42 protein-coding genes are annotated in these 40,600 nt (G+C 67.2%); 21 read left to right on the top strand and 21 right to left on the bottom strand.

The window, feature by feature from the left end:
* Window positions 1-281: 281 nt before the first annotated feature.
* From A5784_RS08050 to A5784_RS08040, 3 genes are all read right to left on the bottom strand, one after another.
* On the bottom strand, window positions 282-746 hold the full coding sequence (locus A5784_RS08050; protein ID WP_029373342.1) for a DUF5078 domain-containing protein: 465 nt from the start codon (window positions 744-746) through the stop codon (window positions 282-284).
* 47 nt (window positions 747-793) lie between these two features.
* A complete protein-coding gene (locus A5784_RS08045) occupies window positions 794-1,129 on the bottom strand; it encodes a DUF732 domain-containing protein (protein ID WP_029373343.1) in 336 nt (111 codons plus the stop codon).
* An 83-nt stretch (window positions 1,130-1,212) separates the two neighbouring features.
* Window positions 1,213-2,358: an alkaline phosphatase family protein gene (locus A5784_RS08040; RefSeq protein WP_064944050.1), complete on the bottom strand. Its 1,146-nt coding sequence runs from the start codon at window positions 2,356-2,358 to the stop codon at window positions 1,213-1,215.
* 133 nt (window positions 2,359-2,491) lie between these two features.
* Between A5784_RS08040 and A5784_RS08035 the strand changes: the two genes are divergently transcribed.
* From A5784_RS08035 to A5784_RS08025, 3 genes are all read left to right on the top strand, one after another.
* Window positions 2,492-3,028, top strand: coding sequence for an Rv1352/Rv1906c domain-containing protein (locus A5784_RS08035; RefSeq protein ID WP_064944048.1), 537 nt, complete (start codon window positions 2,492-2,494; stop codon window positions 3,026-3,028).
* 245 nt (window positions 3,029-3,273) lie between these two features.
* The gene (locus tag A5784_RS08030) at window positions 3,274-4,488 is read left to right on the top strand and encodes an acyltransferase family protein (protein WP_064944046.1); all 1,215 of its coding nucleotides are present in this window, start codon (window positions 3,274-3,276) and stop codon (window positions 4,486-4,488) included.
* Between the two features lie 149 nt (window positions 4,489-4,637).
* Window positions 4,638-5,324, top strand: coding sequence for an Rv0518 family GDSL lipase (locus A5784_RS08025; RefSeq protein WP_064944044.1), 687 nt, complete (start codon window positions 4,638-4,640; stop codon window positions 5,322-5,324).
* Window positions 5,325-5,328: 4 nt separating this feature from the next.
* Here the strand turns inward: A5784_RS08025 and A5784_RS08020 are convergent, their stop codons facing one another.
* From A5784_RS08020 to A5784_RS37430, 3 genes are read right to left on the bottom strand one after another with little or no spacing between them, the layout of a single operon-like run.
* The gene (locus A5784_RS08020) at window positions 5,329-6,300 is read right to left on the bottom strand and encodes a GlxA family transcriptional regulator (protein ID WP_064944043.1); all 972 of its coding nucleotides are present in this window, start codon (window positions 6,298-6,300) and stop codon (window positions 5,329-5,331) included.
* A complete protein-coding gene (locus A5784_RS08015) occupies window positions 6,300-6,959 on the bottom strand; it encodes an MOSC domain-containing protein (RefSeq protein ID WP_064944041.1) in 660 nt (219 codons plus the stop codon). Before A5784_RS08015 ends, A5784_RS08020 begins: the two co-directional genes overlap by 1 nt.
* A gap of 10 nt (window positions 6,960-6,969) precedes the next feature.
* Entirely contained in the window at window positions 6,970-7,218 is a 249-nt protein-coding gene (locus A5784_RS37430; RefSeq protein WP_082944711.1) for a hypothetical protein, read from the bottom strand.
* 64 nt (window positions 7,219-7,282) lie between these two features.
* Between A5784_RS37430 and A5784_RS08010 the strand changes: the two genes are divergently transcribed.
* Complete coding sequence (locus tag A5784_RS08010; protein WP_232005977.1) at window positions 7,283-7,813, top strand: septum formation family protein; 531 nt, start codon at window positions 7,283-7,285, stop codon at window positions 7,811-7,813.
* 27 nt (window positions 7,814-7,840) lie between these two features.
* Window positions 7,841-8,794, top strand: coding sequence for an o-succinylbenzoate synthase (locus tag A5784_RS08005; protein WP_064944037.1), 954 nt, complete (start codon window positions 7,841-7,843; stop codon window positions 8,792-8,794).
* A 6-nt stretch (window positions 8,795-8,800) separates the two neighbouring features.
* On the opposite strand, the gene A5784_RS08000 is transcribed toward A5784_RS08005, so the two are convergent.
* Window positions 8,801-9,694 carry an aminoglycoside phosphotransferase family protein gene (locus A5784_RS08000; RefSeq protein ID WP_064944070.1) on the bottom strand — a complete coding sequence of 298 codons (894 nt, stop codon included), beginning with the start codon at window positions 9,692-9,694 and terminating at the stop codon, window positions 8,801-8,803.
* A gap of 60 nt (window positions 9,695-9,754) precedes the next feature.
* Here A5784_RS08000 and tpx point away from each other — a divergent pair, with 60 nt between their 5' ends.
* Entirely contained in the window at window positions 9,755-10,246 is a 492-nt protein-coding gene (tpx, locus tag A5784_RS07995; protein WP_064944035.1) for a thiol peroxidase, read from the top strand.
* Between the two features lie 61 nt (window positions 10,247-10,307).
* On the opposite strand, the gene tenA is transcribed toward tpx, so the two are convergent.
* Window positions 10,308-10,982 carry a thiaminase II gene (gene tenA / locus A5784_RS07990; RefSeq protein ID WP_064944068.1) on the bottom strand — a complete coding sequence of 225 codons (675 nt, stop codon included), beginning with the start codon at window positions 10,980-10,982 and terminating at the stop codon, window positions 10,308-10,310.
* A gap of 273 nt (window positions 10,983-11,255) precedes the next feature.
* Between tenA and ripD the strand changes: the two genes are divergently transcribed.
* The 3 genes from ripD (at window position 11,256) to A5784_RS07975 (ending at window position 13,862) form a co-directional block, all read left to right on the top strand.
* The gene (gene ripD / locus A5784_RS07985; protein ID WP_064944033.1) at window positions 11,256-11,876 is read left to right on the top strand and encodes an NlpC/P60 family peptidoglycan-binding protein RipD; all 621 of its coding nucleotides are present in this window, start codon (window positions 11,256-11,258) and stop codon (window positions 11,874-11,876) included.
* Window positions 11,877-11,961: 85 nt separating this feature from the next.
* Window positions 11,962-13,020, top strand: a complete 1,059-nt coding sequence (locus A5784_RS07980) for a M48 family metallopeptidase (RefSeq protein ID WP_064944031.1) — start codon at window positions 11,962-11,964, stop codon at window positions 13,018-13,020.
* 59 nt (window positions 13,021-13,079) lie between these two features.
* Window positions 13,080-13,862 carry a hypothetical protein gene (locus tag A5784_RS07975; protein WP_064944029.1) on the top strand — a complete coding sequence of 261 codons (783 nt, stop codon included), beginning with the start codon at window positions 13,080-13,082 and terminating at the stop codon, window positions 13,860-13,862.
* A gap of 10 nt (window positions 13,863-13,872) precedes the next feature.
* On the opposite strand, the gene upp is transcribed toward A5784_RS07975, so the two are convergent.
* From upp to A5784_RS07960, 3 genes are read right to left on the bottom strand one after another with little or no spacing between them, the layout of a single operon-like run.
* A complete protein-coding gene (upp, locus tag A5784_RS07970) occupies window positions 13,873-14,502 on the bottom strand; it encodes a uracil phosphoribosyltransferase (protein WP_064944027.1) in 630 nt (209 codons plus the stop codon).
* Window positions 14,503-14,510: 8 nt separating this feature from the next.
* On the bottom strand, window positions 14,511-15,737 hold the full coding sequence (locus A5784_RS07965) for a URC4/urg3 family protein (protein WP_064944025.1): 1,227 nt from the start codon (window positions 15,735-15,737) through the stop codon (window positions 14,511-14,513).
* Window positions 15,734-17,014: a GTP cyclohydrolase II gene (locus A5784_RS07960; protein WP_064944066.1), complete on the bottom strand. Its 1,281-nt coding sequence runs from the start codon at window positions 17,012-17,014 to the stop codon at window positions 15,734-15,736. Before A5784_RS07960 ends, A5784_RS07965 begins: the two co-directional genes overlap by 4 nt.
* 118 nt (window positions 17,015-17,132) lie before the next feature.
* Here A5784_RS07960 and A5784_RS07955 point away from each other — a divergent pair, with 118 nt between their 5' ends.
* Window positions 17,133-17,813, top strand: a complete 681-nt coding sequence (locus tag A5784_RS07955; RefSeq protein ID WP_064944065.1) for a M15 family metallopeptidase — start codon at window positions 17,133-17,135, stop codon at window positions 17,811-17,813.
* Window positions 17,814-17,819: 6 nt separating this feature from the next.
* Here A5784_RS07955 and A5784_RS07950 read toward each other — a convergent pair whose 3' ends face one another.
* Window positions 17,820-18,527: a DUF899 domain-containing protein gene (locus A5784_RS07950; protein WP_064944022.1), complete on the bottom strand. Its 708-nt coding sequence runs from the start codon at window positions 18,525-18,527 to the stop codon at window positions 17,820-17,822.
* Window positions 18,528-18,607: 80 nt separating this feature from the next.
* Here A5784_RS07950 and A5784_RS07945 point away from each other — a divergent pair, with 80 nt between their 5' ends.
* The 4 genes from A5784_RS07945 (at window position 18,608) to A5784_RS07930 (ending at window position 22,356) form a co-directional block, all read left to right on the top strand.
* Window positions 18,608-18,940 (top strand): ArsR/SmtB family transcription factor, encoded by a 333-nt coding sequence (locus tag A5784_RS07945; RefSeq protein WP_064944063.1) that lies wholly within the window; start codon window positions 18,608-18,610, stop codon window positions 18,938-18,940.
* A complete protein-coding gene (locus tag A5784_RS07940; protein WP_064944020.1) occupies window positions 18,937-19,377 on the top strand; it encodes an SRPBCC family protein in 441 nt (146 codons plus the stop codon). The genes A5784_RS07945 and A5784_RS07940 overlap by 4 nt, the downstream gene beginning before the upstream one ends.
* Before the next feature lie 162 nt (window positions 19,378-19,539).
* A complete protein-coding gene (locus A5784_RS07935; protein ID WP_064944018.1) occupies window positions 19,540-20,472 on the top strand; it encodes a CE1 family esterase in 933 nt (310 codons plus the stop codon).
* Between the two features lie 60 nt (window positions 20,473-20,532).
* The gene (locus A5784_RS07930) at window positions 20,533-22,356 is read left to right on the top strand and encodes a fatty acyl-AMP ligase (protein WP_064944016.1); all 1,824 of its coding nucleotides are present in this window, start codon (window positions 20,533-20,535) and stop codon (window positions 22,354-22,356) included.
* A 2-nt stretch (window positions 22,357-22,358) separates the two neighbouring features.
* Here A5784_RS07930 and car read toward each other — a convergent pair whose 3' ends face one another.
* The 5 genes from car to A5784_RS07905 form a co-directional block, all read right to left on the bottom strand.
* Window positions 22,359-25,892, bottom strand: a complete 3,534-nt coding sequence (gene car, locus A5784_RS07925; protein WP_064944014.1) for a carboxylic acid reductase — start codon at window positions 25,890-25,892, stop codon at window positions 22,359-22,361.
* Between the two features lie 162 nt (window positions 25,893-26,054).
* Window positions 26,055-26,363, bottom strand: a complete 309-nt coding sequence (locus tag A5784_RS07920; protein WP_082944710.1) for a hypothetical protein — start codon at window positions 26,361-26,363, stop codon at window positions 26,055-26,057.
* The gene (locus tag A5784_RS07915; RefSeq protein WP_064944012.1) at window positions 26,360-27,265 is read right to left on the bottom strand and encodes an ATP-grasp domain-containing protein; all 906 of its coding nucleotides are present in this window, start codon (window positions 27,263-27,265) and stop codon (window positions 26,360-26,362) included. The genes A5784_RS07920 and A5784_RS07915 overlap by 4 nt, the downstream gene beginning before the upstream one ends.
* The gene (locus A5784_RS07910) at window positions 27,262-28,050 is read right to left on the bottom strand and encodes a hypothetical protein (RefSeq protein ID WP_064944010.1); all 789 of its coding nucleotides are present in this window, start codon (window positions 28,048-28,050) and stop codon (window positions 27,262-27,264) included. The genes A5784_RS07915 and A5784_RS07910 overlap by 4 nt, the downstream gene beginning before the upstream one ends.
* 1 nt (window position 28,051) lies before the next feature.
* Entirely contained in the window at window positions 28,052-30,082 is a 2,031-nt protein-coding gene (locus tag A5784_RS07905) for a M6 family metalloprotease domain-containing protein (RefSeq protein WP_082944709.1), read from the bottom strand.
* Window positions 30,083-30,499: 417 nt separating this feature from the next.
* Here A5784_RS07905 and A5784_RS07900 point away from each other — a divergent pair, with 417 nt between their 5' ends.
* Entirely contained in the window at window positions 30,500-31,582 is a 1,083-nt protein-coding gene (locus A5784_RS07900) for a threonine aldolase family protein (protein WP_064944009.1), read from the top strand.
* A gap of 125 nt (window positions 31,583-31,707) precedes the next feature.
* Window positions 31,708-33,282: a threonine/serine exporter family protein gene (locus tag A5784_RS07895; RefSeq protein ID WP_064944007.1), complete on the top strand. Its 1,575-nt coding sequence runs from the start codon at window positions 31,708-31,710 to the stop codon at window positions 33,280-33,282.
* A 48-nt stretch (window positions 33,283-33,330) separates the two neighbouring features.
* On the opposite strand, the gene A5784_RS07890 is transcribed toward A5784_RS07895, so the two are convergent.
* Window positions 33,331-33,582, bottom strand: coding sequence for a hypothetical protein (locus tag A5784_RS07890; RefSeq protein ID WP_064944005.1), 252 nt, complete (start codon window positions 33,580-33,582; stop codon window positions 33,331-33,333).
* 201 nt (window positions 33,583-33,783) lie between these two features.
* On the opposite strand from A5784_RS07890, the gene A5784_RS07885 reads away from it, so the two are divergent.
* The 4 genes from A5784_RS07885 (at window position 33,784) to A5784_RS07870 (ending at window position 37,061) form a co-directional block, all read left to right on the top strand.
* A complete protein-coding gene (locus A5784_RS07885; protein WP_064944003.1) occupies window positions 33,784-34,191 on the top strand; it encodes a YciI family protein in 408 nt (135 codons plus the stop codon).
* Complete coding sequence (locus A5784_RS07880) at window positions 34,192-35,367, top strand: RNA polymerase sigma factor (RefSeq protein WP_064944001.1); 1,176 nt, start codon at window positions 34,192-34,194, stop codon at window positions 35,365-35,367.
* 108 nt (window positions 35,368-35,475) lie between these two features.
* A complete protein-coding gene (locus A5784_RS07875; protein ID WP_064944057.1) occupies window positions 35,476-36,087 on the top strand; it encodes a hypothetical protein in 612 nt (203 codons plus the stop codon).
* Window positions 36,088-36,650: 563 nt separating this feature from the next.
* Window positions 36,651-37,061, top strand: coding sequence for a transglycosylase family protein (locus tag A5784_RS07870; protein WP_064944055.1), 411 nt, complete (start codon window positions 36,651-36,653; stop codon window positions 37,059-37,061).
* Window positions 37,062-37,069: 8 nt separating this feature from the next.
* On the opposite strand, the gene A5784_RS07865 is transcribed toward A5784_RS07870, so the two are convergent.
* Both A5784_RS07865 and A5784_RS07860 read right to left on the bottom strand, forming a co-directional pair.
* On the bottom strand, window positions 37,070-37,903 hold the full coding sequence (locus A5784_RS07865) for a class I SAM-dependent methyltransferase (protein WP_064944053.1): 834 nt from the start codon (window positions 37,901-37,903) through the stop codon (window positions 37,070-37,072).
* 5 nt (window positions 37,904-37,908) lie between these two features.
* Window positions 37,909-38,634, bottom strand: coding sequence for a Type 1 glutamine amidotransferase-like domain-containing protein (locus tag A5784_RS07860; RefSeq protein WP_064943999.1), 726 nt, complete (start codon window positions 38,632-38,634; stop codon window positions 37,909-37,911).
* Window positions 38,635-38,808: 174 nt separating this feature from the next.
* On the opposite strand from A5784_RS07860, the gene A5784_RS07855 reads away from it, so the two are divergent.
* Window positions 38,809-39,405, top strand: a complete 597-nt coding sequence (locus tag A5784_RS07855; RefSeq protein WP_064943997.1) for a hypothetical protein — start codon at window positions 38,809-38,811, stop codon at window positions 39,403-39,405.
* Window positions 39,406-39,498: 93 nt separating this feature from the next.
* On the opposite strand, the gene A5784_RS07850 is transcribed toward A5784_RS07855, so the two are convergent.
* On the bottom strand, window positions 39,499-40,362 hold the full coding sequence (locus A5784_RS07850) for a L,D-transpeptidase (protein ID WP_502687503.1): 864 nt from the start codon (window positions 40,360-40,362) through the stop codon (window positions 39,499-39,501).
* Between the last annotated feature and the right edge of the window lie 238 nt (window positions 40,363-40,600).

Below are 40,600 nucleotides of genomic sequence, written 5' to 3'. Positions count from 1 at the left end.
TGCGCGACGAGACAGCTGTCCTTGCCGTACGACAAGTGAAACCTATACAGTCGGCTAACTTCAATCAAGTCGATTGGATAGTCGTCGATGTCATGCGGACACGGGCCGTCGCTATCCCCGTTCAGCCGGGTGCCGTCACCTGAGTCACGCGAGATATTAGCCTATTTAATAGATTCGCAAAACGGGTAGCTACGCGCGTCGTAGCTGGTAACCGCGGGTCGGCCGCCCAAAAGGAAAACCCCCCGCGGTCGAGCCGCAGGGGGTTTAGGCGCACCCGTGGGTTACTGCCAATTCCATACCGACATATCGCCGGCCGGGTAGTTCGCGCAGACATCGGTGGTGCGGGCCGCGACGCCCTTGTTGTTGAAGAACAACTTGGCCCAGTTCGGCCACTTCCACGCCATGTTCTCGTAGAACGCGTTGGTCGCGGTGTCCTCGGAGTACTGCCGCCGCGCCGCGTAATCGAGCGAAAAGAACCAGTGGATCCGGTCCTGGGTCTCCTGCTGGAGTTCGGGCGACTTGTTGTTGTAGTCGATCATGTACCGCTCGTAGTACACGGGCTCGACGTCCCGGGCGGCCGCCATGATCTGTTCTGCGGTGCACGTGGTCCGCAGGATGCGGTTCGGGATGGGGTAGTCGTCGGTGGCATCCGCCGATGCGATGCCCGGCGCGGCGGCCAGGCTGCCCGCGACGGCACACGCGGCGACACCGGCGCGGATCAGATTGCTTACCCGACGTGTACGCATAGCCTTCAATGTTTCGCTCCAAGCCCTCGATCTGGATTGGCTGACAATCAGCCCTGATGCGCTGCTACCTGATCGATCACCGGCTGCAGGTCAGGGCAGTAGAAGTTGATGGCCGTACCCACGAACTGCCAGGCCTGCGCGGTGGTGCTGTCCTTGGGCAGGTTCTGGGAGACGAACTTGGCCGACTGGTATGCGTCATGGTCGACGCCGTTGTGCAGGCGCTTGCACGCGATCTTGCCGATCCAGGCGTTGTAGTCGCGCGGCCCGTAAATGCCGAAAGTGTGCAGCTGGTTGGCGAAGTCGGTGTCGATCTCGGCGTGTGCCGGAGCGGCGAACGCGATGGCGGCGGCGGCGCCGATTGCTGCCAGGCCTGCAAGCTTCATGCGCTGAATCTTAGATCATCTAATACAGAATTGGACAGCCAACCCCCGAACATCTCAGTCCGAATTCGCCGGGTCACCGCTGGTCAACCCTGAGCCACCAAGAGCGGAATTCGTTGTTCGGCGCTGGTCAATGAGCCGTGCTGGCCGATCAGAGACGACTCGATCGGTTCGGTGGTGCGGCGCAGCAATGCCGCCGAACCGCGGGTCGCGGCCACGACGTCACCGATGCGGTACCGCACCGCATCGCGGATCCGGGGCCCGAACCACCCGGCGTCGATGGCCTCGTCGCGGGGCAGCACCCACGCCGTGTCGGCAAGTGCCTCACGCCAGCGGGCCAGCACATCGTCACGCGCGCCTGCTGCCGTATAGACGTGCCTGGCGCGCGCTTCGCCGCCGATGTCCGCCACGCCGTCGAGCAGATCGGCGCGCTCGTCGAGGTCGACGACCGCTGCCGGATCGACGGCGACCATCCCGTGGTCGGCGACGACGGCAAGCAGCGCGTCGCGCGGCAGCGTCTCGACAATCGACTCCACCAGCCTGTCGACCTGGCGCAGCTGCATCCGCCAGGCCGGCGAGCCCGGCCCGTGCAGGTGGCCGACGAGATCGAGTTCGCCGTGATAGCCGTAACAGAATCCGCCCCGAGCCACCGCGTCCGTCACGCCCGCCGCGAGCTCGCCGAGAGCGTGCACACCGACATAGCGGGCGCCGCGCAGCACAGCCCGGGTCAAACCCGACCCCGCGAACTCCGAACCGGAGACGACGCTGACCGCCACGCCCGCCGCAGCCGCCCGCTCGAACGTCGTGGGCAGAGGCTGCAGCGCCTCGGGGCGCACCTGCTCGCGCAGGTCGTCGCCGCGGGGGTGCGGCCGCCACCGCAGGGCGTTCATCACTCGAACATCGGGGGTATCGGGCACTCGGAAGGACATGCCCACCAGGCCGTGTTCACCGGACCGGCATCCCGTGCCGATCGCCGCGAGGCCGGCCACCGTGGTGGAAGGGAACCCGACCTGCAGGGTCTGACCGCGCAAACTCGCCAGCACCGGGGCGTCGGCGGCATGGGCGTCCAGCAGATCGGCGCCCAGCCCGTCCACCAGCAGAACGCATGCACCGCGCGCGGGGCCGGGCAACTCGAGGCGGGAATCGAAGCCCGGCACCCCGAGCGTGCTCAGCACGGCCGGGACCACGTCGGCCAGCGCGGGGGCATCCGGATCAAGGTGTGGCACATCCACATTGCGAGCTTCCCACACGTGTCGGCCGGCCCAGGTCGGCGCGGTGGCCGACCCTTCCAGTGGTCGGTGCCAGGTTGGTGTGGCCGTGCGCGGACACGGGGGCATGCCCCGGCAAGCGGTAGTCTGGCCTGCTATGAGGCCGATGAGAGCAGCGATTTTCGCCGCGGTGCTTGTCGCGGCGGGGGTTGGAACCTTCAGCGGCGTAGCTACCGCTGATCCCGACGCGCCGGAGCCGACGCCCGCCGCGCCCGCGCCCGACCCGAATGCACCGGCGGCTCCCGCACCCGCGGCGCCGGCCGGCGCGCTGGCTACCAGCATCAATCACGACGGCACGTTTGTGGTCGGCAAGGACATCGCGCCGGGCACGTACGCATCGGCGGGCCCGGTCGGCAACGGTGCGTGCTACTGGAAGCGGATCGGTGACGACCAGAACCCGGTCATCGACAATGCGATGACCAAGAAAGCCCAGACGGTGGCGATCGAGCCCACCGACAAGGCCTTCAAGACCAGTGGCTGCCAGCCGTGGGCGCAGACCGACGCGCCACCGGACTCCCAGGCCCAGGGCGGCCTACTGCCTGCGCTCATCGCCGGGGGCCAGCTGCGCGGCATGCTCGGCACCCTGAACAACGGTGCCCGCCAGTACGACGGATCGAGTGTCCCGACGCCCTGACGGCTGACTGAGCCCGACACGCCGAGCCTGCACCGAGGTTCCGCATCGACGCTGTGCGCGTGGGCCGAATGCCTTGTCGCGCAAGTTGAAACCGGTGTGCGCGTAGCTCTCCGGTGGCTTCGTTCAGCAAGTGCACAGCAGCAGCGACGCGCGATGTGAGTGCTGCCGCTGTTAGTCTGCGAAGGCCGCCGGTCGCCAGGTCGCATCGGCGAGTGGACACGGAAATCGGCAAGGATACGTAAAACGTGGCGCGCGGCGCAGAGATCAAAGCCCTGACCGGAGTGCGCATCGTCGCAGCCGTGTGGGTGGTTCTGTTCCACTTCCGCCCGCTGCTGTATCAAGTGGCGCCCGACATCACCAAGGCGCTGGCCCCCGTGCTCAACTGCGGCGCACAAGGCGTCGACCTGTTCTTCATCCTCAGCGGTTTCGTGCTGACGTGGAACTACTTCGAGAGGATGGGGCCGTCCTGGTCCACTCGCGCGACCTTGCACTTCCTGTGGTTGCGACTGTCCCGGGTCTGGCCGGTCTACCTCGTCACCCTGCATCTGGCCGCGCTGTGGGTGATCTTCACCCTCAACGTCGGTCACATCCCACCGGAGGACGTCAGCCCCTTCAACGCGGTGAGCTACTTCCGGCAGCTCTTCCTGGTGCAGCTGTGGTTCCAGCCCTACTTCGACGGGTCGAGCTGGGACGGACCGGCATGGTCGATCAGCGCCGAGTGGCTGGCCTACCTGCTGTTCGGGGCGTTGATCCTCGTCGTGTTCCGGGTCGCACGGGCGACGCGGGCGCGCAGCCTGGTGCTGCTGGCCATCGCCGCGTCGACGCCTCCCGTGGTGCTGATGATGGTGAGCGGGCACATCTACACGCCGTGGAGCTGGTTGCCGAGAATCGTCATGCAGTTCACGGCGGGGGCGCTGGCCTGTGCTGCGGTGCGCAAGCTGGATCTCAGCGATACGGCCTGCCGCCGGGCCGGATACCTGTCCATCCCGCTGGTTGCGCTGGTCATCGGCGGGCTGTATTTCTTCGACGCGCATCCGCTGAACACCGTGGGTGATGCGGGCGGAATCGTCGATCTGCTGTTCGTGCCGCTGATAGTCCTGCTGGCCGTCGGGACCGGCAGCCTGCCGGCATTTCTCTCCACCCGGCTGCTCGTCTACGGCGGGCAGATCTCCTTCGGCCTCTACATGGTGCACGAGCTCGTCCACACCGCATGGATATGGACGGTCAAGCAGTTCGAGATCACGCTGACACCGACGTTGTCGGGTAAGGCGACCGTGTTCGGCCTCGTCGCCCTGTCGGTCCTCGGCGGGGTCCTGCTCTATCACATCGTCGAGGAACCGGCCCGGCGCTGGATGCGCAGGATGGTCGACATCAAGCCGGCGGACCCACCCAACAGACTGCACCGTATCGACGGCGAGCTCGAAGCCCGCCCGACCGGCGTTTCCGCACGCGCAGGATAGATGCGCACGGCAGCGAAACAGCCTGTGCCACAGGTTGTAATGGGCTCGTTATCGGTGTGTCACCGTGGCTGGGGTAACCTGCCTCGGGGCCAAAGGCGCACCGTGATCACGGTGGGGGACACGTCGTCTCACCGGCAGTGGAGGTAGCAGTGAGTCGTGTGTTCACTTTTGTCATCTCACTTGGCCTTCTGGCGGGTGTGGTCACGCACATACCCGTGCAGCGGTACACGACGTCCGGTCTGGATCCGCGACTCAATCACATTGCCGTCATCGGCGACTCGTACACGACCGGCAGCCTGGAGGGCGGCGAGGGGCCGCGTGGTTGGACCACCTTGGCGTGGGATCAGCTGGCCCATCGCGGCGTGCAGGTGAAGGCTGACGTAGTCGCCGAGGGTGGAGCGGGCTATGTGCAGCGCGGCAACCGCGGCAGCATCTTCGGTGATCTGACGGCGCGGGCGGTGAAGCCCGACGACTCGCTGATCGTGTTCTTCGGATCGCGCAACGACAAGGACATGGACCCCGCCGCGATCACGATGATGAGCCACAACGCGTTGACGCTCGCGCAGCACATCGCGCCGTCGGCCAAGCTGCTGGTGATCGCGCCGCCGTGGGTGTCGGCTGACGTGCCGCCGTCGATCCTGAACATCCGCGACATCCTCAAGGCCCAGGCCCACGACGTGGGTGCGGCATTCTTCGACCCGATCGAAGACGGTTGGTTCTTCGACCGGCCCGACCTCATCGGTGGCGACGGCATCCATCCCACCGACGCCGGGCACGCGTACATGGCCGACCGGCTGGCCCCGCTCATCGGCAGGCAGCTGCCGCGCGCGCTCTGAGCGGTCAGTTCGGGGCCGAGGTACGGAACCGGTCGCGGTAGGCCTTCGGTGCCACGCCGAGGTGGCTGACGAACACGCGGCGCAGCGTCTCGGCACTGCCGAAACCGGCCAGCCGGGCGCTTTCCCCGACGGAATGCCCGGCGTCGAGTGCCGCCCGGGCGACGTCGGTACGGACCCGCTCCACATAGCGCGCCGGGGTGGTGCCCAGCTCTGCCTGAAACAGCCGCGTCAGTTGCCGCGTGCTCAAAGCCGCCACGGCCGCAAGGCTTTTCACGCTGTGATCGGCAGTAGGGTCGGCGGCGACGGCATCGGTGACGCGCCGCAACGCTGAGGGCTCGGATGCATCCACCTCGACGAGGGTGGAGAACTGCGACTGACCGCCCGCGCGCTTGAGATACACCACCAGTGACCGCGCTACTTCACGGACCAGGTCGGCACCGTGATCACGCTCGACCAACGCCAGCGCCAGATCGATACCGGCCGACACCCCCGCCGAGGTGTAGATGTCGGCGTCCTCGACAAATATCGCGTCCGGTTCGACGACGGTGTCGGGATACGCGCGCCCGAGCAGGCGGGCATGCCGCCAGTGCGTGGTGGCCCGCCGGCCTTTCAGCAGACCTGCCTCGGCCAGGATGAACGCGCCGGTGCAGATCGACGCCAACCGGCGGGTACGGCCTGGCACCTGCCGTAGCGCGGAGACCAGGGCGGGGTCGATCGGGCGCCCGACCAGGTTGTCGCCGCCGGCCACCAGTACGGTGTCGACGTCGTCGATGTCCGAAATGCGTTCAGTGGCAGGGAATTTCGTGCCAATCGAGGTGGTGACTTCATGTCCGTCGAGCGACGCGATCCGGATGGCGTACTGCGCGCCGAACCGATTCGCCTCGGCGAACACCTCGGCAGGGCCCGCCGCGTCGAGCAGCTTCACGCCGTCGAAGACGACGATCACCACCACGCGCGGACGGGCGCTGCCGGTCATCAGCCTGCGGTTCGGCGGTAGGCGAGCTCCTTGAGTTCGGTGGGCAGCGCGTCGGCCCGCAGAATCTCTTGCAGCAGTTGGGGTTCGAGGGTGAGCGCGCGAAACACGATGCCTACGGTCACGTCGTGATCGGGCCGTTCGGCCACCACGATCTCGTCACCCGCGCGGACGGTGCCGGGGGTCACCAGGCGTAGGTAGGCGCCCGGAATCGCGGTCCTGGTAAAGGTTTTGATCCATCCGTTGATCTCCAGCCACGCGGCGAAAGTGCGGCAGGGGATCCGCGGCCGGGACACTTCGAGTTCGAGGCCGTCCGAGCCCACCAGCCACCGCTCGCCGATGACCGAATTGGTGACGTCCAGGCCTGCCGTGGTGAGGTTTTCGCCGAACACGCCGTTGGCGATCTCGCGGTCCAGTTCGCTCTGCCAGTCGTCGAGATCTTCGCGGGCGTAGGCGTAGACCGCCTGATCGTCACCGCCGTGCACCAACTGGTTGCCGATGGTGTCGCCGACCAGGCCACTGCCGAGGCCGCCGTGCATGGGCCCCGGGGCGCGGACTGCGACAGCCCCGTCGACCGGACGTTTGTCGATGCCGGTCGTCGTGCGCTCATCGTCGGGATTGGGCCGCGGGTGAGCCACGTTGACGGTCAGAACATGTGCCATGACGCTCAAGCTAGACCATCGGTGTCGCAACACCATTGGGCGCTGCGGGCGGCGGAGGAACCGGCAGGCACAACCCCGTCGCGGTGTCGAGCTGGCGGCCGGGCACGCAGAACGGTGCGCAGCCATAGATAACGCCGGTCTCACCGTCCGGGCAACCCGCCATCACCGTGGGTGTCGCGGCGCCGGCAAAACCCAATGGCACTGCGGCGAACGCCACTGCTGCCAGCGTCATGATGGTCCGCCGCGCTCGGCTTGGCATGCCGCACTCCTGACGTGTTCGTGATTCTTTTGACCTGCTTGGAAGTTTAGGCTGCGACGAGAGGATGAGGTCAACATTGCTCACCTCGATGCGTATCGCGACGGCGATGCTCGTGGGCGCGGGGCTGACGGCATGCGGCGGCGGGCAACACGTCACCGACTCTTCGAGTGCGCAACCCGCCACATCGCTGCACACCGCGGCGCCCGCCCCGCCGCCGAGTGCCGCTGCCCCGGCCAAGGAGCAGAGCAAGGCGTGGGTGGACCTGCAGGCCGGAGACTGCCTGGTCGGCATGCCGCCGACCGATCCGAGCGTGGTGATGGTGACGACCGTCGACTGCGCCACGCCGCATCGCGCCGAGGCGTTCTACCGCGGTGATGTGTCCGTGAACGACGCCATCGCGGGCGTAGCCGACCAGGCCTGTGCCACGGGATTCGCCTCCTACACCGGTCACCCCGCGACAAGCAGCAGGTTTTCGGTGACCTATCTGATCGATTCCCGCCAGGACCGCACCTCGAACAATCCGGAACCGAGTTCGGTGATCTGCGTGCTGTACGCGGCGGACGGGACTCCGCTGACCGGATCCGCCCGCCGGTAAGGCAGCGTCGGCTAGCGTCACCTGCTTGTGCAGACCCTGATCGACCTCGACAGCTCACCGGTGTTCGCGATCCCGTTGCGCGACGGCACCGGCACTTACGAGGGCGTGCTGGTCGAGGGCCCGCAGGGCTGGGGCGAGTTCGGTCCGCCGTCGGATGCCGGCGCCGCGACGCTGGTGCGCTGGCTGACCGCCGCGACCGAGCCCGGCACTGTCGGCTGGCCCGATCCTGTGCGCGGCCGGATCCCCATTGCTGCCACCGTGCCTCCCGTCGACCCCGCGCGCGCCCACGACATCGTGGTCGCATCGGGGTGCCGGTCAGCCGTGGTCGAGGTCGGCACCCCGCTGGCCGACGACGTCGCCCGGGTGGCCGCGGTGCGTGAGGCTCTCGGACCCGACGGCGCGATCCGCTGCGACGCCAGGGGCAGGTGGGACGTCGATACCGCGGTGGCCGCGATCGCAGCGCTGCACGGGGCGGCAGGCCACCTGGAGTTCGTTGTGCAACCGTGCTCCAGCCTCGCCGACGCCGCCCGCGTGCGGGCCCGCCTCGATGTACGCATCGCGGTCGACATGTCGGTGCTCGACACCCACGGGCCGGCGCCGCACGAGGCCGCTGACGTCGCCGTCGTGCGGTGCGGACCGCTCGGCGGCGCCCGCCGGGCGCTGCGGGTGGCCGAGATGACGGGGCTGCCGTGCGTGGTCAGCTCGACCGTGCAGACCAGTATCGGTCTCACGGCAGGGCTCGCGCTGGCGGGTGCGCTGCCCGAGTTGCCATACGCATGCGAACTCGGCGGCCGCTCGCTGCTGGCGGGCGACGTCGTCGCCCCATCCCGTTCGCTGACTGTCGTGGACGGTTTCCTGCCCGTCGCCCCGATGCCTCCCGCCCCCCAGCCGGAACTGGTTGAGCAATACGCCGTCACCGACCCGCAGCGGATCGCGTGGTGGCGCGACCGCATCCGCGCGGCCACCGCGGTTGGGCGCTGAGAGCGGTCAGTCCTGCACGGCCTTGGCGATGGTCACGCATGTGGTCAGCCAGTCGGGGTCCGGTTCATCCTGTTCGGTCAGCTCCCACATCGCGTTGTGCATGGTCCGCACGATCACCCACGCCCTGGCCCGGTCGACGTCGAGTTCGGCCGCGTCGACCAGGGTGTAGAACCGGCGCCGCACACCGTCGCGAACGTAACCGGCGAGCTCGGCCCACCGGTTCCACAGCATCGGCGCGATCTCGTAGTGCGGGTCGCCGCTGATCGGTTTCGGGTCGATCACCAGCCAGGGTTCCCGATCGGCGGCCAGCACGTTCTCGTAGTGCAGGTCGCTGTGGATGAGCGTTGCCGAGCTTGCCGGGTCAGCGATGAGTTCGGTACCCAGCGTGATGGCCTGCTCCACCAGCCGGCGCGGTACCGGCGCGTTGCGGGGGAGCGCTGTGAGGTCGGCGGTCCAGTGTTCGACGAGTGCGGGAAGCAGACGAAGCTGGGGCAGCGCCGGAACGTGGATCCGGCGGTACAGCGACGCGGCGATCTCGCATGCCTCGATGTCCCAGAGCCCCTTGAGATCTCGGGTTTGCAACCGCTCGAGCAGCAGGGCCCGGCGATGAGGCTCGGCGCGCAGTAACCGGACCGCGCCGTCGCCGCCCCACCGGCGCAGCGCGAGGTGTTCGTGTTCGGACTCCTCGTCGGGCAGCGAGATCTTGAGCACCGCAGGCCCGGTGTCGCGGCTGCGCACGGGCACCACGATCGAGCAGAAGCCGTGCATGGGAGCCCCGTCCGGGGTGAGCGCCCAGTCGTCGAGCTGGGCCCGCAGGAGCCGCGGCAGCCGGTCCACCCAGTCCTGCCACTGTGGTCCACGCACGGCCATCGCGCGCACCGCGTCGGGCAGATCGATCATCGGCTCCATGGTCGCACCCCGGCCTGTCTCACCCGCCGCCGGTTTTGACAGACTGTGCCTATGGCACAGATAACCCTGCGTGGAAACCCCGTCAACACCGTGGGCGAGCTGCCCGCCGTCGGCTCGCCGGCGCCCAGCTTCGCGCTCACGGGCACCGATCTCGGCCCGGTCACCAACGAGCAGTTCCGAGGCAAGGCCGTGCTGCTGAACATCTTCCCGTCGGTCGACACCCCGACCTGTGCCACCAGCGTGCGCACCTTCAACGAGAAGGCCGCATCCAGCGGTGCTGCCGTGCTGTGCGTGTCCAAGGACCTGCCGTTCGCGCAGAGCCGTTTCTGTGGCGCCGAGGGCATCGAGAACGTCACCACTGCGTCGGCCTTCCGCGACGGCTTCGGTGAGGACTACGGCATCACTATCGCCGACGGTCCGATGGCCGGGCTGTTCGGCCGTGCCGTCGTGGTGATCGGTGCGGACGGCAATGTCGCCTACACCGAGCTGGTGTCCGAGATCGCCGACGAGCCGAACTACGACGCCGCGCTGGCCGCGCTGTAGTAATCCGTTCTATCCACGTGCTGCCCGCCTGGGATTCAGGCGGGCAGCACGTGCATTTACATCAGATCGGCCACTGCTCGCGGCGGTACCCGGCGTCGAAGAACATCCACTCGTATTGCGCGGTCTGCCGGAAATGCGCCCGCGCGACGGCCTCGTCAGCCTCGGTCAGGGTCGGTCCCACGCGGTCGGTCAGTGCCAGCACTTCCGCCACGGTCGCGGCGAAGGCCTCGCCGCCATAACTGTCGATCCAGCGCTGATAGCGCGAATCACGCGATCCTCGGGCGGCCAGATCGGCTCCCACCCGCGCGTAGATCCAGTAGCACGGCAGCACCGCCGCCAGCCCGTCGGCGAAGCTGCCGCTGTACGCGGTGGCCAGCAGATAGCTGGTGTAGGCCCGGGTGGTCGGGGCGATCGGCTCCGCATTCAATGTGACGGGGTCCAGTCCCAGTTCGGGCAGCAGCTGCGTATGCAGTTCGAGCTCGACGTCGAACACCTCGGCGGCGTGCCGGGCGAACATCGCGGTGTCGGTCAGCTCCGGAGCCTTCGCCGCGACGATGGCCAGCGCCCGCGCATAGTCCCGCAGATAGTGGACGTCCTGGGCGACGTAGTGGGCGAACGCCTTGTCGTCCAGGCTGCCGTCGGTGAGCCCGGTGATGAAGGGGTGGTCCAGGATCGCCGTGTAGGTGTCCTCGATGTCGGTCCACAACCGGTTCGACCAGCTTGTCGTCGCGTTCATGGTCGCCATCTTGTCATGTCTGTGTGCGCTCCAGGAAAACCCATTGCCGCACAACGTCATTCACTTTCCCCTGCGGCGGACCGAACTGGGCGCCGGCGCGGGCAGCCGGTCGGGCCTGAGTCACCGTTCGGTCACGGTACTGCATCTCATTAGCGTTGTGCTGCAGAGAAATTGGGCAGAACGGCGATCGGCCGGTACAAATAGTTGCGGTGACTGCTGTCGACGGGCGGTCAGCCTGAGATGACACTGGGTCGAAGAGAGTTGAAGTATGCGATGAAGCGCACGTATGCCCTGATGGTCAGCCTGGCTCTGCTGCTGGCGGCCCCCGGACTCGCGTCCGCAGATCCGTACCAGCGGCCGGCCGGCAACCAGAAGTTCATCGAACAGGTTATCTCCCGGGCACTTTCGCAACGCGGCGTGCCGTTCGTCTACGGCGGAGGGGACTCCAACGGGCCCACCCGTGGAGTCGTGCGTGATGCGACCGTGGCCGCTGCCAACCCCGCTCTCCCCGGTGCCGCAGGCCCGGTTCTGGCACCCACCACACCGGCCGCCCCGGGACTGTTCCCCGGCCTGCTGGGTCTGGGTGCCACGCCCGCCGCGCCCGTCGCTCCCAACGTCGTCGGTTTCGACGCATCGGGTCTCATCGTGTATTCGTTCGCCGGTGTCGGCGTGAAGCTGCCGCGGTCCTCCGGTGAGCAGTACAAGGTCGGGCAGAAGGTGGCACCCGCGCAGGCGGCGCCCGGCGATCTGATCTTCTACGGCCCGGAGGGCACCCAGAGCGTCGCGCTGTTCGTCGGAAATGGGCAGATGGTCGAGACCACCGAGCGTGGCGTGGCGGTGTCGCCCGTGCGTACCAACGGCATGGCGCCGTACCTGGTTCGCATCATCGCCTGACGCCGGGCGGCGGCTTGCGAATTGGTGTCCGGGCCCTCGTGCAACCCTCCGTAGTGTTGGGGCTGACACGACGAAGGGCACACCGATGGACCAGCCACCCGCGAATGCGCGGACCGTATTCCCCGGCATCAGTTCCCGGGCCTGGGAGCACCCTGCCGACCGCACTGCGCTGACCGCGCTGCGCCGGCTCAAGGGTTTCGATCAGATCCTCAAGCTCCTGTCGGGGATGTTGCGGGAGCGCAGGCACCGGCTGGTGTACCTGGCCAATTCGGCGCGCGTGGGGCCCCGTCAGTTCGCGGACCTCGACGCGCTGCTCGACGAGTGCGTGCAGGTGCTCGACGCGCCCACTCGGCCCGAAATGTTCGTCATGCAGTCACCTTTCGCGAACGCCTACACCATCGGGATGGACGAGCCGTTCATCGTCATCACCTCGGGCATGTACGACCTGCTGACACCCGACGAGATGCGGTTCATCATCGGCCACGAACTCGGGCACGCGCTGAGCGGGCACGCGGTCTACCGGACCATGCTCGACCACCTGATGCGCCTTGCGGCGTCGTTCGGTTTCATCCCGCTCGGCGGGTGGGCGCTGCGGGCCATCGTGGCGGCACTGCAGGAATGGCAACGCAAATCCGAGCTATCGGGTGATCGGGCGGGTCTGCTGTGCGGGCAGGATTTCGACACCGCCATCCGCGTCGAACTCAAGCTGGCCGCCGGTGCCCGGCTCGACAAGCTCGACACCCAGGCCTTCCTGGCCCAAGCCCGGGATTACGATGCCGCAGGCGACATGCGCGACGGCGTGCTCAAGCTGCTCAATCTCGAATTGCGCAGCCACCCGTTCTCGGTGTTGCGCGCGGCCGCGTTGACCAGATGGGTCGACACCGGGGGCTACGGCGCCATCATGGCGGGCGACTACCCGCTGCGGGCCGACGACGACAACGTCCGGTGGTCCGACGACGTCACCGCTGCCGCGCGCCAATACAAGGACGGTTTCGACCAGTCCAACGATCCGTTGATCCGGGGCATCCGCGACGGGCTGGGCGGTTTCGTCGACGGGGTCGGGCAGGCGGCCACCAGCGCGGCCGATTCGATGGGGCGCAAAATCTCTGAGTGGCGGCGCAATTCACGCTCCGAGGACGAGTAGCCGACGTCATTGCCGCGACCTGCCGTTGCCGCAACGGTAAGCCCCTAGACTGACCTGTCGTGGGCATCCTGTTCGGTTTCGCGCCGTGGATCATCTACTGGGTTCTTGTCGGCAACGTTCCGTTTCTCACCGCCGTGCTCGTCGCGCTGGCGGCTGCGGTCGCCACATTCGTCATCAGTCGGATCGCCGGCACCCCGGGGCGCACCCTGGAAGTCGGCGCGCTGGGCACCTTCGTCGTGCTGACAGTACTCACCGTGACGCTGAGTCAGGATTTCCTGCAGAGGTGGATCCAGCCGCTGAGCAACGCCGGAATCTTCCTGGTCGCCCTGACCGGGCTGTTGCTCGGCAAGCCGTTCGTGCAGGAGTACGCGGCCGCGGGCCAGCCTCCGGGAGTCGTCGAGAGCGACCTGTTCAAGCGGATCGTGACGATCCTGACGTGGATCTGGGTCGCCGCGTTCGGCGGCATGACGGTGTCGTCGGCGATACCGCCGATCGTGCAGGGCGACGCCACCATCCTCGACACTCGAACGCCGCTGTCGTTCATCTGCTACTGGGTGATTCCCGCTGTGCTGCTTGGCATCGCCGCGCTGGCATCGCGGATCCTGCCGGACCGCATGACGGCCGGGATGAACGACATCGTCCGCAAGACCACCTTCGTCGCCTACAGCGAAGCGGCGATCGACGAGCTGTACTACCTCGCGCAGGAGCACGCCAACCGTGAGGTGGGCGCCGGGCAGGAGGCATACGACGTCCGGGTCGGGGGATCGGGCACCCCGTTGCTTGGCGACGAGACCAGGGTGTCCTGGCCCTCGACCTACAAGGTGCGGGACCGCAAACGCTGACCGCTACTTGTCATTTCGTCCCGAAGATGCGGTCGCCCGCGTCGCCCAGACCGGGCACGATGTAGCCGTCGGCATCGAGTTCGCGGTCCAGCGCCGCGGTGTAGATGGCCACGTCGGGGTGGGCCGCCTGCATGGCGGCGACGCCTTCGGGACAGGTCAGCAGGCAGACGAACTTGATCGACTTCGGCTGGTATTCCTTGAGCCGGTCGATGGCTGCCACCGCCGAGTTGCCGGTCGCCAGCATCGGGTCGACCACCACCACATCGCGTTCGTGCAGATCGCTCGGCATCTTGAAGTAGTACTCAACGGCGACATGGGTTTTCGGGTCCCGATACAGCCCGATATGACCGACGCGCGCGCTCGGGACGACGTTGAGCATGCCGTCGAGGATGCCGCTGCCTGCCCGCAGAATGGATGCGAACACCAGCTTCTTGCCGTCGATCACCGAGCCCGTGGTGGATTCCAGCGGGGTCTCGATCTCGATCTCGTGTACGGGGACGTCGCGCAGCACCTCGTAGGCCATCAGCATTGAGATCTCGATCAAGAGTTGTCGAAATCCCTTGGTGGACACCTCTTTTTGTCGCATCATGGTGAGCTTGTGCGCCACCAGCGGGTGATCGACGATATGCAGGTTACCCATGGCGCCTCCTAGAAGACCGTGCCGTCGCTGCTGATGGTCAGCGGTGGGCTGCCTGCCCGCAGCCGCTCGGCCAGCCGGCGTCCGGCGGCCCAGGTACCCCCTTCGAGCACACACGCCAACGGCAGCTGCCCGGCGCCGGCGCCGAGCCGAACCCGCACGAGCTCAGCGAGTTCGTCGAGCAGCGCAACGGTCAGCGCTCGCCACTCCACCACGAGTTCGTCACCCACCGACCAGGCGCGTCGTGCCCACTCTGGCTTCCGCAGCTGCAGCACCGCGGTGTCGAGCAGCAGACCGCCGTTGCGGTATTCGGGCAGTCCGGTCAATGCGTCGAGGCCCGTCACCTGCACACCGGACCAGGTGAACGGTTCCAGCAGCGAGTACGTCAGCCATTGCGACAGCTTGTGAAACGGCATCCACCCCCACGACGGTCCGTCGCCGGGCACGGCGGGGTGCGGCCAGCAGTCACCCAGGGGTTGGCCGTCAATGACATTGTCGGCCAACCAGATACCGGACAGTGAGGTCAACAGCCGGGTCAGGATGGTGTGGGCGGTGACGGTCGGGCCCGCCACGGTGTCGAATAGCCCACCGGGGCGGCCGGGCTGGCCGAAGACCGCGGGTTGACCTGCCATCGCGGCCCCGAGACGACGCAGCAGCTCTACCCGCCCGTCGATGCCGACCAGGGGATTGCGTGCGTCCACCTGGAAAGCCCGGGCCAGCGTGTCGCCGTCGAGAGTGCTCAGGCCCTCAGCGTCGACCTGCCAGGGCCGGTCCGGGTCGCTGGAGAACACGCCGTCGAAGAACGCGTGCCAACTCGCGACCGCGAGACCTTCGGAACGGGTGAAGCTGAGCCCGGTGGTGGCTTCGCGGTATTGCCAACCGGGGCCCGCCCCGGCGTCGAGCAGCACGCTGACGATGGTGAGATCGATCAGGGTCCTGGCCCGTGCCGCGGGGTCGAGATCGGCCAGCCGGGCGTCCAGTTCGGCCTTGCGGTCGACACCGCCGGCTTCGAAGTGGCGCCACCGGCTGTGATAGGGGATGCGCAGATCGGGGTAGCGCTCCCGGGTGACGGCGGCGACTTCGGCGGCCGCGCGTGGCAGCGCCTCGTCGTCGACCACGAACCACGGGGAGCGGCCGGCCCTGGCCCGTTGCAGCAGGACGCCGGCCCGCTCCCGGATGGCGGCGGTGGTGCGCAGCGTGGCGACCGCGGCTGCGGCCTCGGTGTCGGCGGCGGTCATGGCAGCAGACCGCGGCCTTTGGCGATTCTGAGCTCCTCGGCGTCGGGTACCGGCCCGGGGGTGAAGTAGCCTGCGGCCATCTTCGCGTCGATCTCGACGCGAGCGTCCGGCGGGATCAGCTCGTCGGGGATGTTCACCCGTTCGCCGACTTCGATGCCGGAACCGGTGATGGCGTCGTACTTCATGTTGCTCATGGATACCAGGCGATGGATCTTGCGGATACCCAGCCAGTGCAATACGTCGGGCATCAGTTCCTGGAACCGCATATCCTGCACCCCGGCAACACATTCCGTACGGGTGAAGTACGCCTCGGCGGTGTCGCCGCCTTCTTGGCGTTTGCGGGCGTTGTACACGAGGAACTTGGTGACCTCGCCCAGGGCGCGTCCCTCCTTGCGGGAGTAGGCCACCAACCCGACACCGCCGTGTTGCGCACCCCGGATGCACTCTTCGATCGCATGCGTGAGATATGGCCGGCAGGTACAGATGTCGGACCCGAACACGTCCGACCCGTTGCATTCGTCGTGGACCCGCGCGGTCAGTTCGACGCCGGGATCGGCCAGGTCGCGCGGGGTGCCGAAGATGTAGACGGTCTGCCCGCCGATCGGGGGCAGGAACACCTCGAGGTCACCGCGGGTGACGAGCTCGGGGTACATGCCGCCGGTCTCCTCGAACAGCACCCGCCGCAGGTCGTTTTCGCTGCACCCGAAGCGCGCCGCGACGCCGGGCAGATGCCAGACGGGTTCGATCGCAGCCTTGGTGACCACGGCGGCACCGCTCGGCAGCAGGAACTGACCGTCGGGCTTCAGCCGGCCTTTTACGACCGCGTCGGCGATCTCGGGCAGGATCACGTGGGCCTTGGTCACCGCGATGGTCGGGCGGATGTCATAGCCTGCCGCGAGTTCGGCGGTGAAGGCCTCGGCGACCATCGCGCCCCACGGGTCCAGGCTGACAATCGTGGCCGGTTCTCCCCATTGCGGATAGGGCCCGATCACGTCGGTGGGCGCGGTGTTGGTCAGATCGGCGCGGTGGTCTCGCGACAGTGCTCCGGCCGCCACCGCCAAGGCGCGGTACACGCTATAAGAGCCGCTGTGTGTGCCGATCACGTTGCGGTGGGCGCGGGTGATCGTCGTTCCGATGACCGGGCCCCGTTCGGCGGCGGTGGGCGCGCCCCAGTGGATGGTCAGGGCGTCGGCTGCACCGCTGTGTGAGGTCAGCCGGATATGCCGGGCCGGGCCGTGGCCCGGTGTTGGCGCGGCAGAGCCTGGATCCACAACCATGGCCATGGCCCCTTTCTGTGGCGTGAGGCCTCCAGTCAACCTCGAATTGCCCGGGCGCGCAGCGGCGTCGCCACAGTGTGATGAGATCGCCGAGTACAAAGCGGCCGAGTACAAAGAGATGGTGGACCAGACGCCGGCCCGGCGCGCGGTCGCCGTGGTGGCGGCCGCCGTCGCGCTGGTCCAGTGTTCTCCTGCGCCGCCGCCGCCACACCCGTCGGGCCCCTCGTCGTCGAGTGCTGTGCAGGCGCCGCCGTCGGTCGATCGGGTTTCGGCCGCCGACCTCGGCGAGACCTGGCATCCGGGCTGCCCGCTGGCACCCGAGCAGCTGCGCCGGGTCGGGCTCGACTACCTCGGCTTCGACGGCCAGACTCGGCGGGGTGTGCTCGTCGTGCACGAAAGCCTTGTCCCGCAGGTGATTGCGATTTTCGATCAGCTTTATCGGATGCGTTACCCGATCGAGCGCATGCGTACGGTCGATCACTACCTGCGGGCGCAGGACGAGTTGTCGATGGAGGACAACAACACCTCGGCGTTCAATTGCCGCGGTATCCCGGGTTCTGGCAACTGGTCACTGCATGCCTACGGTCGGGCCATCGACCTCAACCCGCTGCTCAATCCGTACGTCGACGGAACCGATCTGGAACCGGCTAATGCTGCCCGCTACCTGGATCGCACGCGCACGGATCCCGGGATGCTGCATGCCGATGATGCCGCCGTGCGCGCCTTCACCGATCGCGGCTGGCAGTGGGGCGGCGCGTGGCGATCCCCGATCGACTACCAGCATTTCGAGATGCGCTGACCCGGCTCAGTGGCGCCCCGCGGCCGGCCGCGGGGCGCCGTATTCGTCGTGCCAGTTCCACCATTGGTACGGTGCGGACTGGGGATAGCCCTCAGGTGAGTCCTCCCAGGTCTCCTGGCGTCCCAGGGCCGTCATGTCGAGGAAGCTCCAGGTGTTGACGAAGGCTTCGTCGCCGCGGTTGTTGATGAAGTAGGTACGGAAGACGCGGTCGCCGTCGCGGAAAAAGGCGTTGGTGCCGTGCCATTGGTCCACGCCGAAATCCACGTCGAACGGCTGCCCGGCAGCCGGTTCGGTGTCGATCGTGTACCACGGAATGTGCCAGCCCATGCGGGACTTGATCCTCGCGATGTCGGCCTGTGACCCGCGTGAGGCGTACACCAGCGTGGTGTTGCGGGCATTCAGATGGGCCAGGTTGCCGATGTGATCGGCCATCAAAGAGCAACCGATGCAACCGTGTTCGGGCCAGCCGTGCACGCCCGGCTCGACGAACGCGCGATAAACGATGAGTTGGCGGCGGCCGTCGAACAGGTCGAGCAGCGTGACAGTGCCGTCAGGACCGTCGAATTGATAGTCGGTGCGTACCGGGGTCCAGGGCATGCGGCGGCGCTGCGCGGCGAGTTGGTCGCGGGCGCGGGTGAATTCTTTTTCGCGGACCAGCATCTCGCGGTGCGCGGCGTCCCATTCCTGGGCCGTGACGATCGGTGGCGTCTGCATGTGGGCTCCTCCTGACGTTCAACAACACGGTTGAATATCTGTTCTTCAGGACACCACGACATGTGGATATAGTCAACAATGTGGTTGAAGATCAGGTGTTGGACCGGGCGTACGCGGCGCTCGCCGATCCGACCCGTCGCCAGTTGCTCGAGGCGCTGCGCCACGGCGACGCGCGAATCACCGATCTGGCTGCGCCGCTACCGATGACGTTTGCCGGGGTGTCACGACATGTCGGGGTGCTGGAATCGGCCGGGCTGGTCCGTCGCGAGGTGCGCGGGCGGGAACACTGGCTGTCGCTGCAACCCGACGGACTGGCGCGTGCCCAGCAGTGGATCAATGAGCAGACCGAATTCTGGGCGGTGCGCACCGATGCGCTCGCCGAGCGGCTGAGGCGTAAGAAAGGCGGTCAATGAGCACCGAGACGGTGGTGGTCCGGGTGCAGCGGGTCATGCCCGCGACACCCGAGGAAGTCTTCGACGAATGGCTCGACCCGGAGGCCCTGCGGGAGTGGATGTGCCCACGCCCGGCGCGATGCGTGACCGTACAGGTCGAACCCCGGGTCGGCGGCCTGGTGCGGTTCGACGTCGACCACAAGGGCTCCAGCGTGCTGATCACCGGGCAGTTCCTCGCGATCGACCGGCCGCGGCTGCTCACCTTCACGTGGTCCAACTCGGACTGGGCTGATCCGACCGCATCCAGCGTCGTCAACGTCACCTTCACCGCGCAGGGCGACGATGAAACGCTCATGGCCATCGAGCACTCCCTGCTGCCGTCCGAGGAGTTCGAGAACTTCCACAACGGCTGGATCCTCACGCTCGACCAGTTGGCGGCGGTGCTGGCGCGCCGCTGACGCGGGGCCGACTCGACACGCACGGGGCGTTGAGTCTGCGCTCAGGGCGCGCTCTTCTCGATGTTTGTGGCCCTGGGCGCAGGGTCGATGGTTGCGGGTCGTTGACGCAGAGCTCTCAGCCAACACCAAGCCCGTTGGCGCAGATTGGGGCATATTGGCACCATGCGGCTCGCCTTCGGACGTATCGGCCCGTTCATCGCCACTGTCGTCGTGATGGTCGCGGCGCTTGCCCCAGGGGCGACGGCGTACGCCTCTCCGGCGCCCCGGCCTGCGGCGCAGATCGACGTCGGCGGGTTGGCCCGCAGCTATGAGCTGCACGTCCCGGCCGGGGTGGATCACCCTTCGGGTCTGGTGGTGAATCTGCACGCGGCGGGGGCGACGGGCCGCGACCAGGCCGCGCTGACGCACTATGACGCGGTCGCCGACGCGCACGGCTTCATCGTGGTGTATCCCGACGGCATCGATCTGAGCTGGGCCGACGGGCGCGGCGCCTCGGTGCCCGACCGGCAAGGGGTCGACGACGTCGGGTTCATCTCCACGCTGGTCGAACAACTGGTCGCCGAGTATCACGTGGACCGGGGTCGGGTGTTCGCGACCGGTTTGTCGGCCGGCGGGTTCATGGCCAACCGGCTGGCATGTGACCGTCCGGACCTGTTCGCCGCGATCGCTCCTGTTGCAGGCACCCTCGGCGTCAACGTGGGCTGCAGCCCGTCGCGGCCGGTGTCGGTGTTGGCCACCTACGGGACCGCCGACCCCATCGTGCCGTTCGACGGCGGCACCATGATCGGTCGCGGCGGAACCAGCGACATTCTGTCGGCCCCGGCGCTGATCGACCGGTGGCGTCAGGTGAACGGCTGCCCGGACGCGTCCGCGCCGGACCTGCTGCCCGCGACCGATGACGGCACGGGCACGCAACGCATCACCTACGCGCCGTGCGCCCAGGGCACCGCGGTGGTGTTCATGCGGGTGGACGGCGGCGGCCACACTTGGCCCGGCGCCCCGGAGATCCTGCCCGCGCAGGCGGTCGGCCCCGCCAGCCACGGGTTCGACGCTTCGGAGGAGTCGTGGCAGTTCTTCGACAGCCACGCGAGGTAGCGGCCCGCTGCGCCCGCGCAGCTCAGCAGGCCGGTTCGCGCCGCGCTTTAGACTGCCTTCATGGCTTTTGAGGCACCGGAAGGTCTGTTGCGGATCGAGGATTGCCTCGACGCGGACGGCAACGTCGTCCTGCCGCCAGGCGTGCACCTGATCTCCTTGATCGAACGCAACATCGCCAATGTCGGCGACACCGTCGCCTACCGGTACCTCGACCACAGCCGTTCCGACGGCGAGACCACCGAGCTGACCTGGACCCAACTCGGGGTGCGGTTGCGGGCGATCGGAGCGCAATTGCAGCAGACCTCGGCCCGCGGTGAGCGCGTCGCGATCCTGGCGCCCCAGGGCCTCGAGTACATCGCCGGGTTCTTCGGCGCGATCAAGGCGGGCATGATCGCCGTCCCGTTGTTCGCCCCGGAACTGCAAGGCCACGCCGAACGGCTCGAGACCGCGCTGCTCGACGCCCGGCCGGCGGTGATCCTGACGACGACGGCCGCGCACCCCGCGATCACCGAGTTCCTCGAGACGCTGCAGCCCGAGCGCCGACCGCACGTCGTATGCATCGACGAGATTCCCGACACGGCAGGCGAGGCGTTCCAACCGGTGGTGATCGACGCCGACGACGTCTCGCATCTGCAGTACACCTCGGGGTCGACGCGGCCCCCGGTCGGCATCGAGATCACCCACCGCGCGGTCGGTACCAATCTGCTGCAGATGATCCTCTCGATCGACCTGCTCGATCGAAATACGCACGGCGTCAGCTGGTTACCGCTCTACCACGACATGGGGCTGTCGATGATCGGCTTTCCCGCCGTCTACGGCGGGCATTCCACGCTGATGTCGCCGACCGCGTTCATCCGGCGGCCGCAGCGGTGGATCCGCGCCCTGTCCGACGAATCGCGGGACAGCCGGGTGATCACCGCCGCGCCCAACTTCGCCTACGAGTGGACGGCGCAGCGGGGCCTGCCCGCGCCGGGCGACGACATCGATCTGAGCAACGTGGTGCTCATCATCGGCTCCGAACCGGTGAGCATCGGGGCGATCACCACCTTCAACAAGGCGTTCGCGCCATACGGGTTGCCCGCCACGGCCTTCAAACCGTCGTACGGGATCGCCGAGGCGACCCTGTTCGTGTCGACCATCGCCCCGCAGGAGCAGGCGGCCGCCACGTACTTCGACCGCGAGCAGCTCGCCGCCGGCCGTGCGGTGCAGGTCGCGGCTGATGCCGTCGGCGCGGTCGCGCATGTGGCGTGCGGACAGATCGCGCGTAGCCTGCGGGCCGTCATCGTCGACCCGGTAACCGCGGCGGAACTGCCGGACGGCTCGGTCGGCGAGATCTGGTTGCAGGGCAACAACATCGGGCGCGGCTACTGGGGGCTCCCGGAGGAATCGCGCCAGACGTTCGGGGCCGAACTGCGGACGCGTCTGGCGACTGGCCACACCGAAGGCGCGGACCCGGCCCGCCCGTGGTTGCGGACCGGAGATCTCGGGGTGTACCTCGACGGCGAGTTCTATGTCACGGGCCGGATGGCCGATCTCATCGTCATCGCCGGGGGACAGCACTACCCGCAGGACATCGAGGCGACCGTCGCCGACGCCTCACCGATCGTGCGGCGCGGGCATGTCACCGCATTCGCCGTACCTGGCGACGAAAGCCCCTCGGCCGACACCGAACTGGTGATCATCGCCGAACGGGCCACCGGAACCGGACGCACCGACCCGCAGCCCGCGATCGAGGCGATCCGGGCCGCGGTGACCAACCGGCACGGACTGTCCGCCGCCGACGTGAAGTTCGTTCCCGCCGGTGCCATCCCGCGCACCACCAGCGGCAAGCTGGCGCGCCGCGCGTGCCGTGCGCAGTATCTGGCGGGCGAGATCGCCGGGTAACGCTACCCGGCGTCGGCGAGCAGGCCGAGCTGGCGCAAGTCCGCGATGTACTTCGCGATCAACTCCTCGGACAGATGGGGGACATCGTGGCCGGCTCCGATGCCGGCGGATTGCACTGCCGCACGGAACTTTTCGGCTGGCATCGCAACGCCGCCAGTCGGGGGTGCGGGGTGCGCGTACGCGCTCATCAAGGGCAGCACCGAGTTCTTGCGCTGGTCCTCGGGCAGCGCCTTCATGGCCTGTTCGAATCGCTCGCGCCACTCGTCGTAGTCGTCGATACGTTCGATGTCGAGCCCTTGCGCGATGAGCCAGTCGACGAACTCGTCGAGGGAGATTCCGTCGTCGTGGGTGTTGAGAACGTTGTAGGTGTGGTAGCCGGTGGTGCTGGCGGCGCCGAGGGTGGTGATGGCCGCTGCGGTGAAATCCGCAGGTAGCCCGTCGTAATGGGCCCGCTGGCGGTGGCCTGCGGCATCGAGCGAGTAGAACGACTTGGGTGCCAGGCCGGTCGCGACGATGCTGAGGATCAGTCGGGTGAACATGTCGGTGACATTGACCTGACCCGAATACGTGCTGTGGGCCAGGATCATGTCGGACCGGAACACGGTGACGGGTAAGCCGCACAAGTCGTTGGCCTCGCGCAGCAGGACTTCGCCTGCCCATTTGCTCGTCGCGTAACCACCGGCGTATGCCGTTCCCAGGGAGCGGTCCGGGCTGGCGGTGCGCACATCGACGTCCTCGCCGACATAGGTGCCGTCGGGCAGGGCGGTCACCGCGACCGTGGAGATGTAGTTGACCGGCTTGAGCCGGTCGGTGATCGCGAGCTTGATGATCTCGGCGGTGCCGACGGCATTCGGCCCGAACAATTGGCTATACGGCAGAACATGATTGACCAACGCGGCAGAATGGACGATCAGGTCGACGGAATCCGCCAGCCGATTCCACGTCACCGTGTCGACGCCCAGGTTGGCCGCACCGACGTCGCCGACGAGGACTTCGAGATGCTGGTCGGCCAGTTCGCGGAAGCGTTTGGACAGCGTCTCGTCGCCGGAATCGATGGCCTCTTCGATGCGCTGCCGGGCGGCGATCGGATCGGCGCCCCTCGCCAGGCAGATCAGCCGGCCTCCGGTGGGCGCGAGGCGTTCCAGCCAGTCCAGGCACAGGAATCGGCCGAGATAGCCGTTGGCCCCCGTCATCAGCACCGTGTTCACGGTGGTACTCGGGGCGGGCAGCGTTGGTGCGGCGGCGAGAGTGGCCGCATCGATGAACTTGTCCAGGGTCAGATCCGTCGCCTTGGCCACCTCGGCGTCGCGGCCGTGCACCGACGCGAATGTCGGCCGGGTGGAGGCGGATTGGCGTTCTCCGTCGACATACTCGGCGACGGTGGTCAGCGTCGCGGTGGGGCTCACGATGGTCTGTACCGGCACGTCGATGTTGAAGATCCCTTCCAGCAGGGTCGCGAACGAAAACGCCGACAGTGAATCACCGCCGAGCTCGATGAACTTGGCGTCGGCGGGCAGGTCGGATCCACCGGCTTCCAGGCCCAGCGTCGCGGCGGCCGCGCCCCGGACGGTCTCGATGGTGGGTTGATGACGGCTCGCGGTGCGCAGCGCGTCGAGCTGATTGTCCTGTCCGGCAGTGATTTCCGCGTACATCGCGTCCAGGCGGTCCTGGTAGTGGCGCTTCAGCGCGGGGCGCAGCAGCTTGCCCACTCCGGAGAGCAGGCCGTTGTCGCGCGTGAACGGCTCGGGTTCCAGCAGGAAATCCCGCGGTATCTCATAGGGATTGAGGTGATTCTCGGCGGCGATCTGCTGCAGCGAGTTCGCGATCAGCGACCGGGCGTCGCCCGCGCCGACGCCGTCGGCGTTCGGCACGATCACGGCGAGCAGGAACGGCTGATCGCTGCTGCCGTAGATGAAGATCTGCCGGATGTAGGGGCTGGTCGAGTAGTTTGCTTCGAGGTTGGACACCGCCACGAATTCACCTTGCGACAGCTTGATGACGTTGTTGCGGCGGTCCAGGTACACGAGGTGATCCGGGCCGATCTCGGCCATCACGTCCCCGGTCTTGTAGAAGCCGTCGGCGTCGAAGATGTCGGCCGACAGTTCGGGGTGCTTGTAATAGCCGGGAATCAGGGTGGTCGTCTTGAGGTACAGCTCGCCACGAGGGTGCGGCTTGTCGGTGGTGGAGTAGCCGAGTTCGGGTACGTCGACGAGCTTGTACTCGGTGACCGGTGGGCGCTGCACGACGCCGTTGCGCATGATGCCGCCACCGTTCTCCGTCGATCCGTAGCCATCACTGACGGCGATGTCCAGGAGCGATTCGACGAACGCGTGCATATCTTTCGACAGCGGTGCGCTGCCGCACATCGCCGAGACCACCCGGCCGCCGAGAAAGTCCTCGCGCAACTCGGCCTTGACGCTCTCCTCCAGATCCGCCGCGGTGGGTTCGGCCGCGGTGCGCTGGTCGAGTTCCTTGCGGTACCGGCGGAAGAACATGTCGCAGACCCGCGGTACCAGGTTCAGCGCGGTGGGTCGTACCAGCGTGATGTCGTCGAACAGGGTCGACATATCGCTCTTGGCTGCGAAGTAGCCGATGCCGCCCGAGGTCAACGTCGAGATGAGCCAGGCCATCCCGTACACATGGCTCAGCGGCATGTACTGCAGGTGGATCGCAGGGATCTCGATACCGACGTCGAACGATGGGCTGCGCGGCCGCTGCCACAGCCGCGTCATCAGATCGGTGGTGTACATGGCCCCTTTCGGGGCGCCGGTGCTGCCCGACGTGTAGACGAGCGTGGCCAGCGGGTTCTCGCCGGGAGCAGGGATGAACGGTGCCGCCTCGGCCATCGACCGCCCCGCGTCCATGTCGGCCACCAGCGACACCACCTCGACCGTGCGGCCTGTCGCGGCCAGGCGGGCGGTCGCTGCCTCGAAACGCTCCCGCTGGTCGTCGTCAGCCTCGGAGTAGTCGAAGACCACCAACCGCTGCACGGACGGGGCATCGATGACCAACTCGACCGCGGTGTCGAGGGACTCGACGCTCGCGGCGAAGATCCGCGGTGTGGTCTCTGCGATGATCGGCGCCAGCTGCCGTGCTGACGAACTTGTCTGCAGTGGAACGAAAACCGCCCCGAGGCGCGCACAGGCCAGCTGGATCACGGTGTAGCCGATGCTGGTGAAACCGAGCACCGCGACGAAGTCGCCCGGCTCGAAACCGCTGCCGTGCCAGGTGTTGGCCAGTGCCACCACATTGTCTCGCAGGCGGCCGTAGGTGATGGTGTCGAAGCCGGCCAACAGGCTGGTGGTGGTGCGCCCGGTGGCCGGGTCGCGGATCACCTCACGCGATCGCAGGCCCAGGGCGGGTCGGTCGGCGTAGCCGGTCAGGCACGCGTCGATCGCCTGCCACAGTCGCAGGTCAGGATCCTGGATGCGGGCGCTGACGTCGGGGTCAGGGGCGGCGGCCCGGAACTGTGGGTCCGTGGCGTGCAACTGTTGGATGCGCTGGATGAGTCGTTGCTGTCGGGCGTCGTCGGTCATCGTGGTGTCGTCCCCCCCCGTCGTACCGGATGCGCATCTATCCACTACACCACTTGGTGTCGGAGGTTTCCACGTGTTCAGGCAACACACAGCCAGAGTTTGGGTGTCATGTCCCGTTCAGGAACGAAAACCCTTACTCCACAGTGCCTTTCCGGCGTCCGGTCACGCGGGGCTGACGCTGAAGCGGTCGGCGTCAGATTCGGCGAAAATCTCGCCGGGTCCGGCCACGTACGCGCGACACCTGACGCGCCAGCCGCCGATGTCGCCGTCGGGCAGCAGGGTCCGCTTGACGTTGAGGTCGAGCACCGATCCGACCCGCGCCGACAACAGATCGGCGTAACCCTCGACGGGGCGGGCGTCGTCCACCGCCACGGCCAGCACGTCGTAGGAATCGAGGGTCGGATGCGGCGCGCGGGAGCGGATCCCGCCCTCGATGTCGGTTCGGTTCTCGACGACCTGGACCATGATCATCCGGCCTTCCCGGCGAGGAACTCGACCAGCGCGGTGCTGATGGGTTGACCTGCCTCGGCTTCAAAATAGCTGTATCCGGGCATGGGATTGACCTCGAAGCACACATAATCTCCGTCGGGGCGTCGGCGCAGGTCGATTCCGGCGAACGGCAGGTCGAGTCGCGCACTGAGCGCGACGCACCGGGCCGCGACGTCCTGCGGAAGCTCGACGGGTCTCAGCACCGCATCCGCACCGTCGCGGTGCGCGTAGCGGTAGTCGGTCGCCGGGCTCCTGATCTCCGTGGCGAACACCTGCGGCCCGACGACATGAACCCGGACGTCGACTCCCTCGACCAGCTCCTGGAACTGGGTGGGTAGATCGCGCACCCGGTCCAGGTCGGCTGCACGGTGCTCGTCGAGTGGCCGGACGATCGACCGGATCCCGCTGATCGACTTGAACACCACGCTGCCGTGCCGCGCCCAGAACTCGCGGACGCGCTCGGGGTCGGTGCTCACCAGGGTGTCGGGCATCGTGAATCCGCAGGCGGCAATCTCTTGGGCCTGAAAGGGTTTTGACGCGTTCGAATGCATGGCTGCCGGTCGGCTAACCACGAGACAGTCGGCGACGTCGAGCCATTCGATGAACACGTCATCGAAGGCGCGGGCCCGCTCGCGGTCGCGCTGATCACCGTGCATCGGTATGGTCAGCGGCCTGGCGTACACGGCCTCGATCTCGTCAATACGAATGTTGCTGCCGCTCACCACCAGTCGCCCACTCACGGCGCCGTCGCGGACCTCGAGACACAGGTCGCTGTGCGCGGCGTGGCGCTGATCGATCACCAGATAGTCGAGCCCCAGATCGGCGGCTGCGTCGATGGCCCGCTCCAATGGCCGGTCGTCGGGGTATCCGTAAAAGACGATCATGCCGGTACTCCGGCAGTCGTGAGCGCCACGCGCGCCACCAGGCTCGCGACCGCGTTGACCGCCCTCGGATCGGTGACGGTCCGGAACGGCACCGGCCGTACCGCGACAACGTGTGCACCGGCGAGTTCGACTTCCAGCACACGGCACCGTGCGGCCGAGGCCAACGCGAGGTACGGCACGGCGTCGAGCCCGGTCTGGTCGGCTACGACGAGATCGCCTGTCACCACGGCGATTTCGCCAGCTCGGGCCGCTTGGGCAACGGGACCCCGGTAGGGGCGGCGGGCATCGTAGGGTGATCCCTGCCAGCCTTCGACGATGCGGGCGCAACTGGAGCGGTCGGAGTCCGCGACCCGCAGCCCGGCGCGTCCCGCCTCCACCAGCCATCGCTGCGGGCTCCAGGACGGCCCGGTGAGACCCATGCCGTCGACGCCGTTGATCACGCGGCGCCCGAGGCTGCGCAGCCAGCTGACCATGAGCGCCCGGAACTCGGCTGCGGCGTAATTGCGATCTGCTGCACTGGATTTTGCGAACCGCGGGACCGGAACTGCCTCACTGCGTACCAGAACCGCGGCAAGGTCGGTGCTGTCGATCCGGCGCCCGCCGGGCAGGGCGATGTTCGTCGTCGCGGTTCCGCCCCGGTCGACCGCATGGGTCCACGCGGCGCCCGACAGGCTCGCGGGGGACACGACGCTCACGCGCAGATCGGCGTGGTGTGCGGCGATGGCCGAGGCCACCGCCGCAGCACCTGTGTCGCCGGGGTCGGCGACGATCACTACGTTGGCCACGTCAGCACGGCGCGGTGTCGAACTCTCGCTTGGCACTCGGGTCTCCCGAGGCCATGCGACCGGTCAGATTGCCCTGATCGCCGGCAGGCCCGCCGATCAGGTCGGGACGCAGATCGCTGCCGATGAACGGTTGCGCCGCCCCCGCAGCGACAGTGGCCTCCAGGGCCGCCACGCGAGCTTCGAGTTCGCCGATCCGGTCATATCCCGCAGCGGAATCGGCGTCGTAGTACTCCGCACCCGCGCCGAACCCGCCACCGCCGAGTTCGCCGCCACCGGGCCGGTCGAACGGTTTGTCCCCGGCAGCCTCCTTGAGGTCCTTGCCCTCCTTGGCGGCGTCCTTGCTGTCCTTGAGGCTCTCTTTGATGTCTTTGCGGCCGTCTTTGAGGTCCTTGGCCAGTTCTTTGATGTCTTTGCGGAGGTCTTTGATGTCCTTGGGACCGTCCTTGATGTCTTTGCGGCCGTCTTTGAGGTCCTTGGCCAGTTCCTTGGTGTCTTTGCGGAGGTCCTTGACATCCTTCGGACCGTCTTTGAGATCCTTCGGTCCGTCTTTGAGATCCTTCACCAGGGTCTTGCCGCAGTGCACGCTGATCGTCGCGGTCATCGTCGGCCCGGAAGGCGAGATGCTGGTGATCGATACGCACGTGTCCTGGCCGGCATACGACTTCGTATTGGGCGTGGAACCCGCCGTGAGCGACGTGTTGTTGCTGCTGCCCGGGTAGGGGTCGCCTGTGTCGCCGCGGTTGTGATTGAGCTCCAGGTCGCGGTTGCCGTCGGCTTGCAGCAGGGCCACCTTGTAGTGGTTCTCATCGGTGTTGCCGGGTTGGTTCTCGTCGATGTGCCACGCGAGTAGGCCGTCGCCGGGCAGGTCAGCGTCGAAGCCCGTCCGTTGGCGGTTTTCGACGAGGAAGTACTCCGGTCCAGCTGTGCCGTCCTTCCAGAGGCGCAGGAGATTGTGGCTCGTCTTTACGTCGGGAATGGTCACCGAACCGTTGGCGGTGATGCTGGTTACCGAGGCCCAACCCTGGTTCGCTTTGCACCACGCAGAGGGATGAGCCGGCACATCACCGCCGCCGTTCCAACTGCCGCCTGCCATCAGGCACCAGTTACCGATGCCTTCCGAGGTGTAATCGGTGTCGTAGAGGTCGGGGAAACCGAACAGCAGGTGGCCCAGCTCGTGGGCGCACACCCCGATCTTGGCGTCCTCCGGAATGGTCAGGTAGCCATAGATTTTGGTGCTGTCGGCGCTGTAGGCGGTGGCCAGCGTCGACTTGTGCGACCAGATGTCACCCGCGTTGCCGGTGACCTCCGCGCCCTGTCCGGCGTGCACGACGATGAAGGCATCGACATATCCGTTGCCGTCGTTGTCGTATGGCCCGAAGTTGACGTCGGGATCGGCGGCCACCGCCGCGTCGTGCGCGAGTTGCGGCGAGCGGAAGGCGCCGCCGCCCTTACCGATTCCATAGTTGTTGTTGGCGTACCACGCGAGCGTCTGCGGCATCTGGTACGGACCGACGACGTCGCCCGACAGTGACACCAGGCCGTTGGTGACCTCGTTGTAGTACTCCTTGACGCTGCCGTGCGGCAGCACCCCGGTTGAGAAGAACAGATCACGGAAGTGGTTTGCGTCGTTGCCCATCGCCTTGTCGGAGAACTGGACGAGCACGACGATCACCCGGACGGTGCCGCGCAGCGGAGCCCGGTCCGCTGCCGCGCGGCTGATCACGCTTACCGGCGTGCCCAGCGGAAACTCCTCGGGAGGGATGATCACGCCGTCGTCGAAACCGAGGCGGCGCGGTTTGCGTTCGAGGCCCAGGGCATTGGTTTCGGCACGGGTCCCGCGTTTTTTGACACGCTGAAGCTCGGCGGCCCAGCGGTCGCGGAGTTCCGGACTCGGACCGACCGCACAGAAGTCGCTGTAGCGGGCGATGACAGAGTGCTCGTTCTGGTTGGGCCGGGCGCCGCCGGTGGCGATCGCGTCGACAGCGCGGTGATGGGTGGCCCCTGGGGGCTCCCGAAACGGTTTGGTAGTCATGGATCGGGACAGTATTGAAAATTCGCACGGGTATCCCGAGTAGTCGACTACGTCATTTTGCTCCCACAAGATGCTCAATAACGCTGGTGCATGGTGGTATTCGCAAGTATCAGGTCATGGCGGCCGGTCGGTGACGACGACGCGGCGGGCGTGTCCTGAGCCGGGCATGGCGTGAATAGTATTGTGCACCAACGGTGTAGCCGATCGAGATGTGCCGCCCGCAACGGTGGAACTCTTTGCGTCTGCAAGCACGGCCACGGCCGCATCGCGCGACGTGCCAACCTGTGCCGCGGTTTGCAATGCCCGAGAGGGCATTTGAGACGTCGGCCGCGCGTGGCCGGCAGGATTGAGTACTCGTCTACTCGCGGCGGCGCTGCCCGGGACGGGCAGGAGGTTCGCCGGTGCGAAGATGGACAGGTGGCGATCTCTTCAATCCATGACGTGCAGTGGCGTGGCTTTGCCAGTGACAACTATGCCGGCGTGCACCCGGAAGTCCTCGCGGCGATCTCTGTGGCGAACGGCGGCCACCAGGTTGCCTACGGAGGCGATCGGTACACCGCTCGTCTGCAGGAGGTCATTCGCGAACAGTTCGGCGAACACGCCGAGGCGTTCCCGGTTTTCAACGGCACCGGTGCCAACGTCGTCGCGTTGACCAGCCTGCTCCCACGGTGGGGTGCGGTGGTGGCCGCGGCCACGGCTCACATCAACACCGATGAGGCCGGCGCCCCCGAGCGCATGACCGGTATCAAACTTCTCACGGTGCCGACGCCGGACGGCAAGCTGACGCCGGAGCTGGTGGCTCGTGAGGCGTGGGGATGGGGCGATGAGCATCGGGCTCAGCCGCTGGCCGTCAGCATCACGCAGAGCACCGAGCTGGGCACCGTCTACACGCCCGCAGAGGTGCGCTCGATCGCCGACTTCGCCCACGAGCACGGCATGGCAGTGCACATGGATGGCTCGCGGCTCTGGAACGCCGCGGCGGCCCTTGCCATGCCGTTTCGGGAGTTCACCGTCGATGCCGGGGTCGACATCGTGAGCCTCGGCGGCACCAAGAACGGTCTGCTCGGGGCGGAGGCCGTCGTCGTGCTGTCTGCCACCCCCGACACCGGCCTCGTCTATCTCAGGAAGCTGACCATGCAACTGGCCAGCAAGATGCGCTTCGCCTCGGCGCAGCTGCTCGCGCTGTTCGACGACGACCTGGGCCTGCGCAGTGCCGCGCACGCGAACGCCATGGCGGCTCGGCTGCGATCTGCGCTGGAGGCCGGCATCGCCGAGGGGGCACTACCCGGGTTGACGTTCACCCAACCCACCCAAGCGAATGCGATTTTCGCGACACTACCGATCACTGTCGCGGACCGGATCCATGAGCGTGTGCGGTTCTACGATTGGGACCGCGCCCGCGGCGAGGTGCGCTGGATGGCCGCGTGGGACACCACCGAAGCCGACGTCGACCGGTTCGTCGCCATCATCCGCGAGGAGTTCAGCCTCGGGCAGCGTTAGATCCAAACCCTCTCGGCCACAACATTTTCCGTTGCCAGCGACAGAGACGCCCAGCCGCGCGCGGTGACCGTTCTGCAACACGGCCGTGGCGTGTCCGGGCCGGACGCTCAGTATCGTTTCGGGTGATGGCTCGAGATCGATCAGGCGGCCTGCCCCGCTTCCGCAGCGGGGCGTGGATTGCGCTACCCGGACGCCGTGACCCGGCACCCCTTGCAGGCCAACGCAGCCGGACTTCCAGTGAGATCGGTGAAGTACACACCCGAAAGGTTCTCGACCTCACCATCCGGCTCGCCGAGGTGATGCTGTCGTCGGGGTCGGGCACCGCTGATGTGGTGGCCACGGCCAAGGATGTGGCACAGGCGTACCAGCTCACGGATTGCGTCGTCGACATCGCGTTCACCACCATCTTCGTGTCGGCTCCGCCGACCGCGGACGGTGCACCCGTGACCATCGTGCGATCGGTGCGGGCCCGCGCAACCGATTACACCCGGATGGCCGACCTGGACCGACTGGTCCAGCAGATCACCTCCGGCGAGGTCACGCTGGATCACGCCCATGAGGCCATGGACAGGTTGACCGAACGTCCCCATCCCTACCCGCGGTGGCTGGCGACAGCCGGGTGGGCCGGCTTTGCGCTCGGCGTTGCGATGCTGCTCGGCGGCACTTGGTTCACCTGTCTGCTGGCAGCGCTGACCGCCGCCGCCATCGACCGGCTCGGACGCGTCCTCAACCGGATGGGAACGCCGTTCTTCTTCCAGAACGTCGTCGGCGCGGCGGTGGCGACCTTGGTGGCGATCGGGGCGTACCTGGCCACCGGCGAGGGGCTCACCGCGCTTGTGGCCACGGGAATCGTCATGCTGCTGTCAGGACTGACGCTGGTCGGTGCGACGCAGGACGCGCTCACGGGGCACATGATCACTGCGGTTGCCCGGCTGAGCGAGGCGTTGTTCCTCACCGCAGGCATTGTCGTCGGCATCATTGCCGGCCTGCAGGTCGTCACCGTCGCCGGCATCGAGATCCGGTTGCATGTGGATTCGACGCTGACGTTCGTCACCGCGGACCGGCCGCTGCCGATCTTTCTTGCGGTCGTCGGCGCGGCGCTGGCCAGCGTGTGTTTCACGATCGCGAGCTACGCGCCGCTGCGCTCGGCCGCGCCCGCTGGACTCGCGGCCGGGCTCGCCGAGTTGGTGCTGATCGGCTTGGGCCTGGCCGGGTTCGGCCAACTGGTGGCGACGGGTATCGCGGCCATCGGCGTCGGTCTGTTCGCCACGTTGGTGTCGGTCCGGCGGCGGGCACCGGCGCTGGTGACCTCGACGGCAGGCATCATGCCGATGTTGCCCGGCCTGGCGGTGTTCCGTGCGGTCTTCTTCTTCGCCGTCGAGGACCGGTTCACCGACGGCGTTGCCCAGATGGTGGCGGCCGGAGCCACAGCCTTGGCGCTGGGCGCGGGTGTGGTGATGGGTGAGCTGTTGGGGTCCCCGCTGCGGCACGGCACCGGACGGATTCGTGATTTCTTCCGGATCGAAGGGCCGCCGGGCCTGCGGCGGGTGGTGGGTCGTGTCGCGCGACTACGCCCGGCCGTCACACCACAGTCGGAGCGCAGCCCGCGACGCCAACGGAACTTCGCGCTGAGACCGAAGCGCGCCTCGCAGCGCACTGCCGGGGAGGCTGGTGACGGCGAGGATCCCCGGCCGCATTGACGTTGCAGCGGCGTTGTCGAGTCTGACTGAGCCGCAGGGTCACCCGGCTCAGGTGAGCGGGATGAACCCGTCGTTGATCCAGACGCCCCAGTGGCCGCCCGAACCCCAGTCCCACCACACGACCGGCTGGCCCTGCCACGTCTGCGCCGGTTTACGCGGCGCCGAAGCCGGGGCCTCGAGCGATGGCGGCGGTGCTGCCGGATCGGCGCTCGCGGTGGCGGCGCCCAGACCGACTGCTGAGCCGGCGATCGCGCCTGCGACCGCGACGGCCGCCAGCGCTCTCTTGCTGGTGAGGATCATGTTTGCGTACCTCGGCGGTTGTTGCTGACGTCGGACACTTGAAGCTTAATCAGTCTAAGCGATCGGCACGCGGTCGAGTTCCCTTGGGGAAGGCCCGAAAAAAGGCCGACGAAAGATGTCGAGAACGTGGTCGCGGCTCCGTCCCAGAAGCGAACAACCAACTAGGGTCGCTCACCGAGCGGACCAGAAACGGAGAATGTCATGGCCAAGTACCTGCTGCTCAAGCACTACCGCGGCGCGCCTGCCGCGGTCAACGACGTGCCGATGGACCAGTGGACGCCCGCAGAGATCGAGGCGCACATCGGGTACATGAACGATTTCGCCGCACGCCTGCAGGAAAGTGGCGAGTACGTCGACAGTCAGGCACTCGCACCCGAGGGCGCCTGGGTGCAATACGGCGGTCAGGGCAAGCCGCCGGTGACCGACGGCCCGTTCGCCGAGACCAAGGACTTGATCGCGGGTTGGATGATCATCGACGTCGACTCGTATGACCGGGCGGTCGAGTTGGCAGGCGAGTTGTCGGCAGCTCCCGGCGCCGGAGGCGCGCCGATCCATGAATGGCTTGAGGTGCGGCCGTTTTTGACCCACACGCCGACTGTCACCGAGTAGATGACGGCCCACGCGATGGACGAGGCGCAGCTGCGGGATCTGATTCCCGGTGTGCTCGCGGCACTCGTCCACCGCGGCGCCGACTTCGCCACAGCCGAGGACGCCGTCCAGGAGGCGCTCGTCAAAGCCGTTGAGACCTGGCCGAATACCCCACCGGACGATCCCAAGGGCTGGTTGATCACGACGGCGTGGCGCCGTTTCGTCGATCTGGTCAGGTCCGACACCGCGCGACGCAACCGCGAGGACCGGCTGTGGGCCGAGCCGCCGCCCGGACCGACCACATCGACGGACGACACGCTGCACCTCTATTTCCTGTGCGCGCACCCCAGCCTGACGTCGTCCTCGGCTGTCGCGCTGACACTGCGGGCGGTCGGTGGCCTGACCACCCGCCAGATCGCCCAGGCCTACTTCGTGCCCGAAGCGACGATGGCTCAGCGGATCAGCCGCGCGAAGCGGACCGTCGGTGCTGTCCGGTTCGACCGTCCCGGTGATGTGCACACGGTGTTGCGGGTGCTGTACCTCGTCTTCAACGAGGGATACACCGGCGACGTCGATCTCGCCGTGGAAGCCATCCGGTTGGCCCGCCGGTTGGCGGCGGCGACGGACGATCCGGAGGTCGGCGGTCTGCTCGCACTGTTCCTGCTCCACCACGCACGACGCGCGGCCAGGACCCGCCCGGACGGCAGCCTGGTGCCGTTGTCCGAACAGGACCGCGGTCTGTGGGAACGCGAACTCATCGCCGAAGGGGTCGCGGTGCTGCAGGATGCGTTGGCGCATGACCGACTGGGGGAGTACCAGGCTCAGGCGGCCATCGCGGCGCTGCATGCCGACGCGCAGAGCGTCGAGGAGACCGACTGGGTGCAGATCGTCGAGTGGTACGACGAACTCGTCCGGCTCACCGACAGCCCGATCGTCCGGCTCAACCGCGCTGTCGCAGTCGGCGAAGCCGACGGACCGCGGGCCGGGCTCGCGGCGCTGGCGCAGCTCGATTCGACGTTGCCGAGGTACCTCGCGGCCGCCGCGTACCTGCACGAACGATCCGGCGATCTCGATACGGCGGCAAGGCTTTACGCCGAGGCCGCGACGCAGGCGCAGAATCTGGCCGAGCGCAACCACCTCACTCTGCAGGCGGCGACTCTGCGCCAGCGGCATAGTGGAACATTCGACGTGAGATAGGTGCGCCGAGCCGATGTGTGCGACGATGCCTCTACCCTCGGCTCGTTCGTGATGAACTCCGGGGCCGCAACCGATTCCCACGGGGCAACAGAGAGGACCGCCGGATCGATGACCCAGCGCCGTCGCACGCTCGCCACCAGCACTGTGAAGTTCGCGATCGCAGGCGTGGCCGCGGCCGGTGCCGTCCTGGCCCCCGCCGTCCCGGCGTTCGCTGATCCCGCCGCGCCCACACCCACACCGGCTCCGTCAGATCCGGCCGCCGCGGCCCCCGGCCAGGTTGTCGTGTCGAACGACGGCCCCGCCGGTCCGCCTGCCGCGCCGCCGGTTGGCCCGCCCCAGGTCCCTGAGATCGCGAATCCCGTCTACGGCTCCGGCCAGTACGGTTCGGGGCCGATCGGGTCGTTGCGGGATTTGTGGCACCAGGCCCGCGACCCGTACGCCTTCCAAGAACCCGACGTGGCCGGCGGCGTCGCGCCCCCGCCCGGCGCGGGTCCCGCACCGAAACTGCCGCCCGGGTACGTATCGATCAATGCGCCAGGGTCTGAGACCCCGGTGACCGCGCCTGCCCCGGGCAGTGCGCCTGCCGGTCCGGCGCTTCCGCCCGGCTACTACCCGCTGAACGGTCCGCCGCCACCGGGGTACCAGTACGGCAACTCACCGGGTGGTCAGCCGCAACCGCCCGCGCCCGGCGAGCCTGTGACCGCCCCTCCGGCATCCTGACGGTCTCCCACCGCGAACATTCACCTGGCCGACCGATGTCGGCTGCTCGGCCTCGCGCTCGCGTCGCCTCTGAGTGATGCGCCCATGCCGCGACACTTGCGCGGCCCGGCGTGGACCTGGCCTCGTGCAGCGGCAGATCGGGTGGCTTGCTGGATTCTGACACGCCCGTGGGTCAGACCTCACTAATCACATCCACCTCATATATCACACCCGTAACAATAATCATTTTTGCCACTGCAGCACCTTTGAGACAGTGCGTATCAAAGCCACCATTTGTCACAGGAATTCGGCCAAATTGTGTGAGTGCCGACGGTGGCCGCGGCTGGTTCGTATCGATATAGGAAGCCTTCTGAGCTGCGACTATGCAGGGAGTTAGGCCCCACTGGCCTCATTTGGCACATAACTATTAAATAAACTCAAAGAAGACAATTAGACTCTCTAGCACGTCTGATTAACTCACGCCTCGTTGGTAAACTCTGTATCACGATGGGGGTGGGGAAAAGCGTCTCGCCCTTGCCTTTGACGGCGTGCGCCTCGGCGCACGGCCCAATGAAGGGATCGACATGCTCGTGCGAAAGATCGTCACGGTGCTCGCGATCATCGGTGCGATGGCCGTGGCCCAAACAGCCCTGCAAATCCCGGCCGCCGGCGCTGAACCCAACTGGGACGCGATGGCTCAATGCGAATCGGGTGGCAACTGGGCGGCCGACACCGGTAACGGCTTCTACGGAGGGCTGCAGTTCACCCCGGCCACGTGGGCGGCCAACGGCGGCATGGGTTCGCCGGCGGCCGCGCCTCGTGCCGAGCAGATCCGGGTTGCACGCAACGTCCTGCAGACACAGGGACTCGGTGCCTGGCCGGTCTGCGGTGGACCGGTCGGCATGGCCTCGGGAACGTGTCGTTCGATGGTGGCCTGGATTCCCATCGGGCGACTGCCGCGGTTGTGCACCCTGCTGCTCAACCCGTTCGGCTGAGCGGGTACCTAACCGACTGGCTTGCGGGCCCGCAGGGTGTAGCTGAGCGGTGCTACGCCCGATCGCGTGGCCAGTGCCCACTCGCCGTTGGGACGCAATGTCATCTGGCCGGGTAGTGCCTCCCACGGCACGCTGTCGTGCTCGACGAACATCTCCAGCCGCAGGCCGGCATCGAGCACGCCGGTGATGATCTCACCGATGGAGTGATTCCACTCGTAGGTCTTGGTCGCCTCCAGTGGCGTGGTGGTCGGCACGTAGGTCGACGCGTCATCCCATTCCAACGGTGTCTCGCGCTCGAAGTACGAAAACCGCAGATGCAGGTCGTCGTCGAGGGTTTCGTCCATCGCCCACAGGATCGGGTGACCCTCGCGGATGTGGACGACGCCTCCCGGAGCGAGCAGCGCGGCCACGACGTTCGCCCATTGGCCGACATCGGGCAGCCAGCACAGCGCGCCAACGCCCGTGTAGACCAGATCGAAGCTCCCGACCGGCAGTACGGCGGTGGCGTCGCGGACGTCTGACTGGACGAAATCCACGGTGTCACCCGTCTCGGCCACCAGTCGTCGGGCCTCCTCGATCGAGCGCCCGGAGAAGTCCAGGCCCGTCACTGCGGCACCGAGCCGGGCGAGCGAGAGGGTGTCGGTGCCGATGTGGCACTGCAGATGTACTGCGCGCACGCCGTTGATGTCGCCGAGCCGGGGAAGGTCGAATCGTACGACGTGGGAGAGCGCCGACCGGTCTTCGATGAACTGCTGGACTTGGTATCCGGAACCGTCACGGGCAGCGTGCACCCCGGCACGATCATCCCAGTTGGCACGGTTCGCGTCGAAGAAGTCGGTCATCATCCTCACAGCCGTCGGACATCGAGCGCGGTCTCGGTCACCGCGCGGTTGGGTGCGTCAACGAAATATGCACCCGCCGAGGGGTTTTCGGCGACTGCTTCGGTGAACTCGGTACCGCGGTAGAGCACGCCCGCACCGTCGTCGGTGGCGTAGGCCGCCGGCAGCACGTTGTCGCCGACGAGCTTGTGCAGCAAGGGGCGACGTTGGCCCTCTGAGTCGTAATGCACGCCGTTCGCGTACGGAACGAAGCCGAGGCCGTTGTCGAGAGGCTGCAATTGAGGTCCGAACGAGTCTGTCGTGCCGCCGATGTGCCAGCAGATCGAACCGGCCGATATCCCGGTCAGGACGACGCCGGCCTGCCATGCGGTGCGTAGAGCTACATCGACGCCGTGCAGTCGCCACATCGCGAGGAGCCCGGCGACGCTGCCGCCGAACACCCACACGACATCGTGGGCAAGGAGATGTTCGGTGATGTCCTCGACATTGGGCATGGGGAACAGCGACACATGTGAGGGGGTGAAGCCGCGTGCCTGTGCCGCCTCGGTGAGGTAGTGCAGGACCGCCTTGTCGTCACCCATTGCCGTCGCCAAGAGGCAGAGGCGCGGGGATCGGCCGGTCACGCCGGACAGTTCGACGGCGAAGTCGGTGAGGGCGGTGAAGGCGAACCGGGTCCTGCGGCCCGCTCCGATACCGCCGCTCGTCGCCAGAATCGTCGGCACGTCTGCGGGCATAGCCCGACCGTAGGCGTTGGCTTCTCGCGTCGACAAGCGGTTTTCGTTGCGCCTGATTTTTCGCTGAGAGTTTGGATTAGATAGACCACCTCGGCAAGTTAGCGATATATCGTGATATTGACGCGATGCAGCGTTGAACCGAACAGTTGAAGACCTCACGAGAGGGAGGCAGACATGTTTCACGGTGGATTCCCCGGCGGATTCGGGTTCGGCGGAGCGGGTTTCGGCCCCTTCGGCGGAGGGTTCGGTGGGCACGGCTTCGGTGGTGGTTTCGGCGGCCCCGGATGGGGCGGACCGGGTTTCGGCGGCCACGGCTTCGGCCGCGGTAAGTTCGCGGCGGCAGCGACCGCAGCTCTGCTGCTGGACGGTCCCGCCGACGCCGCAGAGATCACCCGGCGGGTTACCGAGGCGACTGACGGCGCCTTCACGCCGCCCGAAGGTGCTGCGGAGGTGGGCATCGGCTTGTTGGCGGGCCGCGGCGTGGTGACCGTCGAGGACGGTGTCGCAACGCTGACCGAGTTCGGCGAGAACATCTTGGCCTGGCGGGGCATCAACAGCGATACCGCGCATGCGTTCCTGGCGCAGGCTTCGAAGTTCGCCGGTGTCCTCAAGCTCCGCAAGGAGTTCTTCGAGGTCGCCGGTCTGGCCCGCACGATCATGTGGACCGGAACGGACGAACAGCGGGAGAAACTGGAGGAGGCGAGGAATACGATCCTGGCCGCCGTCACCGACGCCAAGCGGTCGCTCTACGCAGCTCTCGCGCAGGGCTGATTCGACACTGTTTCGGCGCGGCCGCGCTCCGGGCGGCCGCGCCGAAACTGCTTGTGTTGCTTGTGCCTTCGTGCAGTCAGTCGAGCGGTGCGCTCACGTCCACTGATCCCAGGGCACGCTCCAGTCACCGTTCTGCCACAGCTGCAACGGTTTTCCGCCGGTGTTCTTGACCTCGACGACATCGCCGGGCACCGAAAAGTTGTAGAACCAAGCGGCGTTGTCGTGGTTGAGGTTCAAGCAGCCGTGGCTGGTGTCGGTCTTCCCTTGTGCCCAGACCGTGGCCTCGAGCTCATGCAGATAGACGCCGTCCGAACTGATCCGCACGGCGTAGTTGATCGACTCCTTGTACCCGAGGTGCGAGTTGATCGGTAGTCCGTAGGTGGACGAATCCATCACCACGGGGTTGCTCTTGTCCATGACGGTGTAAACACCGGGCTGTGTCCAGAAGCTCAGTGTCTTGTCGCCGACCTTCTCGGTGCCGCCGCGTCCCATGGAGGTGGGCATGGTGCGGACCAGAGCGCCGCCGTCATAGACGCTGACCTGCTTGGTCGCATCATCGGCGATCGATACGTGTGACGCCCCGATGGTGAACGTCAACGGCGCGTCCTGGCCGACAGTAACCACGGTGCCAGGGGCGTAGTACTGCGGCGGGCGCCAATGTGCGGTGTGGTCATCGACCCAGTGCCACGCCCCGGCTACCGGAGGATCCGTGGTAACCGCAAGTTGGCGCTCGGCGGCGCCACGGTCGTCGACGGGGCCGGCAAAGTGTGCAACCACGACCATCCCGACCCCGTAAGTCGCGCCTGCCTGCAGCGGCGCACCGGAGGTTCCGGTCAGCGACACCGGAGGCGGGCCCGGATCGTCCGCGCGCGCCGTCCCTGTCGGTGCGCACAGCAGTGCTGTCAGTGCTGTCGCCACCGAAGCGAGCAGCATTGAAGTCCGCACTGCACTCACCATTGGCCATACTCCGATTCACGAATTCGGACCCCAGGTCGGATCCAGTCGTTAGGCATCCTAGCCATCGTGCCTGTCAGCGAACCTGTGACGCGGCGCGCTCGCTGATCGGCACGACGTGATGCCAGGACCTACGGAGTGTGCGGGGTGACCGGACTGCCTACCGGCAGCCGCTGGCGTTGACCCACCGCCCGTTGTAGCCGATGCAGCCGCTGATGGGAGGCGGCGGAGGGGGAGGCGG

This window comes from Mycobacterium sp. 852013-50091_SCH5140682, from assembly GCF_001665685.1.
Taxonomy (GTDB): domain Bacteria; phylum Actinomycetota; class Actinomycetes; order Mycobacteriales; family Mycobacteriaceae; genus Mycobacterium.
This window is presented reverse-complemented; position numbering and strand designations above follow the sequence as displayed.

What these genes read in the sequence shown, in the direction of transcription:
- ripD (WP_064944033.1), top strand. Translation starts at nt 11,256, where the DNA reads ATGAAGCGCACGTATGCCCTGATGGTCAGCCTGGCTCTGCTGCTGGCG.
- A5784_RS08045 (WP_029373343.1), bottom strand. Translation starts at nt 1,129, where the DNA reads ATGAAGCTTGCAGGCCTGGCAGCAATCGGCGCCGCCGCCGCCATCGCG.
- A5784_RS08010 (WP_232005977.1), top strand. Translation starts at nt 7,283, where the DNA reads ATGAGGTCAACATTGCTCACCTCGATGCGTATCGCGACGGCGATGCTC.
- A5784_RS07940 (WP_064944020.1), top strand. Translation starts at nt 18,937, where the DNA reads ATGAGCACCGAGACGGTGGTGGTCCGGGTGCAGCGGGTCATGCCCGCG.
- A5784_RS07885 (WP_064944003.1), top strand. Translation starts at nt 33,784, where the DNA reads ATGGCCAAGTACCTGCTGCTCAAGCACTACCGCGGCGCGCCTGCCGCG.
- A5784_RS37430 (WP_082944711.1), bottom strand. Translation starts at nt 7,218, where the DNA reads ATGCCAAGCCGAGCGCGGCGGACCATCATGACGCTGGCAGCAGTGGCG.
- tpx (WP_064944035.1), top strand. Translation starts at nt 9,755, where the DNA reads ATGGCACAGATAACCCTGCGTGGAAACCCCGTCAACACCGTGGGCGAG.
- A5784_RS07950 (WP_064944022.1), bottom strand. Translation starts at nt 18,527, where the DNA reads ATGCAGACGCCACCGATCGTCACGGCCCAGGAATGGGACGCCGCGCAC.
- A5784_RS07865 (WP_064944053.1), bottom strand. Translation starts at nt 37,903, where the DNA reads ATGACCGACTTCTTCGACGCGAACCGTGCCAACTGGGATGATCGTGCC.
- A5784_RS08000 (WP_064944070.1), bottom strand. Translation starts at nt 9,694, where the DNA reads ATGATCGATCTGCCCGACGCGGTGCGCGCGATGGCCGTGCGTGGACCA.
- A5784_RS08015 (WP_064944041.1), bottom strand. Translation starts at nt 6,959, where the DNA reads ATGGCACATGTTCTGACCGTCAACGTGGCTCACCCGCGGCCCAATCCC.
- A5784_RS07960 (WP_064944066.1), bottom strand. Translation starts at nt 17,014, where the DNA reads ATGGTTGTGGATCCAGGCTCTGCCGCGCCAACACCGGGCCACGGCCCG.
- A5784_RS07980 (WP_064944031.1), top strand. Translation starts at nt 11,962, where the DNA reads ATGGACCAGCCACCCGCGAATGCGCGGACCGTATTCCCCGGCATCAGT.
- A5784_RS07880 (WP_064944001.1), top strand. Translation starts at nt 34,192, where the DNA reads ATGACGGCCCACGCGATGGACGAGGCGCAGCTGCGGGATCTGATTCCC.
- A5784_RS07915 (WP_064944012.1), bottom strand. Translation starts at nt 27,265, where the DNA reads ATGATCGTCTTTTACGGATACCCCGACGACCGGCCATTGGAGCGGGCC.
- A5784_RS07930 (WP_064944016.1), top strand. Translation starts at nt 20,533, where the DNA reads ATGGCTTTTGAGGCACCGGAAGGTCTGTTGCGGATCGAGGATTGCCTC.
- car (WP_064944014.1), bottom strand. Translation starts at nt 25,892, where the DNA reads ATGACCGACGACGCCCGACAGCAACGACTCATCCAGCGCATCCAACAG.
- A5784_RS07935 (WP_064944018.1), top strand. Translation starts at nt 19,540, where the DNA reads ATGCGGCTCGCCTTCGGACGTATCGGCCCGTTCATCGCCACTGTCGTC.
- upp (WP_064944027.1), bottom strand. Translation starts at nt 14,502, where the DNA reads ATGGGTAACCTGCATATCGTCGATCACCCGCTGGTGGCGCACAAGCTC.
- A5784_RS08050 (WP_029373342.1), bottom strand. Translation starts at nt 746, where the DNA reads ATGCGTACACGTCGGGTAAGCAATCTGATCCGCGCCGGTGTCGCCGCG.
- A5784_RS08020 (WP_064944043.1), bottom strand. Translation starts at nt 6,300, where the DNA reads ATGACCGGCAGCGCCCGTCCGCGCGTGGTGGTGATCGTCGTCTTCGAC.
- A5784_RS07860 (WP_064943999.1), bottom strand. Translation starts at nt 38,634, where the DNA reads ATGCCCGCAGACGTGCCGACGATTCTGGCGACGAGCGGCGGTATCGGA.
- tenA (WP_064944068.1), bottom strand. Translation starts at nt 10,982, where the DNA reads ATGAACGCGACGACAAGCTGGTCGAACCGGTTGTGGACCGACATCGAG.
- A5784_RS07890 (WP_064944005.1), bottom strand. Translation starts at nt 33,582, where the DNA reads ATGATCCTCACCAGCAAGAGAGCGCTGGCGGCCGTCGCGGTCGCAGGC.
- A5784_RS07875 (WP_064944057.1), top strand. Translation starts at nt 35,476, where the DNA reads ATGACCCAGCGCCGTCGCACGCTCGCCACCAGCACTGTGAAGTTCGCG.
- A5784_RS08035 (WP_064944048.1), top strand. Translation starts at nt 2,492, where the DNA reads ATGAGGCCGATGAGAGCAGCGATTTTCGCCGCGGTGCTTGTCGCGGCG.
- A5784_RS07905 (WP_082944709.1), bottom strand. Translation starts at nt 30,082, where the DNA reads ATGACTACCAAACCGTTTCGGGAGCCCCCAGGGGCCACCCATCACCGC.
- A5784_RS07955 (WP_064944065.1), top strand. Translation starts at nt 17,133, where the DNA reads ATGGTGGACCAGACGCCGGCCCGGCGCGCGGTCGCCGTGGTGGCGGCC.
- A5784_RS07920 (WP_082944710.1), bottom strand. Translation starts at nt 26,363, where the DNA reads ATGATCATGGTCCAGGTCGTCGAGAACCGAACCGACATCGAGGGCGGG.
- A5784_RS07895 (WP_064944007.1), top strand. Translation starts at nt 31,708, where the DNA reads ATGGCTCGAGATCGATCAGGCGGCCTGCCCCGCTTCCGCAGCGGGGCG.
- A5784_RS07850 (WP_502687503.1), bottom strand. Translation starts at nt 40,362, where the DNA reads ATGGTGAGTGCAGTGCGGACTTCAATGCTGCTCGCTTCGGTGGCGACA.
- A5784_RS07870 (WP_064944055.1), top strand. Translation starts at nt 36,651, where the DNA reads ATGCTCGTGCGAAAGATCGTCACGGTGCTCGCGATCATCGGTGCGATG.
- A5784_RS07965 (WP_064944025.1), bottom strand. Translation starts at nt 15,737, where the DNA reads ATGACCGCCGCCGACACCGAGGCCGCAGCCGCGGTCGCCACGCTGCGC.
- A5784_RS07855 (WP_064943997.1), top strand. Translation starts at nt 38,809, where the DNA reads ATGTTTCACGGTGGATTCCCCGGCGGATTCGGGTTCGGCGGAGCGGGT.